The organism is Streptomyces sp. NBC_00249 (assembly GCF_026342355.1).
Classification (GTDB): domain Bacteria; phylum Actinomycetota; class Actinomycetes; order Streptomycetales; family Streptomycetaceae; genus Streptomyces.
In genome coordinates this window covers 1-56,742 of record NZ_JAPEMV010000012.1, presented here as the reverse complement: position 1 = coordinate 56,742, position 56,742 = coordinate 1, and the positions used below count along the sequence as shown (strand labels likewise).

Genomic DNA, 56,742 nt, shown 5'->3' with positions numbered 1-56,742 from the left:
GCGCGCCGCACACCTGAACGCCCTGTACGGCGCGGGCCGCCAGAGCGAGGCCCTCGCCGGCTACGAGGACCTCCGCGCCCGCCTCGCCGACGACCTCGGCCTCGACCCCAGCCCCGCCCTGGCCGCCCTGCAACGGGCCATCCTGACGCAGGACCCCGCCCTCACGGCGCCCCGCCCCGCCGCACCCCCCGCCGCCCCGCCGCCCGGCACCGGCACCGGCACCGGCACCGGCCCGGGCCCCGGCGCCCGCCCCGCGCCCCCCGCCGAAGCCCCCGCCGCCACCGGCCCCCGTACGAACCTCCCCGCCGCGCTGTCCCCGCTGCTGGGCCGCGACCAGGCCGTGGCCGACGTACGCGAACTCGTCGCCACCCGCCGCCTGGTCACCCTCACCGGCCCCGGCGGCGTCGGCAAGACCCGCCTCGCCGTCGAGACCGCCGCCGCCCTCGACCCGGCCGCCTTCCGCGACGGCATCTGGCTGGTCGAACTCGCCGGCGTCGGCGCCGCCTCCCGCCCGGCCCCCGCCACCGCGCCCGCCGCCCGGACCACCGAGGTCGCCGAAGCCGTCGCCACCGCCCTCGGCATCCGCGACGACGCCGTCTGGGGCGTGGTGCCCGCCGCACAGCAGCGCCTCACCCCCGGCCAGCGCCTCGCCGCCACCCTGCGCGACCGCGAACTGCTCCTCGTACTCGACAACTGCGAGCACCTCGTCGACGAGGTCGCCGAACTCGCCGAACTGCTCCTGCGCACCGCACCCGGCCTGCGCATCCTGACGACCAGCCAGGAAGCCCTCGCACTGGCCGGCGAAACCCTGTGGACCGTCCCCACCCTCGAACTCCGCGCGGCCGTCGAACTGTTCACGGCCCGCGCCGCCGCCACCGCACCCGGATTCACCCTCCAGGGCGCGGACCGCGAGGCCGTCGAAGCCGTCTGCGCCCGCCTCGACGGCATCCCCCTCGCCCTGGAACTCGCCGCGACCCGCGTCCGCGCCCTCGGCGTACGCGGGGTCCTCGACCGCCTCGACGACCGGTTCCGCCTCCTCAGCTCCGGCCGCCGCGGCGCCCCCGCCCGCCAGCAGACCCTGCGCGCCGTCATCGACTGGAGCTGGGACCTCCTCGGCGCCCCCGAACGCGCCGTGCTGCGCCGCCTCGCCGTACACGCCGAAGGCTGCACCCTGGAAGCCGCCGAGGAGGTCTGCGCCGGCGAGGACATCGACCCCGCCGACGTGCTCGACCTGCTGGCCCGCCTCGTCGACCGCTCCCTGCTCGCCCTCACCCACACCCCGGCCGGCCCCCGCTACCGGCTGCTCGAATCGGTGGCCGCCTACTGCGCCGAACGCCTCACCGAGGCCGGCGAGTCCCAGCCCGTCCGCGCCCGCCACCTCGCCCACCACCTGGCCCTCGCCGAGAGCGCCGAACCCGCCCTGCGCGCCGCCGGCCAGCACGCCTGGCTGGAACGCCTCGACACCGAGGCCGCCAACCTCCGCACCGCCCTCGCCACCGCGACCGCGACCGACGCCGACGCCGCCCTCCGCCTGGTCTGCGCCCTGTCCTGGTACTGGGTGCTGCGCGGCCGCCTCGGCGAAGGACGCCGCTCCCTGGACGCCGCCCTCGCCGCCCCCGGCGACACCGCCCCCGCGCTGCGCGCCCGCGCCCTGGTCCTGCGTACCGGATTCGCGATCATGGCGGGGGAGGGCGCCGACCGCACCGACCGCATCCGCCACAGCCTGCGCCCCTACGAGGACCAGGAGACCGCCGCCGCCCACGACCTCGCCCGCGCCCGCTGGTTCCTGGGCCACGCCCTGTGCGGCACCGGCGACCTCACCAGCGGCCGCGAACTCACCGAGCGCGCCCTCGAAGGCTTCACCGCAGCCCGGGACGACTGGGGCACCGCCGCCGCCCTCGCCGACCGATCCGCCCAGCGGCTCCTGGCCGGCGACCTCGACGGAGCCGCCCGCGACGGCGACCGCAGCGCCGCCCTCTTCGCGGAACTCGGCGACGGAGCCGCCCGCCTCTGGTCCGTGTACCCCCTCGCCATGCTCGCCGAGATCCACGGCGACTACACCGAAGCCACCCGGCTGCGCCGCGAGGCCCTGGACACCGCCGAAAGCCTCGGCCTGACCACCCAGGCCGCCGACCTCCTCTCGGGCCTGGGCCGCGGCGCCCTCCTCACCGGCGACCTCGACGCCGCCCGCGACCTGCACGAACGCTCCCGCAAACTCGCCGCCGAACAGGGCTTCCAGGCCGGGGAGATCAACGCCGTCCTCGGCCTCGGCCTCGGCGCCCGCCGCGCCGGGGACCTCGCCGAAGCCGAGGCCCACATGCGCCGCGTCCTGGACTGGCACCGCTCCGTCGGCCTCGACGGGGCCAACGCCCTGGTCCTCGCCGAACTCGGCTACGCCGCCGAACTGCGCGGCGACGCCGAAGCCGCCCTCGCCCTCCAGGAGGAGGGCCTCGCCATGGCCCGCACCACCGGAGACCCCCGCGCCCTGGCTCTGGCCCTCGAAGGCCTCGCCGGAGCCCACGCCCTGGCCGGCCGCCCCGCCACCACCGCCGCCCTCCTCGGCGCGGCCGACGCCGCCCGCCGCTCCGCCGGCGCCCCCCTCCCCCCGGCGGAACGCGCCGACGTCGACCGCATCACCACCAAGGCCCGCACCACCCTGACCCCCGAAGCCTTCACCAAGGCCTTCACCGAAGGCACCGCGCACACCCCCGCGACGGCATACGCCCAGATCACCGCCGGATAGGGCGCCGCTGGCGCCCGGCCGGAGACGGGCGGCGAAGCTGACCCGTCGGCTTCGGACGTGCCTCGGCCCCTTCTCCAAACCGGCTTGAAGACCCCGGCCGAGACTGTGCCCTGCGAATCGGAGCAGGGCGTACAGCGGGTGGGAGAGGGGAAACGGTGCCAGGAAGACTCGGTGCTCGGCGCGTCGTGGTGACCGGGATCGGCGTGATCGCTCCCGGAGGGATCGGGACGAAGCAGTTCTGGGAGCTGCTCAGCGAGGGCCGGACCGCCACACGGACCATCACGCAGTTCGATGCGAGCGCGTTCCGCTCCCGAGTGGCGGCCGAATGCGATTTCGACCCCGTGGCCTCGGGGCTGCGCCGGCGCGAGATCCGCGCCTGGGACCGCACCACGCAGTTCGCGGTCGTCGCCGCCCGTGAGGCCCTGGCCGACAGCGGTGTCATCGGCGAGCTGGACCCGCACCGGACCGGCGTCATGGTCGGCACCGCCTGCGGCATGACGCAGAGCCTGGACCGGGAGTACGCCGTCGTCAGTGACGAGGGCAGCAAGTGGCACGTCGACGAGGCGCACGGATCGCCCTACCTCTACGACTACTTCGCCCCCTCCTCCATGGCCGCCGAACTTGCTTGGATCGCCGAGGCCGAGGGCCCGGTCGGTGTCCTGTCGACCGGCTGCACCTCGGGGATCGACGTGCTGGGCCACGCCGCGGACCTGATCGCCGACGGCTCCGCGGACGTGATGATCAGCGGCGCGTCCGACGCGGCCATCTCCCCGATCACGGTGGCGTGCTTCGACGCCATCCGGGCGACGACACCGCGCAACGACGACCCGGCGACCGCCTCCAGGCCCTTCGACCGGACCCGCAACGGCTTCGCCCTGGGCGAGGGATCGGCGATCCTGGTCCTGGAGGAATACGAACACGCCCGTCGGCGCGGCGCCCACATCTACGCGGAGATCGCCGGACACGCCACCCGCGCCAACGCGTTCAGCATGACCGGACTGCGCCCCGACGGACGGGAACTGGCCGAGGCCATCACCACGGCCCTCGACCGTGCCCGCCTGAACCCCGGCGACCTCGACTACGTCAACGCCCACGGCTCGTCGACGAAGCAGAACGACCTGCACGAGACCATGGCCTACAAACACAGCCTCGGCCGGCACGCCTGGACGACCCCCATCAGCTCCATCAAGTCGATGATCGGGCACTCCCTCGGGGCGATCTGCTCGCTGGAGGTCGCCGCCTCCATCCTGGCCATCGAGCACGGGCTGATCCCGCCGACGGCCAATCTGCACGAGCCCGATCCCGAATGCGACCTGGACTACGTCCCGCTGACGGCCCGGGAGCAGGTCTCCGACGCCGTACTCAGCGTCGCCAGCGGCTTCGGCGGCTTCCAGAGCGCGATCGTGCTCACCGCACCGCACCGGAGCGCCGCATGAACGCCCCCGTGGTCACCGGCCTCGGGGTGGTCTCGCCGAACGGCCTGGGTACCGAGCCCTACTGGGAGGCGACGCTGCGCGGCGAGAGCGGAATCGCCGCCATCACGCGCTTCGACACGGGCGGCTACCCGGCCGGCGTGGGCGGCGAGGTCAAGGACTTCGACGCCAAGGAGCACCTGCCGAGCCGGCTCCTGCCCCAGACCGACCACATGACCCGCCTCGCGCTCGTCGCCGCCGAACACGCACTGTCCGACGCCGGCCTGGACCCCCGTACGATGCCGGACTTCGCGGTGGGCGTGGTCACCGCCGCGTCGGCGGGTGGCATGGAGTTCGGCCAGCGCGAGATGCAGGCGCTGTGGAGCAAGGGCGGCGCCTACGTCAGCTCGTACCAGGCATTCGCCTGGTTCTACCCCGTCAACACGGGCCAGATCTCGATCCGGCACGGCATGCGCGGCGCCAGCTCCGCGCTCGTGACGGAACAGGCCGGCGGACTCGACGCCGTCGCCAAGGCCCGCCGGCACATCCACCAGGGCACCCCGCAGATGCTGGCGGGCGGCGTCGACAGCGCCCTGTGCCCCTGGGGCTGGCTGTGCATGTCACGCTCGGGCAGGGTCTCCACCGTCGACGACCCGGCACGCGCCTACCTGCCCTTCGACACCGAGGCTTCCGGATACGTCCCGGGAGAGGGCGGCGCCCTCCTCGTCGTCGAGGACCAGGAGGCGGCCGACCGGCGCGGCGCGCACAAGCGCTACGGCGTCGTGACCGGCCACGCCTCCACCTTCGACCCCAGGCCCGGATCCGGGCGGCCGCCCGGTCTGCGCCGCGCCGTCGAGGCGGCCCTCGCGGAAGCGCGGATCACCCCCGACGAGATCGGCGTGGTGTTCGCCGACGCCTGCGGAGTACCGGAGCTCGACCGGGTGGAGGCCGAGGTGCTGGCCGGCGTGTTCGGCCCGCGCGGCGTCCCCGTCACCGCGCCGAAGACCATGACGGGCCGGCTGCTCGCCGGGGGTGCCTCGCTCGACCTCGCGACGGCCCTGCTGGCCCTGCGCGACCAGGTCGTGCCGCCCACCGTCGGCATCACCCGCCCGGCCCACGGCGAACTGCTCGACCTGGTCCTCGGCCAGCCCCGCGAGATCCCGCTCACCCACGCCCTGGTCCTGGCCCGCGGCTACGGAGGGTTCAACTCCGCGATGGTCGTACGCCGCGCCGACGGGGCCTGACCGCACGTACCGATACCGCACCCCGATCACACAGCAACCAAGAGGAGTGGACATGAGCGCCTTCGGCGTCAAGGAACTGGTGGACGCGCTGCGCGAGAGCGCGGGCGAGGACGAGGACATCAACCTGGAGGGCGACATCCTCGATGTCGACTTCGAGTCGCTCGGATACGACTCGCTCGCCCTCTTCAACACCGTCCGCACCATCGAGCGCGAACTGGGCATCGAGCTTCCCGACGACGCCATCAGCGTCACCGGCACGCCGCGCGGGCTGCTCGACGAGGTCGGCAAGGCGGTCGCGCAGGCCGCCTGAACCGCCACAGCGATTCGATCAGGGACAGGGAAGGCAAGGTCATAGCAGATGTGTGGCATCGTCGGGTGGGTCGACTACAAGCGTGACCTCGACACCGACCCCTCCGCTCTCTCCGTCGCACGAGCGATGACGGACACCCTCGCGTGCCGGGGGCCCGACGACGAGGGCGTCCTGTCCGCCCGCCGGGCCGTACTCGGACACCGCAGGCTGTCCATCATCGACCGGGCGGGCGGAGCCCAGCCGATGCAGTTCGCCGCGGGCGGCGCGACGGTCGCCGCGCTGACGTTCTGCGGCGAGGTCTACAACTTCCAGGAACTGCGCGCGGAACTGACCTCCAAGGGCCACACGTTCCGCACCCGCAGCGACACCGAGGTCGTCCTGCACGCCTACCTGGAGTGGGGCGAGCACCTCGTCGACCGGCTCAACGGCATGTACGCCTTCGCCATCTGGGACGCCCGGTCCGAGGAGCTGCTGCTCGTACGCGACCGCATGGGCGTCAAACCGCTCTACTACTTCGAGTCCCCGAACGGCATCGTCTTCGGCTCGGAGCCGAAGACCCTCTTCGCCCACCCCGGCGTTCCCCGCACGGTGGACGCCGAGGGGCTGTGCGAGGCCCTCGACATGGTGAAGACCCCGGAGCACGCGGTGTTCTCGGGACTGCGCGAGGTCCGGCCCGGCCAGCTGCTGCGCGTGCGGCGCCAGGGGATCCTGCGCCGCCGCTACTGGCAGCTGGAGGCGCGGGAGCACACGGACGACCTCCCCACCACCATCGCCACGGTGCGGGGGCTGCTGGAGGACATCGTCTCCCGTCAGCTCGTCGCCGACGTGCCCCTGTGCTCCCTGCTGTCCGGCGGACTCGACTCGTCCGCCGTGACGGCGCTGGCCGCGCGGACCATGGCGGAGCGCGGAGACGGGCCGGTGCGCTCCTTCTCCGTGGACTTCGCGAACCCGGGGCAGGGCTTCGCGCCCGACGCCGTCCGCTCCGCCCCCGACACGCCCTTCGCCAGGGAACTGGCCGCACACGTGGGCGCCGAGCACACCGAAGTGCTGCTGGACAGCGCCGAGCTGGTCGACCCTGCGGTCCGGGCGGCGGTGCTGCGGGCCACGGACCTGCCCCCCGCGTTCTGGGGAGACATGTGGCCCTCCCTGTACCTGCTGTTCCGGGCCGTGCGGCAGCGCTCGACGGTCGCCCTGTCGGGGGAGTCCGCCGACGAGCTGTTCGGCGGCTACATGTGGTTCCGCAACCCCAACGCCATCGCCGCGGACACGTTCCCCTGGCTCACCTCCGGCTCCGCCCGCTACTTCGGCGGCCTCGGCCTGCTGGACCGGGGACTGCTCGACAAGCTGGACATCCCCGGCTACCGGGCGGCCCGCTACCGCGAAGCGCTCACCGAGGTGCCGGTGCTGGCGGGAGAGGACGGCGTGGAGCGCCGGATGCGCGAGATCACCCACCTCAACCTCACGCGCTTCGTGCAGACGCTGCTCGACCGCAAGGACCGCATGAGCATGGCCGTCGGCCTCGAGGTGCGGGTGCCGTTCTGCGACCACCGCCTGGTGGAGTACGTCTTCAACGTGCCCTGGGCGATGAAGACGTTCGACGGCCGGGAGAAGAGCCTGCTGCGCGCCGCGACTGCGGACCTGCTGCCGGCCTCGGTCCTCCAGCGCGTGAAGACGCCCTACCCGGCCACCCAGGACCCGCGCTACGAACAGGCCCTGCGCAGGCAGCTGGACGCCGTGCTCGCCGATCCGAACGCACCTGTGCGGCCGTTCCTCGACCTGGAACGGGTCACCAGGACCCTCGGCCGCTCCGCGGGCGACGTCAGCCGGCCCTATGCCAGAGGCGGCATCGAGATGGCCCTGTGGCTCGACGCCTGGCTGCGTGCCTACGACGTCACCGTCGACATCTGAACGGACGGGGCCCCACGCCCCGGGAACGACTCCGGCCTCCAGGACCTTGATCAGGTCCTGGAGGCCGGAGTCGTTCCCGGGGGCGGGCGCAGCGGCGGCCGCCCCCGGCCGGTCAGCGCGCGCCCGCGGCGAACTCCCTCAGCGAGGCGGCCACGTAGTCGATCATCTCGGTGGTGAGGCCGGGGTAGACACCCACCCAGAAGGTGCGCTCCAGGATGACGTCGCTGTTCGTGAGGTCGCCCACTACCCGGAAGTCACGGTCCAGGTAGCCGGGGTGACGGGTCAGGTTCCCCGCGAACAGCAGCCGCGTACCGATGTTCCGGTTCCCGAGGAACTGCAGCAGTTCGTACCGGTCGAAGGCGGCGTCCTGCGACAGCGTGATCGCGAAACCGAACCAGCTGGGGTCGCTGTCGGCGGTGGCCCGGGGCAGCACGTAGTCCGGGATGCCCTCCAGCCCGTCGCGCAGCCGCTGCCAGTTGCGGCGCCGCGCCGCGCCGAAGTCCTCCAGCCGGGACAGCTGGGTCAGGCCCAGCGCCGCCTGGATGTCGGTGGCCTTCAGGTTGTAGCCGACGTGCGAGAACGTGTACTTGTGGTCGTAGCGCTCCGGCAGGTCGCCCAGCCGGTAGAAGAACCGCTTGTGGCAGGTGTCGTCCTCACCCGGCTCGCACCAGCAGTCCCGGCCCCAGTCCCGCATCGACTCGACGATCCTGGCGAGTGCCAGGTTGTCGGTGAGCACACAGCCGCCCTCACCCGTGGTGATGTGGTGCGCCGGGTAGAAGCTCGTGGTGGCCAGGTCGCCGAAGGTACCCGTCAGCTTGCCCCGGTACAGCGAGCCCACGGCATCGCAGTTGTCCTCGATCAGGAACAGGCCGTGCTCGTCGGCGAGCCTGGCGATCTCCTCGACCTCGTACGGGTTGCCGAGTGCGTGCGCCAGCATGATGGCCTTGGTCTTGGGCCCGATCGCCGCCGCGACCCGCTCGGCCGAGGCGTTGTAGGTGCCCAGCTCGACGTCCACGTAGACCGGCGTCATGCCGTTCTGGTAGATCGGGTTGACGGTGGTGGGGAATCCGGCGGCGACGGTGATGACCTCGTCGCCCGGCCTCAGCCGGCGGTCGCCGAGCTGGGGGGAGGTCAGGGCCGACAGGGCCAGCAGGTTCGCCGAGGAGCCCGAGTTGGTCATGTGGGCCTTGCGCAGGCCCAGCGTCTTGGCGAACCGCCGTTCGAACGTGCGGGAGCTGTGGCCCGCCGCGATCCGCATGTCCAGGGCGGCCTCCACCAGGGCCACCCGGTCCTCTGCGGTGAGCACCGCCCCGGACGGCAGGACAGGGGTGATGCCGGGAACGAACTCCCGTTCCCCGGCTACCTCCTGGTGATACTTCGCAACGGATTCAAGAATGAGCCGCTTGGCTTCGCCGGCCATCGTCAACCTCCAGGTCAGGATGGGCGCCACCCTCACCGATGGGCTTCGATGGTGCTTCAAGCCGCATCGGAGGGCCGGGGGCGGGGACGGTGGGGGCGGCTGCTCGAAGCGTGCTCCAAGGGCGCCTGCCAGGGTGACCGCCTCGCAGTCCCCCCGTCCCTTCCCTCAACCGGGAGAAGAATTTCCATGCGCTGGGAAAACCTGTTCGTGTCCGGTGTGGCCACCTGGCTGCCGCCCGTGGTCGCCACCGAGGACGTCGTCTCCTCCGGGGTCGTGACCCCCGAGCGGAGCAAGCTGCGCGGCATAGAGTCGGTCACCGTCGCCTCCGCGCACGAGGAGGACGCGCCGCCGCGGATGGCCGTCCGCGCCGCGAAGGAGGCCCTGCGGCAGGGCGCGACCGACCCGGCCGACGTGGCGCTGGTGCTGCACAGCTCGCTGTGGTTCCAGGGCATCGACATGTGGCCCGCGGCCAGCTACATCGCCCACGAGGCCGTCGGACGCGAGGTGCCGTCCTTCGGTCTCGCACAGCGCTGCAACGGCGGCATGGGCTCGATCGAGCTGGCCGCCTCCGTCCTCGCCGCCGGTACCGGAGGCGGCCATGCGGCCCTCCTCACCACCGCCGACCGTTTCGCCGAGCCGCGGATCGACCGCTGGAACAGCGTCGACGTGACCATGTACGGGGACGGCGCCACCGCACTCGTGCTGTCCACCCGGGGCGGCTTCGCCCGGGTACTGGCCACCGCCACCGCCGCGGACAACTCGCTGGAGGTCCTCTCCCGGGGCGACGAACCCCTCACCCCGCACCCCGCCGAGCCGTCGGTCACGGCCGACCTCGGCGAACGCACCGTACGCGGCGCGACGGCCGCGGGCTTCCCCGACCTCGCCCACCGCTACATCGACCTGCTCGTCTCCGCGAAGACCCGTGTGCTGGAGGACTCCGGCACGTCCGCCGACGACCTCGCCTGGGCCGTCATCCCCGTCTCACGGCGCGGGACCGGCCACGAACTGCACCACCTGCTCGGCGTGCCCGACGAGCGGACCTCCTGGGCGTACGGCCGCACCACCGGCCACCTCGGCGCGGGCGACCAGTTCGCCGGCCTCGCCCACCTCACCGCGACGGGTCAGGCCCGCCCCGGTGACCGGGTGCTGCTCTTCGGCGGCGGCGCGGGCTACACCTGCACCGCGGCGGTCGTGGAGATTCTGAGCCCGCCCACGCCGTGAGACGGGACCGGGCCGCCCTTTCCGGATCCGGCCCGGTCACAGCACTAGCGGCCGCCGGCCACGGTGAGGACCTGCCCCGAGATGTTGCCGTTGGCGGCGGAACCGAGGAAGGCCACCGCGGACGCCACCTCCTCGGGCAGGGTGAGGCGGCCCGTAGGAGTCAGCTTGAGCTCCTCCTCCCGGACCTCACCGGGCAGCGCCGTGCGCACCCCGTCGGTCAGCGTGAGCCCGGGGCTGACGACGTTGACCAGGACTCCGTCGCGGCCCGCGTCCCAGGCCAGGCTGCGGGTCAGACCGTGCAGGGCCATCTTCGCGGCGCCGTAGATCTCCTGGCGCGGCTTGCCGTCCACCGCCACGTGCGAGGACACGAACACCATCCGCCCCCAGCCCCGTTCGCGCATCCCGGCGAGCGCCAGCTGAGCCGTACGCACCGTCCCGCCGACGTTGCCCCGCAGCAGCGGCTCCCACTCCTCGGGCGGCAGGTCCTCGAACCGCTCACCGGGCCCGCGGCGGCGCGGCCGCACCAGGGCGTTGGCCACCAGCACGTCGATACCGCCCCACCGGGCGCACACCTCCTCGACGACAGCCTCCGGCGAGCCCGGCTCGTCGAGCGCGTACCGCAGGTGGCAGGCCCGGTCCCGGGAGGCGCCCAGGCCGGCGGCGGCGCGGGCCGCCGCCGCCTCGTCCGAGCGGTAGGTGAGCGCGACCCTGGCGCCCTCGGCGGAGAACGCCCTCGCCACCGCCAGCCCGATCCCCTTGCTTCCGCCGGTCACCAGCACGGTCCGGTCGCGCAGTCCCATGTCCATCTCGCAAGAGCCCTCCTGTGTCGTCCCCGCCCCGCGGCGGCGAGTGAGCGCAGCATGGCGACCGGAGATCGAAGACGCTTCGAAAACGGGGACCGCCGCCGGCCGGGCACGGCCCTTCGACGCTTCCTCGGCCTCGCGTCGAAGCGGCGGCTGGAGCATCGCGGGCAACCCCATCCGCCCCCTCTCGAGGTGATGATCTTGCGAGTACTGCTCACCACGTGGGCATGGCCGTCACATCTGTACCCGATGGTTCCGCTCGGCTGGGCCCTGCAGGCCGCCGGGCACGAGGTGCGGGTCGCCGTCGGCCCCTCCCTGGCCGACGCCGTGACCGCGGCCGGCCTGACGCCGGTGGTCGTCAGGGACGACGCCGACCTGGTCGGCCTGTCCACGGCCCCCGCGCTCAACTCCTGGCACCACCAGGAGCGCTGGACCTCGGACTGGTACGGCAGGCCCGAGCTGCTCAGCCCCGCCCGACGGGAGATGTACGCCGCCCTCGGGCGCAAGCAGACCGCCATGGCCGCGTCGATGGTCGACGGCGTGGTGGACTTCGCCCGCGACTGGCGGCCCGATCTCGTGGTGCACGACGCCGTCACCTTCGCCGGGCTGGTGGCCGGAGCCGTGCTCGGGGTTCCGACCGTCGCCACCCTGTGGGGCGCCATCGCGCTCCCCCTCCACCACCGCGACCTCCTCACCGGCGAGCCCTCACCCGAGTTCGCGGCTCTGTTCGAGCGCTTCGGCGTGCCGCCCAAACTCGGCCCCGACCTGTGGCTCGACCCCTGCCCGCCCGGGATGAGCCTGCCCTCGCCCGAACCCCGGCTGCCCTACCGTTACGTCCCCTACAACGGCCCCGGCGCCGCACCGGACTGGCTCCGCGAACCGGCGGACCGCCCGCGCGTGTGTGTCACCTGGGGGATCACCACGGGCCGGATCCGCACCGCCGGTGCCACCGACGTCTTCGACCAGGTGGTGGAAGCGGTCTCCGGCCTGGACGCCGAGATCGTCTTCGCCCTCTCGCCCGCCCAGCGCGAAGGCCTCGGCGCGCTGCCCGCAGGAGCCCGCGTCGTCGAATCCCTGCCGCTGAACCTGCTGCTGCCGTCCTGCGCGGTGGTCGTCCACCAGGGCGGCGGCGGGACGACGATGACCGCCGTCCGGTCCGGGACGCCCCAGCTGATCGTCTCGCCGCGCCCCGAGCAGATGATGACCGGCGACCGCCTGGAGCGGCTCGGAGCCGCCCGGCACCTCGTACGCGGCGAACTGGCCGACGACCCCGTGGGCGCCACGGCCCGGCTGCGCACGGCCCTCCTCGACCTGCTCGCCGACGAGTCCGGTGTCCGCGCCGCGTCGCGGCTGCGCGCGGACATGCTCGCCCAGCCCGCCCCGGCCTCCCTCCTGCCCCACCTGGAAACCCTCGTGGAATCCGGTACCCCCCGTCCGCCCCACGGCACGGACCCGCACGTGAAGGCGGCGAGTTGAACACCGAAGGACCCCGCACACCGGCCGCCGACGGCGCACCGCGGACCGAGGCCCTGGGCGCCCTGGCGGCGCGCAGCGCCGAGCGGACCGAGAGCGAGCGCCGCCTGCCCGTCGACGTCGTCGAGGCACTCAGGGACGCCGGCTTCGCCCGCCACCTGGTGCCCGCCCGCTGGGGCGGCACCGACGGCACCTACACCACGCTCCTGCACGCGGTTGCCGAGATCGGCGAGAGCTGCGCCTCCACCGCGTGGAACGCCGCCGTGCACGCCATCCTCGGCCGGATGGTGTCCCACCTTCCCGACAAGGGGCTGGCGGAGGTCTGGGGCACGGGAGCGGGGGCCGACGAACTGCTCGCCGCGTCCATCGCCCCGTCGGGGCATGTGACGCGAACCGCGGACGGCTACCGGCTGAGCGGCACCTGGTCCTTCGCCAGCGGCGTCGACCACGCCGCATGGGTCCTGCTCGGGGCGCTGACCCCCGAACGGGAGTACCGCTTCTTCCTGGTGCCCCGCACCCGCTGCCGGGTCCTGGACACCTGGGACAACGTCGGCCTCGCGGGTACCGGAAGCAACGCCGTCGCCCTCGACGACGTACCCGTACCGCACCACCTCACCTGCACCCAGGCCGACCTGATGGCCGGATCCGTCGAGACGGGCCCGGCGAAGGTCCCGTTCAAGGCCGTCAACGGGCTCACGTTCGTCGCGCCCGCGCTCGGAGCGGCTCGGTCCGCGCTGCGCGCCTCAGCGGCGCGGATGGCGTCGAAGACCGAGATCACCGGAGGCGCGGCGCGCGCCAACCCTGCCGTACAGACGGCCCTGGCCCGGGCCGGCGCGGAGATCGACGCCGCGCAGCTTCTGCTGGAGCGGGCGGCGGCCGTCGCCGACAGAGGAGCGACCGGGGCGCTCGAACGGGCCCGGGCCCCCCGGGACTTCGCGTACGCGGCCGAACTGCTCGCCTCAGCTGTCGACAGGCTGTTCCGCACCGGCGGGGCACGCACCCAGACCGCCACCGACCCGGTCCAGCGGGCCTGGAGGGACGTGAACTGCGCGGCGGGCCACGCGGTCCTGCAGTTCGGATCCACTGTCGGCACCTTCAGCACCCACCTCATGGACGGAGAGCACCACCATGCCTGAGCAGACCACCGGAGCCCCGGCGGCACCCGCCCCCCTGGACCTCGTCACCCCCGACGGCCCCCTGTCCCCGCGCCTGAAGCTGATGCTGCTGGCCAACGGCCAGCGGTTCACCGCCGTGATCCACACCCTGGCGGAACTCGACGTGGCCGGCCTGCTGGCCGCGGGACCCCTGCCGGTGAGCCGGCTCGCCGAACAGGCCGGATGCGACGCCGGCCAGCTCTACCGGGTACTGCGGTTCGCCGTCCTGATCGGCCTGTTCCATGAGGTGGAGCCCGAGGTCTTCGCGCTGACCGAGCTCGCCGAAGGCCTGCGCGCCGACCTGCCGGACAACGTTCGCGACGCCGTGCTCCTCGACGGTTCCGAGCGTTTCAACCGGGCCTTCAACGGCCTCCTCCACAGCGTCCGCACCGGGAAGCCCGGCTTCGACCACGTCCACGGGACGTCCTTCTGGGACCACCTGGCCCGGGACCAGGAGGCCGGGGACACCTTCGACGCGGCCATGACCGGGATCAGCCGCCGCCTCGGCAGCATCTACCTGGAGCGCCACGACTTCGGCAGCCCCGCGCGGATCGCCGACATCGGCGGCGGACGGGGCTGGTTCCTCGCCTCGCTGCTGGAGCGCAACCCCGACGCCACGGGGGTCCTCTTCGACCGGCCGGCGGTGGCGGCAGAGGCGCGGACGCTGCTGGAGGAGCGGGGCGTGGCCGACCGGACCGAGACCCTCGGCGGCGACTTCCTCACCGACGACCTCCCGACGGGCTGCGACACGTACGTCCTGAAGACCGTCCTGCACGACTGGCCCGACGACGAGGCACGGACCATCCTGCGCCGCGTCCGGGCGGCCGTCGGCGACACCGGCGCGCGCCTGCTGATCCTCGAACAGGTCGTGGCCCCGCTGAACGCCTGGGACCCGGCGAAGCTCCTCGACCTCGACATGATGGTCGTCATGGGCGGCCGCGAGCGCAATCTCGCCGAATGGAGCGCCCTGCTGGCCTCCGCCGGGTTCCGCGTCGCCAACCAGCCGCAGGCGGGGGAGTGGACCGTCCTGGAATGCCTCCCCGTGTGACGGCGGCCCGCCGCCCGGCCCGGCCCGGTCACCGGGGACGGACCGGGCGGCCCCGGTACGGGTCAGCGGCCGACGGCCGCGGCCTGCAGCAGGACCAGCACGTCGGACGGGGCCGGAAGGGCGTTCATCGCAGTGCGCACGGCGTCGGTACGGGCCCGCCCCGGCTGGTCGAGCAGGGTGTGCAGCGCGGCCTCGATACGCGGCAGATCGCTGCTCTCCCGCGGGTCGAGCATGACGCCCGCGCCCGCCGCGTCCACCCGCTCCGCGAACGCGGCGAGCACCGGGGCCAGCGGGAACATGAGCTGTGGCACACCGGCCGCCACCGCGGTCAGACCGGTGCCCGTGCCACCGTGGTGGATCAGCGCGTCGCAGGCGGGCAGCAGCTGGGTGAACGGCACCGACTCCGCCACCCGCACCTGCGGCGGCAGGTCGCCGAGCAGTCCGCGGTGCGCGGCGGTCACCGCCAGCACGATGTCCACGTCCAGCCCGGACAGTACCTTCAAGGTGCGCTCGAAGGCCTCCGGCATGCGCTCCGGCCGCACTTCGGCGGCCGTCACCCCCCAGGTGAGACAGACCTGGGGCCTCTCCCTCGGCGCCCGGAGCCACGCGGGCTCGACACCGCCCCCGCCGTTGTACGGGACGAACCGGACGTCCGTGCGCTCCACGCGGGCCGGCCAGCGAAGCTCGGGCGGGCAGGGGTCGATCCAGCCGGCCGGCCCCTGCGGGGGCTGCGCGCCGAACCGCTCGAACAGAGCGCTGTAGCCCGGCAGCGGATCCCCGGTCATGCCCTCCAGCTCGTTACGGGTGATCATCGGCGAGCCGAACATGTGGCTGAAGGCCGGTATCCCCAGAACGGCGCCGACCACCGTCGCCGCGTAGCAGACCGTGTCGTGCACGATCACGTCAGGACGCCAGGACCGCGCGAAGGCGAGCAGGTCGTCGACCATCGCGTCCGCCACCACGAACTGCTTCTCCGCCAGCATCCGGTACACCCCGTGCACGTCCGCCCCCAGGGTCTCCGGCGACCGTGCCCAGTCCCGGGGCCACGGCGCCGTCTCACCCAGCCAGGCCCCGAGCCCGTCGGTGCGCCGGGCCATCTCCTCGCGCGACACGTCCCGGCCCACCGGGACCGCAGCGAGACCGGCCCCGGTGACGGCCCCGGTGACGGACGGTGGGACGGCGATCCGGACCTCGTGCCCGGCCGCCCGCGCGGCCCAGGCGAGCGGAACCATCGGGAACAGGTGGGAAGACCCCGTCCAGGTCGCGAACAGTACGCGCATGTGCCCTCTTTCGTGTTCGGTCGGATCGGCCCGCGCGCTGCGCGCGGGCCGGTACTGCGGGTCAGCGGTCCGCCAGCGCCCGCCACAGACCGGCCACCGCGTGCGTCAGCTGCCGTTGCGGAGCCCAGCCGAGGAGCTGCCGGGCGAGCCGGACGTCCACCTCCAGCCATTCGGGCGGCGCGGCGGCCACGTCCGGCGCCGGCGGTGTCTCGACGACCCGCGCCGGCACCCCGCTCACCCGGATCAGCAGGTCGACCAGCGACCGCACGGACACCGCCTCACCGCTGCCGATGTTCAGCACCCGCGCGCCCACCGACGAACGGGCCGCCGCGCTCACCGCGGCACCCGCGTCCGCGGCGTCCACGAAGTCCCGCGCGGCGCGCAGCGGCGCCAGCCGGATCTCCGCGGTCCGGCCTTCGAGCGAGGCCAGGTGGAGCTGCTGCGCGACCCGGCCCAGGAGGCTCGCGGGAGGGGAGCCCGGCCCGGCCACGTTCGCCATCCGCAGGACGAGCGCGTCGATGTCACCGCGTCCCGCCGCGTCCAGGACCAGCTCGGTGCCGCGCAGTTTGGTGCGCCCGTACACGGTCGTGGGCCGCGTCGGAGCCGACTCGTCGACCGGCCGGCCCTGCCGGCCGGGCGAGTACTCGTTCACCGAGCCCAGATGGACGAGGCGCACCGGCGGCTCTGCCCGGCACAGCGCATCGACCAGCCGCCGCACCAGCTCGGTGTTGGCGGTGACCATCTCCCGCTCGGAGGCGGCCCAGACGGCCCCGGCGGCGTTCACCACCGTGGTGGGCCGCCCGTCGGTCAGTACCCGGGCCAGCGCGGCGGGCGCCGTCGCGCACAGGTCGAGCGCGAGCGGCAGCACGCCAGGGCCGGCCGGCTCCGCGCGCCGTGACACGGCGACCACTTCGCGGCCCTCGTCGACGAACGCGGCACACACGTGCCTGCCGACGAAACCGGTGCCGCCCAGTACGACCACCCTGGTGTGTCCGCCGTCGGGGATGACGTACTTCTCTTCGGCGTTGCCGAACATGGGGACCTCCGCACCCGCTGTCAGTACGCCGCAGGCCCGCCTGCCGGAGCGGCGGGCCGGCGGCGGCGCGCCGACCATGCTTCAGCTCCCGCTTCAAGCCTGCGTCCACGCTGGGTGGTAGGAGCCGGTGCCAGGGGCCGCCCCATGCCCCCTGGAACGAGAATCGAAGGGACCGCACTACGTTCCGCGCACTATGGACGTCTCCGAACTCGCGGTGCCGCGCGCCTGGCGGATCACACCGGACCAGCACTCCGACCCCCGTGGCACCTTCTTCGAGCTGCACCGGCACAGCCAGGTGATCGAGGCGACCGGCCGCCCCTTCCAGGTGGCGCAGGTGAACTTCTCCAGCTCGCGGCGCGGCACCCTGCGCGGCATCCACGGCACCCTCACACCTCCCGGCCAGGCGAAGGTGGTGACCTGCGTCCGCGGCGCCGTCCTCGACGTGGTCGTCGACACCCGCATCGGCTCACCCACCTTCGGCATGTACGACATGACGCGCCTGGACGCCGAGTCGGGCACGGCCGTCTACCTGGCCGAAGGGCTCGGCCACGGCTTCCTCGCCCTGACCGACGACGCGTCCGTCTGCTACCTGTGCTCCTCGGAGTTCGTCCCGGGAAGCCAGGTCGACATCAACGCCCTCGACCCGGACCTCGGCATCGACTGGGGCCTCACCGAGAAGCCCCTCATGTCGGACAAGGACGCCGCCGCCATGACCCTGGCCGAGGCCGCCGCGGCCGGGCTGCTGCCCTCGTACGAGGAGTGCCTGGCCATGGAGGAGCGACTGCGTACGGGCACGTGAACACCCGGCACAATGGGCGCGTGGTGAGTACGGTGCGCGTCGACATACTGGGTGAGCTGGAAGTCCGGACCGAGGACGGTACGGCCGTCGCCGTGCCGGGGAGCCGGCTGCGCGCACTCGTCGCCCTTCTGGCGCTGGCCGGCGGGCGGCCCGTCCCCAGCGAGCGGCTCATCGAGGAGCTCTGGGACGAGGACGAGCGCCCCGCCGGCGCCGCCAACGCCCTCCAGGTACTGGTGTCCCGGCTGCGCCGGGCGCTGCCGGAGGGCCTGGTGGAGTCCCGTCCGAGGGCATACCGCCTCGCCCTGGAGCCCGAAGCCCTGGACTCCTGGCGGTTCGAGCGACTGGTGGCGCACGGTCGTACCCTGGCCGGCTCGGACGACGCCGAGGCGGCCGCCGCCTTCCGCTCCGCCCTCGCGCTGTGGCGGGGGCCTGCCCTGGCCGACCTCGACGACGCGGGTTCCGTACGGCTGCACCGCGACCGGCTCGAAGAACTGCGGCTGGCCGTCACCGAGGACCGCGTCGAAGCCGAGCTGGCCCTGGGCGCGGGGTCCGGCCTCGTCCCCGAACTGGAGATGCTCGTCGCCGCGCACCCGCTGCGCGAACGGCCGCGCGCCCAGCTGATGCGGGCCCTGTTCAGCGCCGGACGCCGGGCCGATGCCCTCGCCGCCTACGAGGACGTCCGTCGCCGCCTGTCGAACGAGCTCGGCGTCGACCCCGGACCCGAACTGGCCGCGGCGCACCTGGCCGTGCTGCGCGGCGAAGGCGGCGCGCCGCCGCCACGGCCGGCCCGCAACACCGCACCGCGTCGCCGCACCAACGTGCGCGCCCAGCTCACCCACTTCGTCGGGCGCGAGGAAGAGGTCGCCCAGGTCGAGCGGCTCCTGGAGGACTCGCGCCTGCTCACCCTCGTCGGCCCGGGCGGCGCGGGCAAGACCCGGCTCGCCTCCGAGTGCGCCTCCCGCCTGGTCGACGCCATGCCCGACGGGGTGTGGATGGTCGAACTGGCCTCCGTCACCGACTCCTCCGACGTGCCCCGGGCCCTCGTCTCCGTGCTGGGGCTGCGGGCCGACGGGCTGATCGCACAGCCCGCCAGCACCCCGGGCCCCCAGGAGCGGCTGGAGCAGGCCCTGCGGGACAAGCGGCTCCTGCTGGTCATGGACAACTGCGAGCAGGTCGTCGCGTCCGCCGCCGCGCTCGTGGACCGGCTGCTCGCGCACTGCCCGCAGCTGCGGGTCCTCGCCACCAGCCGGGAACCCCTCGGCATCACCGGCGAGCAGCTGATACAGGTCGATCCGCTGCCCGTGCCGGAGGCGGTGACCCCCGCCGAGCTCGCCGTGCGCAGCCCCGTGGTGCGGCTCTTCAGCGAGCGCGCCGCGGCCGCCCGCCCCTCGTTCCGCGTCACCCACGAGAACGTGGCCGTCGTCCTGGACATCTGCCGCGCCCTCGACGGACTCCCCCTCGCCATCGAGCTGGCCGCGACCCGGCTGCGCTCCATGTCCCCGGAACAGGTCCGATCCCGCCTCGACGACCGCTTCGCGCTGCTCACCGCCGGCAGCAGGACGGCGCTGCCGCGCCAGCAGACCCTGCACGCCGTCGTCGACTGGAGCTGGGAACTCCTCAGCGTGGGTGAACGCGAACTCGCGATGCGTTTCTGCGTGTTCCGCAGCGGTGCCTTCCTCGACGCGGTCGAGCGGGTCACCGCCTGCACCCCGGGCTCCGGCGATGGGGCGCCGCGCCAGGAGGAGGTGCTCGGACTCCTCCACGGACTCGTCGGCAAATCCTTCCTGACCATCAATGACCGGGACGGCGAACCGCGCTTCCACATGCTCGAGACCGTACGCGCCTTCGCGCTGGCCAAACTGGACGCGAGCGGCCTGGGGGAGGACCCCAGGCACCAGCACGCCCGGTACTTCCTCGCCCTCGCCGAACGTGCCGAGCCGCAGCTGCGCCGCCACGACCAGCTCACCTGGCTGCGGCGCCTGACCCTGGAGCACGACGAGTTCACGGCCGCGCTCAACTGGGCCGCCGAGCAGGGCGAGAGCGAGATCGCCACACGCCTGGTCGCCGCGCTCGGCTGGTACTGGTTCCTGCGCGGCTTCCGTCAGGAGGCGGCCGAGTGGGCGGAGCGGGCCCTGGCTCTCGACCCGGCCCCAGTGCCTCCCGCCGCGCGCGCACTGGCCCTGGTCACCGCGCTGCCGCAGCTGGTGGGCGAGGGCTCGGACCCCGTGGGATTCCGGGCGCGGATGGCCGAGGTGCGCGAGCTGATCGACGGCATGGAGCGGGACGGCGACCCCTTCTCCCATCCGGCTCTCGGCCTGTTCGAACCCATCGCGAACATGCTCAGCGGCGACGGCTTCCTCCTGGAGTCGGTCCGGCGCCGCTCCCGCGACGCCGACCCCTGGGTGCGCGGTCTCGCCCACCTGCACCGCGGCCAGATCGAGACGACCCTCGGCGAGACGCAGCGGGGGGCCGCGGACTACGACCTCGCGGCGCAGCTGTTCCGTGGCATCGGCGAACGCTGGGGCACCGCACAGGTGCTCGTCGCCGGAGCGGAGGCGCACAGCTCGCGCGGGGAGCGGCGGGCGGCGATCGACGCGCTCGAAGAGGCCCTGCGGCTCATCGGTGAACTCGGGGACCGTGAGGACCAGCCGCTGCTGATGGTGCGCCTGGCCACGGAACGGGCCTACGACGGGGACCTGGAGCGGGCACAGGAGGAGCTCGGCGCCGCCCTGGAACTGGCCGACGAGCTGGGAGCGGGGGAGCAGCGGGTACTTGCCCAGCAGGCGATGGGCGACGTCGCGCGCTGGGCCGGTGCGACCGGCCGGGCCCGGCAGTGGCTGGAGCGGGCCCTCGGAGACTTCGAGGCGACGGGACAGGGCATCGACCAGGTGCACACCCTGCTGCTGGCTTCCCTCGGCTCGGTCGAGGTCGCCGACGGCCGCACCGGACCGGCGCGCGAGCGGTTCGCGAAGGCGGTCGGGCAGTTGCCGCCCACCCCGGAACCGGGCATCGTCGCCCGGCTCCTGGAGCTCCTCGCGGACGTGGAACTGGCCGATGGCCGGCCGCTGCGGGCAGCCCGTCTGCTGGGCGCGGCCGACACGCTGCGCGGTACCCCGGAGAGCGCCGCGTCCGGCCCGGACTCCGCCCGCGTGACCGCGGGTGTACGGGCGGCGCTGCCCCGGGAGGACTACCTCGCCTCGTACCGCCGCGGCGCCGGTACGGGCCACCGGGCGGCGGTCGCGCTGCTGCGCGCCGAGGCGGGCGAGCGCCCCGCGCCCTGACGGGGGCGCGGGGCGCGGGACACGGGGCGATCGGTGCGGGGCCGCCTACCGCAAGGACTCCAGCAGGCCGACCACGTCCGCCGGGGTGGGCTGGCCGGCCATCAGGGCGCGCAGCTCCCCGGCACGCTCGCGCAGACTCCGCTCCCCGAGTACGGTCCGCAGGCCCGCGGCGACCCGGCCGCCGTCGAGCTGGTCCTGCGAGGGGACGTTCACACCGGCCCCGACGGCCGCCACCCGCTCCCCGCACATCGCCAGCGCCGGGTTGAACTGGGGCAGCACCAGCTGCGGCAGCCCGTGGGCGATCGCCGTGAGCGCCGTACCGGACCCCCCGTGGTGGACGACGGCCGCACAGGTGTCCAGGAAGAGGTTCAACGGCGCCGGATCGACCACGCGGACGAACTCGGGGAGTCCGCCCAGCTGGTCACGCAGCTCCGCCGCGAGGGGGACGACCAGCTCGATCCGGTCCTCGTCGGACACCGCGGACACCAGGGAGCGCAGCAGGGACAACCCGCCGAGGTCCCCGGGCATGCTGCCCAGCGAGACGCACACCCGCTGCCGTCCCCCGGTGTCCTCACGCGTCCATGCGGGAACGGAGCCCGAGCCGTTGAAGGGGACGTGCCGGACGGACAGGGCCGGCGCGGCCGACGGGAACTGGAGGCCCGGAGGGCACGGGTCGAGCACCGCCGCCGGAGCGCCGAGCCCCGAGGGCAGCCCGACGCGGGCGCAGATCTCCGCGAGCGCCTCCCGGGCGGGCCCGGCGGACTCGGTCGACATGGTCTCCGGGCCCCAGCGGTGCACCACCACGGGAACACCGAGCACGCCGCCGAGCACCCGCGCGCCGAACTCCAGGGGGTCGGCCACGATCAGGTCGGGCCGCCACCACCGGGCGAGCTCCAGGTGGTCGTCGATGACGGCGTCGACCCGTTGACGCCAGCGCTCGGCGAGCTGTTCCCAGGTCGGCTGCCACGTGCCGCCCGGCGCCGCGGCCTGCTGTCGTGCGACCTGCGCCATCCGCCGGCGCCGGTCGGCCTCCAGCTGCTCGCTGCCGACCGCGGCGGTGACGAACCCCGAGGCTTCGGCGTGCGGCAGCAGATCGGGCTGGCCGGCCAGCAGCACCTCGTGACCCGCGGCGCGCAGGGCTCCCGCGAGGGGCACCATGGGCAGCAGGTGACTGGGTACGGAGACGGACGCGAAGAGGACCCGCATGCGCTCAGCCCGCCAGCTCTTCGAGTACGGGCACCAGTTGCGCGGGCGTCGCCATGGTGGCCATCTCCTCGCGCAGCCGGGCCGCTCCCTCGGCGTACGAGGGGGAGTCGAGGACGGCCCGCAGCGCGTCGCGGATCTGGGCGGGGTCGTTCTGCGTCCGTGCCTCGTCGAGCTTGCGGCCCGCGCCGACGGCCTCGACGCGGTCGGCGACGACGAAGGTGTCGGTGATGCCGGGCAGGACGAGCTGCGGAAGCCCGAACGCGGCCGCGGTGAGCGTGGAACTGGCGCCGCCGTGGTGCACGACCGCGTCGCAGGTGTCGAGGAACAGGTTGAGGGGGGCCGGGTCGACGACCCGGACGGACGGCGGTACGGGTCCCAGAGCGGCCTGGAACTCGGGTTCCAGGGTCAGGACGGTCTCCACGTCGTCGAGTTCGCCGGCGGCCTCGGCGACGGCGCGGAACAGGGGCAGTCCGTTGAGCGCGGCGGTGAGCCTGCCGAAGGTCACGCAGACCCGCTGCCGCCCGCGCGGCTTGTCCTTCGCCCAGTCCGGCAGCGTTCCGGTGCCGTTGAACGGGATGTACCGCATGCCCTGGCTCGGCGGGGCCTCGGGGACCTGGAGGCTGGGCGGGCAGGGGTCGAGGACCATGGCCGGGCGGGGCAGGCCGTCCAGGCCGAGCCGGCCGAGCATGGTGCCCATGGTCCGGCGGGCCATCTCCTGCCCGGGGAAGCCCGCGGGGTCGACGCCCCACCGGCGGTTCACCGTCGGGATGCCGAGCATGCCGCCTACGATCAGCGCGCTGAACTCCAGGGGGTCGGCCACGATCAGGTCGGGCTTCCACTCCCGGGCGAGCGCCAGGTACTGGGACACCATGTAGCGGCAGTGGATGAGCCAGATCTTGTTCACGGCCTCCCAGTGGCCGTCCTTCACACGGGTGTGCCCCACCTCGATCGGCCGCTTGCCCTCGGGCAGGCCGGAGGTGAGCGGCTCCAGGGCGTCGAAGTACTCGCCGACGACGGCGGTGTTCAGACCGGCCCCGTGCGCCGTGCCGATGATGTCCGGCTGACCGGCGACCAGCACCTCGTGCCCCGCCGCACGGAGCGCCCAGCCCAGAGGGATGGAAGGCGCGAAGTGGGTGGACACCGGGGTACTCATGAACAGCACACGCATCGAGGCTCTCCCTGACGGCTGACGAGGGGCATTTGTGGCGCCCATCGTGGGGAAGCCCCGTCCAGACTGCTTCGGAAGCGGTTGGAGGCGGGCCGCGTCCGCGGCCCGCCTCCGGCTGTTCGTCCCGCCTCCCTACGACCGGCGGTCGTCCTCCTCGGCGAGCATCCGGTAGAGGGAGCGGCGCGCGTCCAGGAGCACCTGCCGGGTTCCCGCGTACCGGGCGTCGTCCGCGTCGTGCAGCGCGTGCCGTACGGCGGTCACCACTTGTCCGCAGAGGGTGTCGATTTCCTGCGCCCGGGGGTCGGTGGCGGACTCCACGCTCCGCCACAGGGCTTCCGCCTCGCTCTGGCCTCCGGCTGCGTGGGCTCGGCCGGCGTCGGTGAGCCGGTAGGTCTTGCGGGTGCCGCCCTCGACCTGCTCGATCAGGGCGTCCGCCTCCAACTGCTGGAGCGCGGGGTAGACGGCGCCGGGGCTGGGCTGCCACACCCCGGAGCTGCGCTCGGCGATCAGCTGGACGATCTGGTACCCGTTCAGCTGATCCGTCGAGGACAGCAGGGACAGTGCGGCGGTCCGGATGTCCCCGCGGCCGGGCTTGTGGCCCTGCGCCGTCACCTGGGCGGGAGGCCGGGAGGCGTCGAGCGCCGTGGCCGCCCGGAACGGCGCGGGCGCCAGAGCCGGTTCCGCCTGCGGGACCACGGGCGGCACGGCGCGCACGGCGAAGGACTCCGCGGTGGGGGGGATCTCTGCGTCGGACATGGTGTCTCCACCTCTCACGTTCTGTAGAACTTCTGTAGAACATCACCAACGAAGATCACACTACATCTAGAACTTCTACAGAACAACCCGGGTTCGGCCGGGCGCAGGAGGGCCGGCTCCGGCTCAGGTCCCTGACAGGCCGCGCTCAGCCGGGCCGCCCACCGTGACATCGGACGAGCGGCACGCCGGTGCCGCGACCGCTGACGACCAGGGAGTCACGCAGAGATGAGCGATGCGACCGCCACCACGGCGAAGCCGGCGCCCGAGGAGCCGAAACCGATGTCGCCGCACATGATCAAATGGATCTCGGTCAGCGCCCTCGGCACCCTGCTCCTCGCCAGCCTCGACCAGACCATCGTCGGCAGCGCCGCATGGACCATTGCCAGGGACCTCGCTCCCCAGGACGGGCTCGGCCTGCTGCCCTGGCTCTTCACCGTCTACCTGCTCGCATCCACGGCCACGCAGCCGCTGTACGGCAAGTTGAGCGACATCTTCGGCCCGAAGAAGGTCTTCCTCGCCGCCATCAGCCTGTTCCTCGTCGGCTCGATGCTCTGCGGGACCGCGCAGAGCATGCCCCAGCTCATCGTCTACCGCACCGTCCAGGGACTCGGCGCCGGCGGCCTCGTCGGCGTGACCCTGGTCATCGTCGCGATGATCTCGCCCCCCAAGGACCGGGCACGCCGCTCCGGACTCGGCGGCGCGATCATCGGCGGCGGCAGCGTCGCGGGCCCGCTGCTCGGCGGCGTCGTCAGTGAACACATGGGCTGGCGCTGGCTGTTCTACATCAACGTGCCCCTCGGCATCGCCGCCCTGGCGATCATGCTGTACGCGCTGCGCCTGCCGGCCGGACCGCGCCGCCGCGAGCCCGTGGACATCCTCGGAGCGGTCCTGCTCGCCGCGGCGGCCAGCATCATCCTGCTGGTCACCGACTGGGGCGGCACCCGGTACGCCTGGACCTCGCCGCTGATCCTGGCGATGGGGGCGGCCGGAGTACTGATCACCGCCTTCTTCATCTGGTGGGAGCTGCGCGTGACCGCGCCGATCCTGCCCCTGTCGCTGTTCCGCAACCCGGTCTACCGCACCGTCGCCCCGCTCCAGATCGTCACCGGCCTCGCGGTCATGTCGGCGCCCGTCTACCTGGCCACGTACATGCAGATCGCGCGCGCCCAGACGCCCACCAGCTCCGCCCTGTTCACCGTCCCCCTCGCGGCCGGCCTGGTGCTCTTCTCCACCTCCGGCGGCCTGTGGATCTCGCGCTCCGGCCGCTTCCGCAGGGTGCTCGTACTCGGCAACCTGCTGTGCACCGCCGCCCTGGTCCTGCTCGGCCTGCTCGGCGCGGGCACGCCCCCGTGGGTGATCGCCGTCGACCTCTTCCTGCTGGGCTCCGGCCTCGGCGGCCTCATGCAGGTCTCGGTCCTCGCCGTGCAGAATTCCGTGGCACCCCATCAGCTGGGTGTTGCCACGACCTCCGTCCGCTTCCTCGGCCGGATGGGCCAGGCCCTCGGCACCGCCCTGCTCGGTGTCCTGCTCAACGCGTCGTTCGACTCCAAGCTGCCGCCGGAGGTCCGCGACCAGCTCGAGGGCAACGTGGCGAACCTCGGATCTGTGGAACGGCTCCCCGCCCCGGTGCGGGAGACCGTCGTGGACGCCTTCGTATCCGCCAACCACGTCCTCTACCTCACCGCGGCGGCCGTCTCGGTCCTCGCCGTCGTCCTGTCCTTCTTCGTGAAGGAGAACATGGACAGCGCCGAACCCGGCTGGGTCGGGGCCGCCCCCGCCACCGGATCCCCGGCGGCCGGCCCCGGCCGGGGCTGAGCGGCCCCAGGAACCGCGGTCCGGCAGCGTAAACCCCCGAGCGAGGCCGGCCCGCGCACCAGGCCGGGCGGAGCGGGGCGTGCGAGAACACGCCCCGCTCCGCCCGGCCGTCCGCGTTCTCACACCCGCACGCGCCCGGCGATCTCCTCAAGAGGTGCCACCCACCCGGCCGCCGTGGTCATCGCGCCCATTTCCGCCGCGAGCCGGCGCGCCGCCCCCGCGACCCGGGGCGAGGACAGGAGCCGCTCCGCCGCGGCGCGGATGCCCTCCGTCTCCTGGGCGTCCCGGTCCAGCACCTCGCCCGCCCCGCAGGCAGCCAGCCGCTCACCGTGCTCCACCAGGTACGGGGCCTGCGGCAGCACCAGCTGCGGCAGCCCGAACGACGCCGCGGTCAGCGTCGTCCCGCCGCCGCCGTGGTGCACCACCAGGGAACACCGGCCGAGGATCAGGTTGAGCGGTACGTCCTCCAGCAGTTCGACGCCCGCCGGTACCCTGCCGAGCAGGGCCCCGGTGCCCGCGGCCGCCGCCACCACGACACCGCCCGGCCCGGCCGGCCCGGCCGTCCCGCCGAGCGCCCGCAGAGTACTCCGCAACGGCCCGGCCCCGTCGAGGGCCACCGTACGGGTACCGAAGGTCACGCAGACGCGGCCGCCGCGCGCGGCGGCCCGCCACGGCAGGCTGCCGCTGCCGTTGTACGCGCCGAAGCGGATCCCCCCGCCCGCGCTCAGCCCCGGTTCCTGCAGGCCGGGCGGGCACGGGTCGAGGACCAGCGCCGGCTCCGGCAGGGCCCCCGGTCCCCGCGCCGCGCACCAGTACGACAGTGCGTGCCGCGCCTGACGCCACCGCTCGTCGCCGAACCGGTCCACACCCCAGCGGTGGTGGACGAACGGCACGCCGAGGTCGGCGGCGACGAACGGAGCCGCGAACTCTAGGGGGTCGGCGACGATCAGGTCCGGTCGCCACCGCCTGGCCACCGCCGTGGAAGGGGCCAGTACCCCTGCCGTCCGGCCGCGCCACTTCTGTGCCAGCACCGGCCACGGTGGTCCGTCGCCGCCCGCCGCGGGTGAAGGCCCCGGACCGGCCGCCGCCCGCTCCGCCGCCGCCCGTTCCCGCCGGGAGCTGTCGTCGTCCACCGCTTCGACGACCGCGACGCACAGCCCCGCCCGCCGCGCCGCGGCCTCCACCTCCGGCTGGCAGGCCACGAGCACCTCGTGGCCCGCCGCCCGCAACGCCCAGGCGAGCGGGACGACCGGTGTGAGATGGGTCGGCACCGGGCTGGTCATGACGAGTACGCGCATGTCGGTTCTCCTGTCGCCGCGCGTCGGTGAAGCGGGAAGGCGCACACCCTCGCAAGGGACCTTCGACGACGGCTCGAAGCGCCTGGCCGGGACTGGATCGGGGCACCACAACGCCACGAAACCCGGGTGGTGTGCTGCCGTTGAGGCCGCCCACTCCCTGGGAACGGGCCCACTCGCAACGGACGGAGAACGCAGGACGTGAAAGGAATCGTGCTCGCGGGCGGCAGTGGGACACGCCTGTACCCCACGACGCTCGCGGTGTCCAAGCAGCTGATGCCGGTCTACGACAAGCCGACCGTCTACTACCCGATCTCGGTGCTCATGCTCTCCGGGATCACCGACATCCTGATCATCTCCTCACCCGCGGACCTGCCGCAGTTCCGCAGACTGCTCGGGGACGGCAGCGAGCTGGGCGTGAGCTTCAGCTACGCCGAGCAGGAGCAGCCCAAGGGACTCGCGGAGGCGCTGCTCATCGGCGCCGACCACATCGGCGACGACTCCGTGGCCCTCGTCCTCGGCGACAACCTCTTCCACGGCCCCGGCCTCTCGCCGTTGCTGCAGAAGAACGCGCGGGACGTGGACGGCTGCGTTCTGTTCGGCTACCAGGTGAGCGACCCCGAACGCTACGGCGTCGGAGAGGTCGACGAGCAAGGACGCCTCCTCTCCATCGAGGAGAAGCCGGCGCTGCCCCGGTCCAACCGTGCCATCACCGGGCTCTACTTCTACAGCAACGACGTGGTGGACGTCGCCAAGAACATCAAGCCGTCGCCGCGCGGAGAGCTCGAGATCACCGATGTGAACCTCGCCTACCTGGCCGAGGGCCGCGCCCGCCTCGTCGACCTGCGCCGCGGCTACACCTGGCTGGATACGGGCACGCCGCAGGCACTCCTCGCCGCGAGCCAGTTCGTCGGCATCATGGAGAGCCGGCAGCGCGTCCGCATCGCCTGCCTGGAAGAGATCTCCCTACGCATGGGGTTCATCGACGCGGACGCCTGCCACCGGCTGGGCGAACGCCTGGCCACCTCGGAGTACGGGCGATACGTGATGGAGGTGGCCCGCGCCTGGGGACCTCCGTCCGCCGCCGTTGCCGGCGCGGTCAGTTGACCATGATCAGGCAGAGGGCGACGGCCTTGTTGACCGCGTCCAGTCGGGACACGGCCTGCAGTTTCACGAAGATGTTGTGCAGGTGCCGTTTGACGGTCCCTTCGGAGATGCTGAGCTGACGGCCGATCTGCGCGTTCGTCATGGCCTTGCCGACGAGTTCGACGACTTCCCGTTCCCGGGTGGACAGCACACCGGCCGGTGGGCCGTGTGCCTTGTCGGGCCGCGGCAGCAGGAACCCCATGCGACTGTTCCCGTGACCGCTCACGTCGAACCTGCTCATGTAGACGGCCGAGAGCAAGTACCGGTGCGGAACGTCCTTCGGGAGATAGGCCCGCACCCCGATGCCCATCATCTGCTGGAGCACACCGGCCTGCACGGAAGAGGCCAGGACGATGGTGTCGGCATGCGGTGCCGCCCGGACGACTCCGGCGACGAGGGTCTCCACGTGGTCGGCGGTGACCTGGTCGAGCCCCAGCAGAATGACATCGGGTTGCGCGTCGACGATGTTCTCCAGCAGACCGCCCTCCGTGGTCGGGCCGTGCCCGACCACGGATAAGCCCTCGTCCCGGTTGACGATCGTGCGCAGGCCTTCTCGAAATATGGTGTTCTCGTCGGCGACGAATACGCTGATCGGCCGTGCATCGGTCATTGTGCGGCCGAGATCGCCTCTTCCTTTCATCTACCATCTCCCCCGTGTAGATGTAGGCTGAATCAGCCTTCGACGCTAGCACCAAGATCGATCGCAGGCAACCGGCCGGTAGGGGGGTCTGGCTAAAGGATTTCCCAAGGCTTCCTAAAGGCTTTCCGGCTCTGAGTGTCAGGCCGATACGGGCATGGTGACCGGGGCCACTTCTTCGCGTACCGGATCTGTCAACAGGTATTGCTCCAGCCGCTGGAGGGGGAGTGAAGGGTGCAGTCCCAGCTCGTCGTCCAGGACTCGCCGAAGTGACTGGTAGGCCTGCAGGGCTTCTCCCCGTCGGCCGGAATATCTGAGGCAGGTAATCAGTTGGGCGTGCAGCCATTCGTTGAGCGGGTGGGTGGCGACCAGGGAGCGCAGCTCGGGGACCAGCTCCCGGAACCGCCGCAGCTTCATGTCGGCCTCGATGCGCAGCTGCAGGGTCCCGAGGCGGCTCTCCTCCAGCTGCACCACGTGGGCTTCAAGGATCCTACCTGCGTTGACGTCGGAAAGCGCCGGGCCTCGCCAGAGCGCGAGGGCCTCCTGCAGCCGGCGCGACGCCTCCTCCGGCCGCCCCGCCGCCAGCAGTCGCTTGCCCTCCGCGGATCGCTGTTCGAAGACCTGGGCGTCGATCACTCCGTCCCCGATCCGCAGGCTGTATCCCGGGGCCTTGGTGACGAGAATTTCCCCGGCCGATTCGCTGCCAACTGCCTTGCAGAGCATTTTCCGCAATTGGTAGATATAAGTCTGTGCGGTGGTGACGGCGCTGCGCGGCGGACAGTCGGTCCACAATTCGTCAATAAGGGCGGGTATCTCGACCACTTGATTGGCGCGCGACAGCAGCAAGGCCAATGTATTTCGGGCCTTGGGTGCGGTCGGTGTGTAGTGTCCATTTTCGTGCAGGACTTCCATAGGGCCAAGGATGTTGAACCGCATTTTTCTTGATGTCCTCTCCGGGAGGGGTGGGCGTATTTTCCGGGTATTTTCCGGACCCCCGCGCCGACCCGCTCCGTCGTGCAATACGAAAACACTATCCCGCGATTCGAGCGTTCCTCAAGGGTGATACGTCGCAAGTGGCATGTCCCGCTTGCGTGATGTTCCTCGGGAGCGATCGGCAAACGGGTACGCCGCGGACTCGCATCCCCGTTCCTTCGGGATGCGAGTCCGCGGCGCACGTAAATGCGGGGGTTATGCGGCCAGGGCGCTGCTCCGGACCGCTTCCACCAGCGTGGCCTGGCGCAGCACGTCGTCGTAGTGGGAGCCGAAGTCGGCCTGCCGGCGCACGGCCAGGGCGAAGGCCTCGACCGTGTTCTCGAACTGCGCCTCCGGGAGGAGGGTCAACTCCCTTACACCTTCCGGTCGTTCGACGCGCAGCACGGGCCTGTGGGTGTCCGGGGTGGTGAACGCCCGGTCCAGGGTGAGCCGCCCCTCGCTGCCCCACAGCTCGTACGCGCAGCGGTAGGACCGGTCCCAGCCGAAGCCCAGCCGTGCGGTGACGCCCGAGGGGGAGCGCAGGAGCACCGTTCCGGAGGTATCAGCTCCGGCTCCGGAAGCGGGCGAGAGCGTGGCCCCCACGACCTCCAGCTGCTCCCCGGCGAACAAGCGCGCCGCCCGAAGGGGATACACACCCGTCTCCTCGAGGCTGCTGAGGGTGCCGGAGGAGGCCGACGCCGGAGGGGCGGGGATGCCGAAGTCGGCCGACACCTCGCGGAGCCGGCCGATGACCCCGTCCCGCAGCAGCTCCCGCACCCGCGCGTGCTGCCCGTGGTGCAGGAACATGAAGCTCTCCATCACCAGCAGGCCGCCCTCGCGAGCCGCAGCCACCACCTGCGACGCCTCGCGCAGGGTGGTCGCGGCCGGCTTCTCGCACAGCACGTGCTTGCCGGCGCGCAGGGCCCGTACGGACCACTGCGCGTGTATCCGCGTGGGCAGGGGGATGTACACCGCGTCGATGTCCGGCCGGGCCAGCAGTCGCTCGTACCCCTCGACGGCGTCGCAGCCGAAGCGCCCGGCGAAGGACCGTGCCTTGCCGGCGTCACGGCTGGCCACCGCCACCAGGCTCACCAGCGGCCCGCGCACCATGGCGGGCAGCATCCGGCGGAACGCGACGTCCGCGCAGCCCAGCACCCCCAGACGCAGGGCCCCCGGCGGCCCCGGGCTGCTCACCACGTCGTCCGCAAACTGGCCAGCAGGCTTCTGGCCTGCACGTTCAGATAGCGACTGTGCTGCACCAGCTCCATGAGCTGGTGGGCCGTCATCCACCGGTGGTCCGGGCCCTCCTCCAGGGGGAAGTCCTCGCCCACCTCGACGATCATGTAGCGGTTGTCGGCATGGTAGAAGCGGCCGCCCTCCTCGGACAGGACAGCGTCGAAGCGCACCGCCTCGGCCGGCGCTTCGAGCACCGTGTCCAGATGGAGCGGCCGCCGGTCCGGGGGAAGGTCTGCGTAGTTGACGGGCAGGCACTGGACCGTGGGCGCCAGCTCGCACGTGTCGAGCAGCCCCGCTTCCACCTTGGCGTGCATCAGCACGTGCAGCACACCTTCGATCCGGCGTACCACGAAGGCCGCCACACCCCGCTCCACCGGGGCGATCAGGGGCTGGCTCCACGCGCTGACCTCGCGGGTCCGCGCCCGCACGTCGACGGCAACCACCGTGAAGTGCTTGCCCTCCGCGTGGGAGATCTCCGTCTCCGACCTGTGCCAGCCGTGCACCTCGGACAGGGGGAGGCGGCGCCGGGAGAACTCCCGGCGGGACTTCGCCTCGGTCAGCCAGCCCAGGATCTGCCCCGTGCCGTGCCGCTCGCCGCCGCGCCCCGCCAGGGAGCGCCGCAGGGCCTCGGTGTACTCCGACGGGCCGGCGGAGCCGAGGCCGTCAGGGGCCCGGAAAGGGATACACGCCAGAACCGAACGCGTATCCATGTTGACTACGTTGTCATTGGTGAGCAGCCGATGTATCTGCCCGATCGTCAGCCAGCGGAAATTCTCGTGGGCAGGGACCTCACCCGTCACTTCGACGATCATGTTCCGGTTCCGTTTGTGAAGGAACCAGGCCCCCTGCTCGGACTGGAGGGAATCGACGAGGGTGGTCCGGCCGGGGTCGGTGAAGTACTCGAGAAAGGTGGTGCGCCGCCCGCCGTGCACCCCCGTGTAGTTGCTGCGGGTCGCTTGCACCGTCGGGGAAAGCTGCACGGTATCGGGGTTTCCGGGCTCCATCTTGGCCTGCATCAGACAGTGCAATACACCGTCGAACTCCTTGACCAGGATGCCCAGTACGCCGATTTCCGGTTGGTCGAGAATCGGCTGGGACCACGAACCCCGGGCCTGCCAGTCCGTATTCACCTCCAGGCCGACGACCGAGAAGAACCCGCCGCTCGCGTGGACCAGATTTCCGTCCGACTCCCGGAAGGACCAGTCCGCCAGGTCCCCGAAGGCGATCCGGTCGACCGTGAACCGGTTGGCCCTGCGGTGCTCCGTGAACCAGGTGTCGAAGGCGGCGTTCGGCAGGACGGGGCTGTCGGTCGCCGCCGCCGAGTCGGTGAACCGCCGGGACAGGACCGAGGGCCCGGTCGGCACCCCGGCCGCGGGCAGCTCCAGGCTCGTCGACACGCTCATGCTCCTTCTCGTACGGGGGAGGACTCCGGGGCGCGCAGCGGCTTCCACCAGCCGGGGTTGTCCTGGTACCAGCGGACGACGGAGGCCAGACCGTCCGCGAGGGCGACGCGGGGCCGGTAGCCGAGCTGCGTGCGGATCTTGGTGTCGTCGACCGCGTACCGCAGGTCGTGGCCCTTGCGGTCCTCGACGCGGCGCACCCGGCTCCGGTCGGCTCCGCACAGTTCGAGGAGCTGGTCGGTGATCTCCTCGTTGGACAGCGCCGTACCGCCGATGTTGTAGACCTCGCCCGCCGTCCCGCCGGTGAGGACCGCGTGGACGGCCCGGCAATGGTCCTCCACGTGCACCCACTCGCGCACGTTGCGCCCGTCCCCGTACAGGGGGACCGACAGCCCGCTCAGCAAGTTGGTGACGAAGAGCGGGATCAGTTTCTCGACGTGCTGGTAGGGGCCGTAGTTGTTGCTGCACCGGGTGACGCGGACGTCGAGCCCGTAGCTGCGCCAGTACGCGCGGGCGATCAGATCGCCCCCCGCCTTGGAGGCGGAGTAGGGCGAGTTGGGCAGCAGCGGACGGGTCTCCGTCCACGACCCCTCGTCGATCGAGCCGTACACCTCGTCGGTCGACACGTGGACCACGCGCCGCACCTCCGCCCGCAGGCACGCCTCCAGCAGGCTCTGCGTGCCCGCCACATTGGTCCTGACGAACTCGGACGCGGCGTGCAGTGACCGGTCCACATGGGACTCGGCGGCGAAGTGCACCACCTCGTCGTGGCCCCGGACCAGGCCCCGCATGAACCCGGCGTCGGCGATGTCGCCCCGGACGAAGCGCAGCCGTTCGTGGCTCTCCGGAAGGTTGGAGCGGTTTCCCGCGTAGGTGAGTTTGTCGACGACGGTCACTTGCGCGTCCTCGTAACCAGGATGGACGCCGTCGAGCAGTGCACGGACATAGCAGGAGCCGATGAAACCGGCTCCGCCCGTGACCAGGATCCGCACTGTGAGTACCCCCAGCAGGAGTCGGTGGCCCGCTCCTCGCGCGGGGCCACGGAAATGAATTCAGGAACCTTCGGAGCTGTCCGCCGCACCGGGCCGCAGGGCGGCCTCCACGGCCGTCCGCGGCACGGGCAAGCCCTCCGCGCGCAGTACCTCGGCGGCCTGCCGCAGCGACGTCCGTTCCGCCGTGTCGTCACCGGGCAGTGCCGGCAGCAGCGCGCACACGGCGCTGTGCCCGCGCCGGACCGCCGGATGCCGGCGGGCGATGCCGGCGAGCCCCCGTCCGGGACCCGCCTCCACGAGCAGGTACGGGCCGTCGGACAGCAGGGCGTCGAGGGCCGCCCAGAACAGCACCGGTTCCATGGGCTGACGCGCCCAGAAACCGGTGTCCAGGGCCTCTTCGGGGCGCAGCACCGCCGCTGTGCTGCCGGAGTACACCGTGACGGCGGGGGGCCTGCGCACCGTCCGCGCCACCACGGCCCCGGCGCCCGCCAGGGCGGGGCCGAGCACAGGACTGTGGAACGCGGTGTCCGACGGCACCGGCAGACTGTTCAGGCCCGCCGCCGCCAGCCGGTCCGCCACCTCGCCCAAGGGCCCCCGGGGACCGGCGAGCACGACGTGCCGCGGCGCGTTCACGGCGCCGACGACCACGTCACGCCCGAGGTACGGCTCGACCTGCGCGACACTCGCCGCCACCGCGAGCATGCCCCCCGGGGGAGCGGCGCCGACCCGGGAGACCCTGTCGAGTACGAGCAGCGCGGCATCCCGTACGGAGAACACACCCGCGAGCGCCGCCGCCGCCATCTCGCCGACGCTGTGGCCGAGCAGCGCCGCAGGCCCGGCGCCCCAGCTCGACACGAGCCGGCCCAGCGCGTAGTCCACCGCGAACAGCAGCGGCTGGGCCAGCGCGGCGTCGTCCAGCGGCCCGGCTCCGTCCAGCCACCGCCCGCGCAGGCCGGGCCCCGCCGGACCGAAGGCGTGGAACACCTCGTCCATCGCCGCCGTGAAGACCGGCTCGCAGGTGTACAGGCCTGCCGCCATCCGCGGGTACTGGGCGCCCTGACCGGGCAGCAGCAGTGCCACCCGGCGAGGACCGTCCGTCAGGGAATGGCCCGGGCCCGGGCGCTCAGTGCCCGGCACGCTCTTCCGCGTACTCCTTGGACAGCCGCAGGTTGCCCATGCTGTTGGCACTGAGGATGCGGCGCAGGTACTTGCGGGCACCTTCCACCGTCATGCCTTCGCCGAGCAGGTGCAGCCCCTCGGGACGGATGGTCGCCGTGTGCCGGGAGCTCACGACGACGCCCTCCGGCGTCTCCGTGAACAGCCAGTGGCCCGTGTGCGCGAACATGGTCTTCGGGGGGCGCGTCTGCTTGTAGACGATCTTGTGGTTCGGCAGGCAGATGCGCACCGAACGCGTCGTGTGCTCGGAACCGTCCGAGGACTTGGTGTCCATGTCGAAGAACTGGATGTTCGGAGTGTTCTCCTCCAGCTCCAGCCGCAGCACGTGGGGGATGCGGTCGGGCCACTTGTCGGCCTCGTAGAGGTACGCGTACGCGTCCTCCACCGAACCCGCCACGAAGAGCGGGTCCTCGAAGGAGATGATCAGCCGCTCCAGCTCGTCGGCGTTCTCCGCCGCGTAGTGCAGCGTGTTCAGGTACGCGCGGCTCCCGAGCTGCATCGACTCCACCCGCTGCGCCGCCACGGACTCGTCGTCCTCCAGCAGCGTGAACGCGTGGTGCATCCGCACCAGCGTCTTCCCGTTCGGCTGCTCCTCGAAGTCGAATCCGCCGCTGACGGTCGCGAACGGCGCGTTCGCGGGCTCGTGCGTGAACCGCACGTCCCCCGAGGCGGTCACCTCGCGGCGCGCGTCCCACGTACGGACCGTGTGGTCGTCCACCACGGACCAGTGGCGGATCAACTCGCCGTGGTCGCCGCTCTCCAGGATCTCGGCGTGCACCGCCGGTCCGTGCAGCTGGACCCAGGCCTCCACGTCGACGACGATCCGGCGGACGACGTCCACCGGAGCGGAGACGAGCGCCTTCTCTTCGACCTGGTACGTCTTCTCTGCTGGCATAAGGAGTCCCCTGATCCACTCGCGAAGGTCATCTGCGCCAGCACCATGCCCGCCGCACTTGGAGACGTCTTCGAGGCGACGTCAAAACCGGAGCCTCCAACCGTGCTCGAAACCGGTCGGGGACGGTGCCCCGTGACCGCCACGGACAGCCGAGCACACGGGAGCACCGAAGTGACCACCCAGCAGGAGACCGCACGCGTTTCCGCCGAGGACTACGCCCAGGTCCAGCAGTTCTACGCCGAGCACATGCAGCTGCTCGACGCCGGATCCGTCGACGCATGGGCGCTGACCTTCACCGAGGACGCCGTCTTCGACGTACCGACCCTGCCCGCGCCGATGCGCGGACGCGAGGCCCTGCGGGAGTCCCTGCGCCGCACCACGGAGGAACTCGCGGCCGCCGGCGTGCAGCGCAGGCACTGGCACGGCATGGTGGCCGTCTTCCCGCAAGGCGACGGCACGCTGCGGGTCCGCTGCTACGCCCTGGTCTTCTCCACCCCGCAGGGGCAGCAGCCCGCTCTGCACCGGGTCTGTGTCTGCGAGGACGTCCTGGTCCGAGAGGAGGGCAGGCTCCTGGTCCGGACCCGCAAGGTCACCCGGGACGACCTCCCGTAGGCCGAAGGAGACGACCCGGACCGCCCGGACGGACGACGGCGGCGGATCAGGCAGGCCGGGGAAAGCCTGCCGGATCCGCCGCCGCCACACTCGCTCAGTCGACGAAGGCGACCGCCCTCGCCCAGCCCGCTCCGGCGTTCACCAGCTTCACGGGCAGGCAGGACACCGTGAAGTCGCCGTCCGCGGGCAGCGCGTCCAGGTTCGCCAGCCGCTCGATCTGGCAGTACTCGCGCTCACGCCCCACGAAGTGCGCGGGCCACAGGACACTCCGGTCACCGGTCCGCCGGAACTCCTCGATCATGTACGTGAAGGGCGCGTCCAGGCTGAAGGCGTCCGTGCCGATCACCTTCACCCCCAGGTCGAGCAGCAGATGGGTCGCCGAGGCGTCGAGCCCCACGAAATCGGTGAAGTACTCCGGCGTCCCCGCGATCCTGTCCGCACCGGTGTTCAGCATGACGATGTCCATCGGCCGGGGCTCCCGCCCGATCCGGTCGAACTCGCGGCGCAGCACGTCCGCGCCCGCGGCCCCGACCGGCTCGCCCGTCAAGTCGAGCACCATGCCGGGCCGCACGAACCAGTCGAGGGGCATCTGATCGATGTGGCGCGGTTCGCCGTACGCCGCCGTGGACCCGTAGTGCGACGGCGCGTCCACGTGCGTACCGGTGTGCGTCGTGAGCTTGACCGTGTCGAGGGAGAGCAGCTCACCCCCCGGCAGATCGTCCGGATCGAATTCCAGTCCGTACCGTTCTCGCATGCCCTCGGCCATGTGCCGGCCGCCCTCGGCCGGCGACATGACCTCGTGCTCGACGGGATTGGGCTCCCACACCGTCGCGTCGATGGGCGTGGACAGGTCGATGATGCGCATGACTCCCTCTCAGCGCGCCGCGCCCGGGCGGGCGGGCAGCAAGTGGACACGCCGGAGCAGGTTCTCCAGTCCGGCACCTTCGTCGAGCGGGCCCAGGGCGGCGAGATACCCGTCCGGGCGGATCAGGGCGCAGGACGGGCCCGCGCCCTGCCTCAGGGCGTTCCGCACCCGGTCCTGCGGGTCGTGCAGCGGCTCGGGCCCGTCACCCGCCGCAGCCGTCTCCGCCGCGCTCACCACCCGTACGGACACGGCGGCGCGGTACGCCTCGTGGGCACGTCCCACGGCATCCGGGACACCACCGGGACCCGGGAAGACCAGCAGCGTCCAGCGCGGATCGGTCAGCTCCGCGCACACCGCCCGCCATCCCGCACTGCTGCTCAGCTCCTCGTCGGAACAGGCCACGCGGTCACCCGGCCGGACCCCGTCGGGCCCGGAACCCGCTGCGGCGGCCGCCGGGGGCGCGACGGTCAGCGGACTGGAGCGGTAGTGCAGTGCGAGCCCGGACATGCCGTGCAGGATCTTGCGCTCCAGCCGGCGCTTGAGCGGCCCCAGCAGGTTCAGCAGCGCGGTGCCCACGGGCAGCAGCACCGGCGCGGCCGCGTTGCGCAGCGCGATCAGCCGGGTGGCGGTCCGGGTCGAACCGAGCAGGATCTCACCGACCGGCACCCGCTCGGCGCTGTACGTGTCCAGCAGGCCCTCCTCCGCCTGCCCGCCCATCACCGCTGCCAGCTTCCAGGCGAGGTTGTGGCCGTCCTGGATGCCGGTGTTCATGCCCTGCCCGGACGCCGGACTGTGCACATGAGCGGCGTCACCTGCCAGGAAGCACCGGCCGGAGCGCATGTTCTCCACCATGCGCTGGCGGATCGTGAACACCGACGTCCAGGTCAGTTCCTTGACCCGGACCGGCCTGCCGAGCCCCTCCGACATCTTCGCCTCGAAGCGGGCCCGCACCACCTCCGGCCGCTCCTCGTCACCGACGTCGTCGGTGTCCAGGAGCCGCCACTTCCCCGGCTCCGGGAACGGCACCATGAGGATGGTGCCGCGGGACAGGTGCATCCAGTGCAGGCTGTCCCGGGGGAGTTCCGTGTCGATGAAGGCGTCCGCCACCATCCACCGCTCCGAGGAGTCGCCGAGCAGCTCGACACCCAGCTGCTTGCGCACCGTACTGTGCGCTCCGTCGGCGCCGACCAGCCACTGCGCCCCGTACTCCTCGGCCCGGCCGTCCGCGTGGCGCAGGTGCGCCGTGACACTGTCCGGCCCGTTGTCCAGACGTTCCAGCGAGACCCCCCACTCCACGTCCACATCGGCCGCCGCCAGCCGCTCCCGCAGCACCTGCTCCGTCAGCACCTGGTCGACCTGCAACGTGAAGGGGAAGCGGGTCGGAATCCGCGAGTAGTCCGTGCCGAGACTGGTCAGCACCCGCCCGGCCCGGTGCATCGTGAAGTTCTCCACCTGCTGCCCGAGGGCCAGCAGGTCGGGCAGGATCCCCATCTGGTGGTAGACCTCGAGGGTCCGGGCATGGGTCGCCGTGGCACGGCTGGTCGTCGCCGGGCCCGTGGCCCGGTCGACGACCCGCACCCGCACACCCCTGCGGACGAGTTCGTAGGCGGTCGTCAGCCCGACCGGACCGGCCCCGGCGACCAGTACGACCGCGCCACCCGTTGTTCTCGTGCTCATCAGCTCTCCATTTCGCCCTGCGATCCGGGCCACCCTGCCCGGCCGGTTTGGACGCTGTTCGGAACCTCGTTGGAGGACCTCCGAGAGCCCTCCCCATCCGGCTTCCGACCCTCGTCGAACCTCTTTCGAAGCCGCACCGGCACAGTGCGCCCATGACGACCACCGATTCCGTCGGTACGACCGGCTCGGCGATGGCCGGACCGCCGCTCGACACCATCGCCCACCTGATCGCGGGGCCCCGCGTGGACCACGTCCTGCGCCGTGCCGCCGGCCGCTCGCCCGCCCGTACGGCGCTGCGTTCGCCTGCCGGCGCCACCAGCTACGCCGAACTGGACGCCCAGGTGGACGCCTTCGCCGCCGGCCTGCGGGCGCTGACCGGCGAAGGCGCCGTCGTCGCCCTCGCCTCCGTGCTCGACCCGGTGTTCGCCCAGGCCTTCTTCGGCATCGCCCGCTCCGGCAACACCAGCGCCCTGGTCAACCCGCTGCTCCCGGAGGAGCGGATCACCCACGTCCTGCGCTCCTGCCAGGCCCGCGTCGTGATCGTCAGCCCCTCGATGCTGCCCGTGCTCACCAAGGTCCGCGACCGGCTCGGCGAGCTCGAACACATCCTGCTGACCCACCGCGAGCCCGACACGGCTCCGGACGCGGCCGACCTCATGACCGTCGGGGAACTCGCCGCACAGGCACCCGCCTTCACCGAACCGGCGACCGCGGACCCCGACGCCGTGGCCTGCCTGCAGTTCACCAGCGGCACCACCGGAGCGCCCAAGGCGGTGCGGCTGAGCCACCGCAACCTCACGGTCAACGCCGCCCAGACCGCCCACATGCACCAGGTCGACGAGCACTCCGTCCTCTTCAACCACCTGCCGACCCTGCACCTGATGCACGTCACCGTCGCCGCCACCGCCGCCGCCACCCACGTGCTCTGGCCCGACGCGGACGTGGCGGCCGCCGTCACCGCCGCCGACGCCTGCCGGGCGACGCACTACTACAGCCTGCCCGTACGACTGGCTGAACTGGCAGCGGACCCCCGCCTCCGCGAACTGGAGGCTCCGGCCCTGCGCGCGGTCCTCTCCGGAGGCTCGGCCCTCTCCCCGGACGCGGCCGGCGTGCTCAGCCAGCACTTCGGCGTCCCCGTGGTCCAGGGCTACGGACTCGCCGAAACCTCCCCGACCACGCACCTGTCCGACCTGGACCGCCCCCGATCCGGATCCTCCGGCGTGCTCGTACCCGGTGCCGAGAGCCGGATCGTCGACCCCGTCACCCGCGCCACCCTGCCCGTCGGCGAACGCGGCGAGATCCAGGTCCGCGGACCCCAGCTGATGCTCGGCTACCTCGGACGCGACCGGGCGCTCGACCTGGACGCCGACGGCTGGTTCTCCACCGGCGACATCGGCTGGACCGACCGGGACGGCAGCCTCTTCGTGGTCGACCGGATCAAGGACGTCTTCAAGTGCGACAACTGGCTGGTGTCACCCACGGAGATCGAACGCGTCCTCCTGCGCCACGCCGCCGTCGCCGACTGTGTCGTCGTCGACGTCCCCCACGAAACCAGGGGCGCCGTCGCACATGCCCTGGTCGTCCCGACGGACCCCGACTGCCGGCCGCAGGACCTCATCGACCACGTCAACACCAAGCTGCCCTACTACGAGCACCTGCACCGCATCGCCCTCGTCGAGGGCATCGCGCGCTCGGCCACCGGGAAGGTCCAGCGCCGCGCATTGCGCGAGGACTACCTCCGGGACCAGCAGAACTGACGGACAGACATACCCACCGAAAGGCAGTCCCCATGCACGTCTTCATCAACCGCTACACCGTGACCGGCGACATCGAGGAGTTCCGGCGCCTGCTCGGGCAGCTTTCCGCGCACATGCGCGCCCAGCCCGGCTTCCACTCCCACCAGCTGTACCGCTCCGCGCGCGACGAGAGGACCTACGTCGAGCTCGCCGAGTGGACCGACCCCGACTCCCACCGCCAGGCCCTGGCCGGGGAGGGCTTCCAGGGGCCGGTGGCCGAGCTGCGCAAGCTCGCCACCGCCGACCCGGCCCCCTTCGAACTGCTCTCCGAGTACCGCGCGGCGCGGTGAGCCCGGGCGAGGTGGACCTGTGGGACCTGCGCCTGCCCGACCGGGACGACGGCGACGGCCTCCTGGACACCTCCGACCTCGATGACCGGGAACGGGCCAGGGCGGCCAGGTTCGTCAGCCCCCGCAGCAGGGCGCGCTACGTGGCCGCCCACATCGCCCTGCGGCGCGTGCTGTCCACGTACCTGGGCCTGCCCGCCGGGGAGCTGGCCTTCGGCCGCGACCCCTGCCCGGGCTGCGGCGGGCCGCACGGCCGCCCCGTCCTGACCGGATCCGGCTCCGTACCGCACTTCTCCCTCTCGCACAGCCGCGGCCTGGCCGTCGTCGCGGTCGCCGCCACCCCGGTCGGCGTCGACGTGCAGTACGTCCCGCCCGCGCGGACGGTGGAGCGCTGCGCACCCGCGCTCCACCCGCGGGAACAGACGGAGCTGGCCGCCGTGCCCGAGGTCCGCCGCCCCGAGGCCTTCGCCCGCCTGTGGGCCCGTAAGGAGGCCTATCTCAAGGGCATCGGCACCGGCCTCTCCCGCAGCCCCGCGGCGGACTACCTCGGCGACGACCCCCGCGCCCACCCCCTGGGCTGGCGCGTGCACGACCTCACGGGCCACCCCGCCGCCCTCGCCCTGAACTCCTCCGCCCCGCCCCGCCCGATACCGCGCACCCTTCGCCTGCCGCGGCGACGCCCTACGTCACCCGCGTGAACGACCGCCGGTACACGCGCGGCGGCACCCCCCGGCGCCGCACGAACTGCGCGCGCAGCACCGCCGCGCTCCCGTAGCCGACGAGCCGGGCGACCTCCTCGACCGGCAGGTCGGTCGTCTCCAGCAGCTCCTCGGCCCGGCTGAGCCGCAGCCCCAGCAGCCAGGCGTGCGGGGTCGTGCCGGTCGCCGCGCTGAAGCGGCGCGCGAAGGACCGCCGGCTCATCAGGGCCCGGGAGGCCAGCTCCGCGACCGGCAGCGGCTCGTGCAGGTGCTCCCGCGCCCACGCCAGTACGTCCGCGAGCCGCTCGTCCCGGCAGTCCTCGGGGACGGGCGTGGCCAGGTACTGGGCCTGCCCGCCGTCCCGGTGCGAGGGCAGCACCAGATCGCGGGCGATGGCGTTGGCCGTCGCCGCACCGTGCTCCCGGCGCAGCAGGTGCAGGCACAGGTCGAAGCCGGCGGCGGCCCCCGCACCCGTGATGACCCGCCCCTCGTCGACGTACAGGGCGTCGGGTTCGACGGTCACCTCCGGGTGCCGCTCGGCCAGCAGCGCCGCGAACCGCCAGTGGGTGGTCGCCCGCAGCCCGTCGAGCAGCCCGGCCGCGCCCAGCGCGAACGCGCCGACGCAGTGCCCCGCCACCAGCGCGCCCCGCGCGTGCGCCGCCACCAGCGCCTCCAGCACCGCCGGCGCCGGCGGCGTACGGAACCGCGCCCACGGCAGGGCGATCACCAGATCGGCGGCGGCCAGCCGCTCCAGGCCGTGCGAGACCAGCAGCGGCAGCCCGACATCGGTACGGACCTCCCCCGGCCGGTCGGTGCACAGCGCGAAGTCGAACGCGGGCAGCCCCTGGCCGCGCGCGTCGAAGACCTCGGAGACGATGCCGGCCCCGAGCATGCCCACACCGTGCGGGGCGTAGGCGGCGACGGTCACGAAAGGAGGCATCCGCAGAGTCTGCCACGCGTGGCCCATTTCCTGCGATCAGTGGCAGCACGGCCACTCGTGAACGGCCCGCCCCGCGACCAGACTTCAGGACATGACAGACGCCCCGCTCGGCCGCAGCGCCCAGTACACGATCCTGACCACCGGCTACACCCTCTCCACCGGCCCCGGGGTCGCCGCCACCGTCTCCTACGTCACCGACGGCGAGCACCACGTGATCGTCGACCCCGGCATGGTCGCCGGCCGCGACCGGATCCTCGGCCCGCTCGCCGCCCTGGGCCTCGGCCCCGACGACATCACCGACGTGGTCCTCAGCCACCACCACCCGGACAACACCATGAACGTCGGCCTGTTCGGCCGCGCCCGCGTCCACGACCACAAGGCGATCTACCAGGACGACCAGTGGACCGACCGCGACGCCGAGGGATACGAACTCACCCCGTCCCTGCGCCTGATCCGCACCCCCGGCCACAGCCCCGAGGACATCACCCTGCTGGCGGGCACCGACGAGGGCGTCACCGCCTTCGTGGGCGACCTGTGGTGGCGCCCCAACGGCCCCGTCGACGACCCGGTGGCCCCCGACCACGACGTCCTGCGCACCTCCCGGCTGCGGGTCCTGGCCACCGCCGACGTCATCGTCCCCGGCCACGGCCCCGCCTTCCCGGCCGACGACACCGCCCCGCGCTGATGAGTACGGCCGGCGGCCCCGCCTGAGTACGACCGCTCAGGCGCGGGCGCCCCGGCCCCGCTTGACTGTCCCCATGCTCGACACGACGACGACCACCACCACCCGGACCGGCGGCGCGGTGCCCGCCTGGACCACCGCCTTGACGGTGCTGCTGCTCCCCGTGGCCTTCCTCTTCGGCGGCCTCGCCCCGATGGCCGCCGACAGCTGCGGCCCCGACCACTGCTCCCGGAGCCTCGACAACACCCTGGCAGCGGTCTACTTCCTCTGGCTCGCGAGCTGGACGGCCACCCCGGCCCTCACCCTGGCCTCCTGGTTCGCCCCCCACCCCACGGCCCGCCGCTGGACCGCCTGGACCGCCCTCTTCCCGCCCGCGACGGTCATCCTCCTGACCCTCGGCCTCTGAGCCACGGTCCCCGGTCGAAGGCCACTGAACCGGCGCGGCCGCAGGGAGGACCCCGCGGCCGCACGGCCGCCTCGTCGTCAGCCGCCGAGCGTACGGAAGAAGGCGCGGACGTCGGTGACGAACGCCTCCGGCTGCTCCAGCGCGAGGAAGTTCCCGCCGCGCTCCAGCTCCGTCCAGCGGGTGACGTTGTGGTCCCGCTCCGCGAACCGGCGGATCGCCACGTCGGTGCCCAGGGCGACGGCCACACCCGTGGGTACGGTGCCGCGCGGCTTCGGGGCCCAGGCGCCCGGGTCGTGGCCCGCCTCGTAGTACAGGTTCGCCGAGGAGCCCGCCGTACCGGTGAACCAGTAGACGCTGACGTTGGTCAGCAGCCGGTCGCGGCCCACGGCGTCCTCCGGCAGCTCGGCGGCCGGATCCGTCCACTCCTTGAACTTCTCGGCGATCCAGGCCAGCTGGCCGACCGGCGAGTCGTGCAGCCCGTAGGCGAGGGTCTGCGGACGGGTCGACTGGATGGCGTTGAAGCCCATCTTGTCCTGCTGGAAGTCCTCCAGCCGGGCCAGCCGCTCCTGCTCCGACGCCGTCAGCCCCTCGAACTCGGCGGGATCCCCGGACGGGAAGGTGATCAGGCCGTTGACGTGCACGCCGACGACCCGGTCGGGTGCCTGCCGCCCCATCTCGGCAGCGATCCAGGCCCCGCCACCCGTCCCCTGCACCCCGTACGAGCCGTAGCCGAGCCGCCCCATCAGCTCGACGAACGCACCCGCGATGCGCCCCGTGTTCCAGCCGGCCTCGCCGAGCGGACCGGAGAAACCGGTGCCGGGCGTCGAGGTCACCACGACGTGGAAGTCCTCCGCCAGCGGCCGGACGACCTCCGCGAACTGCACGAACGAGCACGGCCAGTCGTGCAGCAGCAGCAACGGCACCGCCGCCGGGTTCTGCGAACGGACGTGCAGGAAGTGGATGTTCTGGCCGTCGATCCCGGTGGTGAACTGCGGGAACTCGTTCAGCTCCGCCTCCGCCTTGCGCCAGTCGAAACCGTCGGCCCAGTACGCCGCCAGCTCCTTGAGGTAGCCGGTCGGCACCCCCCGGCTCCAGCCGGCGCCGGGAATCTCGCTGCCCCAGCGGGTACGCGCCAGCCGCTCCCGCAGGTCGTCGATCTCCTCCTGCGGGACATCGATACGGAAGGGGCGGACCAGGGCGTCGGTGCTGCTCGTGTTGTTCTCCATGCCTCCGACAGTATTCTCAATATAGGCACGACACCTTCCTAATTACCCAACAGGCTGGCCCCATGCTCGACACCTCCGCACGGCTGCTCCGCCTGCTCTCCCTGCTGCAGACCCCCCGGGCCTGGCCCGGATCCGAACTGGCCGAACGCCTCGGGGTGAGCGGCCGCACCGTCCGCAACGACGTCGAACGGCTACGGGAACTCGGCTACCCCGTCGACGCCGCCCGAGGATCCACCGGCGGCTACCGCCTCGGCGCCGGGGCCGCGATGCCCCCGCTGCTGCTCGACGACGAGGAGGCCGTCGCCGTGACCCTCGCCCTGCGCACCGCCGCACAGGGCGCCGTCCCCGGCACTGAGGAGACCTCCCTGCGTGCACTGGCCAAGCTGGAACAGGTACTGCCCTCCCGGCTGCGCCGCCGCGTACGGACCCTCCAGGCGTACACCCTGGCCGTGCCGGACGACCGGCCCGCCCCGACCCTCTCCGCGGACGTACTGACCACCCTGGTGTCCGCCTGCCGCGACCGCGAACGACTGCGCTTCGACTACCTGGACCACACGGGATCGGCCACCCGCCGCGTCGTGGAACCGTACCGGGCCGTGAACTGGGGCCGACGCTGGTACCTGGTGGCGTGGGACGTCGAACGCGAGGACTGGCGGACCTTCCGCGTCGACCGGATCCAGCCCCGCACCCCCACCGGACCGCGCTTCACCCCGCGCGAACCGCCCGGCGGCGACGCCGCGGCGTACGTCGCCCGAGGGGTGTCCGCCGCGGCCTGGCGCCACCACGCGCGGGTGACCGTACACGCCCCGGCGGCGGCGGTCGCCGAGCGGATCAACCCCGCCGTCGGCACGGTCGAGGCCCTCGACACCGACACCTGCGTCCTGATCACCGGTGCGGACACCCTCCAGACCCTCGCCACCTACCTCGGCATGCTCGACTTCGACTTCGAGGTCACCGAACCCGCGGAACTCCTCACCCACCTCCGCCGGCTCGCCGACCGCTACGCCCGCTCCACACCCCCCGCCGACACCCGCGACCCCGCCTGAGAGCCGAGCTGCCCGCCTTGACATGGAGCGCACTCCAATTCGTACCGTCCCGTCCATGACCACACCTCAGCTCAGCACCGGATCAGGGTTCGGAGCCCGCAGCACCGCCGCCGACGTCCTGCACGGGAGGGACCTCTCCGGCCGGCTCGCGCTCGTCACCGGCGGCTACTCGGGACTCGGCCTGGAGACGACCCGCGCCCTCGCCGCCGCCGGCGCCCACGTGGTGGTCCCCGCCCGGCGCCCCCTGACGGCGAAGGAGGCGCTCGACGGCATCGAGGACGTCGAGGTCGACGAACTCGACCTCTCCGACCTGGAAAGCGTCCGGGACTTCACAGGGCGCTTCCTCGCCTCGGACCGCCCCCTCGACATCGTCATCAACAACGCCGGGATCATGGCCTGCCCGGAAACCCGGGTCGGCCCCGGCTGGGAGGCCCAGTTCGCGGTCAACCACCTCGGCCACTATGCGCTCGTCAACCGGCTCTGGCCGGCGCTCGCCCGCGGCGGCGGCGCCCGCGTCGTCTCCGTCTCCTCCGCCGGCCACCACTGCTCGGGCATCCACTGGGACGACGTCCACTTCCGGGACGGCTACGACAAGGTACGCGCCTACGGCCAGGCGAAGACGGCCAACGCCCTCTTCGCGGTGCACCTCGACACGCTCGGCCGGCCCATGGGCGTGAGGGCGTTCTCCCTGCACCCCGGCAAGATCCTCACCCCGCTGCAACGCCACCTCACCACCGGGGAGATGGTCGCCGCGGGCTGGATCGACGAGGACGGCCACCTGGTGGACCCCACCTTCAAGACGCCCGAGCAGGGCGCCGCGACCCAGGTCTGGGCAGCGACCTCGCCCCACCTGGACGGCATGGGCGGCGTCTACTGCGAGGACTGCGACATCGCCGAGCCCGCCGCGACCGACGACGACTCCATGACCGGCGTACGCGACCACGCCACCGACCCCGAGCAGGCCGCACGCCTGTGGACGCTCTCGGCCGAACTCACCGGCGTCGACGCGTTCGCGACCACCACCCCGTAACCGCAGGTCACCGGCGGGCGACGAAGGGGGGCCGTCCTGGCTAGAAGGGGCTGTGCACGGTGAGGAAGCGGACGTCGAGGTCGCTCTCCAGGTAGTCCATGCGCCGCTCCCAGAAGGCCTGCATGTGGGGGAGGGCGAGATGGGCGTCGAGATCGGCCTGGGAGCGCCACGCCTCGTAGAAGACGAAGACGCCGGGCTCGTCGCGGTCCTCGTGGAAGTGGTACTCCAGGCACCCGGCCTCCTGCCGGGTCGGCTCGACGAACGAGAGCAGGAGCTCCTTCAACTCCTCGGCGCGCCCGGGCTTGGGGCGAGCGGTACCGACGAGTGCGAACGGCTGAGTCATACAGGGTCCCTTCCCCGCTAGGTACGATTGATCTCGTACCTAGTGGACGCTACCGAACCCGTAGGTACGATGCAATCCGTACCTAGAGAGAGGTGTCCCGCATGCCCGACAGCGAAGGCCACCCGGGCATCGAGGAGATCGAACTCGGCCCGGTACTAGCGGCCCTGGCCGATCCGCTGCGCCGCCGCGTCGTACGCGAACTGGCAGCCGAACCCGACGGCGCCGCGCGCACCTGCAGTTCCTTCGGCCTGCCGGTCTCCAAGGCGACCGTCACGCACCACTTCCGCGTACTGCGCGAGGCCGGACTGATCCGGCAGGTCGACCGGGGCAACAGCCGGATGGCCGGCCTGCGCCGCGCCGACATCGAGCAGCGGTTCCCCGGATTGCTGGCCATCGTGTCGGCCGAGCCGCGCCAGTGACGTCATAGCGTTCACTTCCAATCCATTGCAATGCAAAGGGGCCTGTTGTTGCGTTAGGTTCCAGCCCCGTTGCAACAATTTCAAGGCTCTGACCTGCAATAACAACGATCCAGCGCAACACAGGTGTTGGCGGTTCTTCGAACGCAACGTAGCTTTTCCATCGTCAGAAACGAACGCAGCGAAGCGAAACGAAGGAAGAGCCACCATGCAGAAGTTCGCCACCACCACCGCCGTCTCCGCCGTCCTGGACATCCCCGCGGGCCGGATCCAGTTCATCGCCGCCGACCGCTCCGACGCCACGGTCGAGGTCCGTCCCGCGGACGCCTCGAAGAGCCGCGACGTGAAGGCCGCCGAGCAGGTCCTCGTCTCCTACACCGACGGTGTCCTGCGGATCGCCGCCCCCGAGGCCAAGAGCAAGGTGTTCGGCAACTCCGGCGCCGTCGAGATCACCGTCCAGCTCCCCGCCGGCTCCCGTGTCGAGGCGAAGACCGCGACCGCGGAGGTCCGTGGTGTCGGCCGCCTGGGCGAGGTCGTCCTCGACAGCGCCCACGGCACCGTCAAGCTCGACGAGACCTCGGGTGCCCGCCTCACCCTCCAGGCCGGCGACCTCACCATCGGCCGCCTCACCGGCCCCGCCCACCTGGCCACGCAGAAGGGCGACATCGCGATCGCCGAAGCCACCCAGGGCGCGGTCGAACTCCGCACCGAGCACGGCAACATCACCATCGGCGCCGCCCGCGGCACCTCCGCCACCCTCGACGCCGGCACCGGCTACGGCCGCATCCACAACACCCTCAGCAACACCGACGGCCCCACCCCCGCCCTCACCGTCACCGCCACCACCGCTTACGGCGACATCACCGCCCGCAGCATTTGACACACGACCGGCCTGGCCAGCGCTTTTACCTGAGCGCTCCCCTACCGTCAGCACCGCTGCCGTGACGCCGCCACCGGTGGCACCACCACCAAAGACCGACACCGAGGACGTACGAAGAACATGAGCACCACTCAGGACTACGAGGCCGCGGAGCAGCTCCTCCACCGTCCCGCCCGCCCCGGCGCGCTCGTCGTCGGTGACAAGGTCAGGCCGCAGTGGATCGACGGAGGCACCCGCTTCTGGTACTCGGTCAGCAACGGCGTCGGCAGGCGCTTCGTACTGGTCGACCCGGCCGCCGGCACCCGCGAGCCGGCCTTCGACCACACCCGGCTCGCCACCGCACTGGCCGCCGCCTCCGGACAGCAGGTCGACCCCGAGGCCCTGCCGTTCATGGGCATCGACATAGCCCCCGAGGCCGTGGAGTTCGCCGCGTTCGGCGAGTACTGGCGCTGCCGCCTGGACGGCTACACCTGCGAGCGGGCCGAGTTCACCCCGCCCGGCAACCCGCTGGAAGTGCCGTCCCCCGACCACAAGACCGCCGTGTCCCGGCGCGGACACGACCTGTGGGCGCGCTCCCTGTCCGACGGCCGCGAATGGGCCCTGACCACCGACGGCGCGCCCGACCACGAGTACGGCTCCGGCCCGGACAGCACGGCCAACGCCACCCTCCTCCGCAAGATCGGCCTGCCGTACATGCCGCCCGCGGTGGCCTGGTCCCCCGACTCGACGAAGGTCCTGGCGCACCGCACCGACCAGCGCGAGGTCCGCCGGGCCCACCTCGTCGAAGCCCGGCCCGCCGACGGCGGCGCGCCCCACCTGCACACCCAGCGCTACGCCCACGCCGGCGACGAGCACCTCCCGCAGGCCGAGCTGGTCGTCCTGGACGTCGCCACGGGCACGGTGGTCCGCGCCCAGGCCGAACCGCTGCTCATGCCGCAGCTGTCGCCGATCACGGCCAAGTGGGCCTGGTGGGCTGAGGACGGCTCGGCGGTGTACTACCTCAGCCGGCCCCGCGACCTGCGCACGCTCACCCTGCACCGGCTCGACCCGGCCACCGGCGAGGTCACCACGGTCCTCAGCGAGGCCGGGACCACCCGCGTGGAGCCCAACCAGTACCTGTACGAGCCGCCGATCGTGCACGTCCTCGCCGACGAGGTGCTCTGGTACTCCCAGCGCGACGGCTGGGGCCACCTGTACCGCTACGACCTGCACACCGGCGAGCTGCTCGGCCAGGTCACCTCCGGACAGTGGGCCGTACGCCGGATCCTGCGGATCGACGAGGCCGAGCGCGCGGTGTACTTCACCGCCTCCGGACTGGTCGGCGAGGACCCGTACCGCCGCTCGGTGTGCCGCGCCGACCTCGACGGCTCGGGCTTCACCCGGCTCACCGACGACGACCTCGACCACGTCGTCACCGTCTCCGCCGACCAGACCTACTTCATCGACTCCGCGTCCACGGTGGACACCCCGCCGGTGACCCGGGTCCGCGACTGGACCGGACGCGTCCTGGCCGAGCTGGAGCGCGCCGACGTCAGCAAGCTCACCGCCACCGGCTGGACCCCGCCGGAACGATTCCGCGTCAAGGCCGCCGACGGCGTCACGGACATCTACGGCGTGCTGTACCACCCCCGCGGCTTCGACCCCGCCCACCGCTACCCGGTCGTCGACAACGTCTACCCCGGCCCGCAGGTCAACCGCGTCGACCCGTGCTTCGACCCCGGCGGGATGGGCCTCGACGCCGAACCCCTCGCCGCCCTGGGCTTCGTGGTGATCGCCCTCGACGGGCGAGGCACCCCGGGCCGCGACAAGTCCTTCCACGACGCCTCCCACGGCCGCCTCGCCGACGCCGGCTCCCTCGCCGACCACGTCGCGGCCCTGCGCGAGCTGTCCCTCACCCGGCCGTGGATGGACCTGGACCGGGTGGGCGCGATGGGCCACTCCGGAGGCGGGTACGCCACCGTACGGGCCATGCTGGACTTCCCCGAGGTCTACAAGGCCGGAGTCGCCCTCTCCGGGTCCCACGACACCCCCACCTTCAACCCGGGGTTCGTCGAGACCTACGACGGCGCGGACAACCCCGAGGCCTGGACCCGCTCCTCCAACGTGGCCGCCGCCGACCGCCTCGCGGGCAAGCTGCTCCTCGTCCACGGCGAACTCGACGACCAGGTCCACCCCACCCACACCCTCCGCCTCGCGGACCGACTCATCGCCGCGGAAAAGGACTTCGAACTCCTGATCGTGCCCGGGGCCGAGCACACCTTCATCGACTGCATCTCCTACGTCCGCAAGCGCTCCTGGGACTTCCTGGTCCGCGAACTCCAGGGCACGCAGCCCCCCGCCCACCGCCCGGCCCCCATCCCCCTCGGCCCCGAACTCCTCGCCGAACTGTTCGCCTGAGCGAGGTCAGGAACCAACCTCCCCCAGCACACCGCGGAGGGCCTCCTCAAGGCTCTCCGCGGTGTGACCGTGCCCGGTGAACCCCCGGCACGCTCCCCTCGTCACTCCGCTCCGGGACGGTCAGCACGACCGTACGGCCGTCCGGATCGGTCAGGGTGTGCCGCCCGGCCGCCCGGGCCGGGGAGCCGCCCGGCGCGGTCAGTCCGAGGCGCAGGTACCCGGTCTCCGGCCGCCGCGTGGCCGGGTACAGCTCCAGTACACCCCCGCCCACGAAGGTCACGGCGTAGTGCTCCGGCCCGTTCCCGTGCTTCTCCGCTACGAGCTCGAGACCGAGGCCGGCGTAGAACTCACGGCAGGCCTCCAGCCGGGCCGTATAGATCACGAGCAGATCCACGTTCACGAAGCCCTCCCAGGAGCGCCCAGGCGGTGTACGACCGGCGGACGGAACTCGGCTGGTCCCAACGCCAACTGGCGGAAGCGGCCAGCATGCGACAACCGCACGTCTCCCGGCTCGAAGCCGCCAGGAGCCTGCCGAGCCTCGACGTCCTGCGCAGAGTCGCGGAAGCCCTGGGCACCGACCTCACGGTGTCCCTCGCACCCCGCACCACGGACCACACGCCCAGCAAACCGGCTGAGGAGTAGATGACGCATTGGCGCAACCGGGTCTCCAGAGCGAGGCACCGCCACCACGGGGACAGATGGGAAGCGGCCGCGAGCGTCCTCATGATCCTCGCCCTCGTGCCTACGAGACGAACATCGGCCTGGTCACAGCAACCATCGCCCAACCACTGATGCTCGCCTCCACCGTGATGGGCTTCCGCCACCGCTTCGGGCCGCCCTGCACGGAGTGCGTCAGAGCCATGCCACTCAACCCGGCGGAACTGGCCTGGGAACACCGCCGCACCCGCGGAGTCCTATGGGCGTTCCACACCACCAGCGAATCACCTGCGCGCCTCCTCCTGTTCTGCACCCTGCACTTCGCCGTGATCCTCCTGGGCTTCGGCCCGTTGTACGGGTGGGTCGGAATACCCGGTGCGGCAGGACCGGCGAACGCCTTCTTCGCCCTCGGCCTCGTCCTCACCATGGCCATGCACTGGGCCACCCGTACGCACAACCGCTTCGCCCCCTGGTGCCCGTACTGCGACGACGCCCCCCCGGTCCCCCACCCCACCGACGACCACCCCGTACCGGCATGACGCCCCACCCCGCAGCTCACCGCCAGACGGTGTTCATCAGCACGATCGCCACGACATTCGCAAGAATGACGACAACCACACCAACCACCACCCCCCAAGCCCGCTGAGACTCATCAAACTCCACAACCCACCTCCCTCACCCCCAGTCTCCGCACCCCCACCCCACCCCGCACCTCGAACCCCCGACGAGCGCCGGGTCGACCTCGACCTCGTCGAGACCCGCACCTTCAGCTCAGGAGTCGTCTTCCTCCACTCCCAGACTTGATCCGGGCTTCAGAATGAAGCACCCGCTCGATCGCCCGACGGGCCGACTTCCGCGACGACCACCCGTGCCGCTTCCGCTCAACCAGATCTGCCACGGCGTCCTAGCGGTAGAAAGTCCGGCCGGCGGCGCCAGACGAGACCGACCACACCTCGACGATCAACCCATCGGAAACCCTGAGAATGTCGATTCCGCTCCTGGCGACCTTCCCACCGTCCTCGGCCACGAAGCTCGCAAGGTAGGGGCGCGCGACGAGCCCGGTCGGTGCGCCGTCGGCAGGCATGAGATCGACGGTGGCGGTCCCCTCCGCCGCGAACAGAAGCCCGGCGTGGGACTTGTTCCAGGCAGAGATAATCTCGGCAAGCCCCTGCGGGGTGCGGATCTCGTCGAAGGCGTCGGTGCCTGCCTGCGCATAACGCAGTACGAATTCGGGCGCCATGATCTCGTTGACGAGATCGAGGTCACCATTCCACATGGCCGTCCACCGGTCGAACAGGCCGATACCAAACGCGCGCATGCCGTTGTCGCCCACAACAACCCCCCGAGTTAAGGATCTTCGTAACGCAACGACGCTAGCAAGCACCTACGACAGTCACCGATCCACGCTCCTAAGGCTTGCCCCCCCCGGCGATGACCCCGCGACCCCGCTGGATGTGTGGCTGGCCGATGAACCGGAGCATCACGACCGGATCGGACCGGTGTCTGATCGCCGAGAAGCCGGCGCCGCACGCCGGCTACGACATGGGCGACTCCGGGCTCACCTCCAGCGACCGCGGCGGCGTCGGCGGGGTCGGTGACGGTCACCGCGACCGCGACGGTCCGCACCGTGGTGTGGTCGATGGGCGACGGCGCCACCGTCACCTGCACCGGGCCCGGCACCCCGTACTCACCGGAGCGCGGGAAGGAGAAGTCACCGGACCGCGGGCACATGTACACCCGGACCAGCGCCCAGTCCCCCGGCGGCCGTTACCCGGTCACCGCCACCACCACGTGGGACGTGGCCTGGGCCGGCGCCGGACAGACTGGCACCATCACCACCACCCGCCAGAGCCAGACGAGCCTGGCCATCGGTGAGCTCCAGGCCCTCAACGTCACCTGATCACACCGGTTGTGTAGTGGTGGTGACTACAGATGGCCGGTGAGTTCACCGGAGGCCACCAGCGCGCCCGTGACGACGGCCTGCGGGCTGGGCAAGCCAGCCCCGGGCTGAGGCTGGTGAGGGTTGCACCGGAAGGGGGCTCCACGGTTGCGTGCACCGGGGGACCGGAAGTTGCAGCGGAGGTAGGACCGGAGGTGTGACCCCCCTCTAAGCGATCATGGGCGTTTATGCAGGTCAGGCCTGGTGGGCAAGCCTGTCAAGCGCGACGACACCTCTTTGTACGCGTCAGCCGGACATGGAGGTCGGTCTCAGCACAGCCGCCGAGCCGCCGCGCGCCCCGCCACCGCTGGCCGAAGTCCGGCCAGGGCCAGTACTGGTTTCCCTCCGCCTTCCCCCATGACTCAGGTGGGGCCGGCACTGCGCCGCCGCCTACCTGGGAGCTGACCCGCATTCAAGGCCTTGGACGACCGCATCTGTCCAGCCCAGAGCACTGAATGCGGCCCTCGGCTACTTCAGGTCCACGCTCGCCCTGGCCGTCCGATGACCCGCTGGGCGCGCTTAGGAGCGCTTGGTGCCCCACCCCAGGTGCCGTCGCCTGGTTGGGGCCTCCCGGTTGGCGGTCGGTGCCGGGCCGGGCACGCGGATCTGCCGTCATGAACTGAGGGGTGGGCGTCGGCGTGTTACGAAAGGTTCTCTCGTGTCGACATCTTCTGACCTGCTGAGATTGCCTGGTCAGCGGTCGGGGGTTGCAGCATGGGGGTTGATGGCTTAGCGTCCGGCTCGGACGGGCACCCGTGTGCCCGGACGTTGAACCCCGCCCTGTGCGGGGTTTTTTGTTGCCGTGCTCCCGAAGGGCCCCGACACCGCTGGTGCCGGGGCCCTTCGGCGTGTCTGGAGGGGTAAGCGGAAGTGGACAGGACAACGGCTGTGATCTTGCTGATCGGGTGCGCCCTGCTGATGCTGGGCTGCGTCGTGGTTGTGGCGATCGTGGTCTTTGGGCGTGCTGCCAGCGAGGTTGTGGCCCGCACCCGGCGGGAGGATCTACCGACAGTGTTGGACTCGGTGGGGAGGACGCTGGGCGTGCTGGTTTCGGTGTTGGGCCGGGGCGTCCGGCAGGCACTGTCTGCTGGCGGTCAGGCAGGTGCGGCTCAGCCTGCTGCTGCATCCGGCGGTACGGCTGCCGTGCCCGGCTCGGCGGCTCCGACACCTGACGCGCAGGCAGGCAACAGGGCGGGGCTGCAGTGAAGCGCCGCAAGGTCTACGGCCCTGACCGAGATCCGGTGTCCCGGCACATCGGCGAGCCGCTGCTCGACCGTGCGCTGCGCGCCCTTCTCAAGAGGGGTGAACTGCTGCTGCTCTCCGCGTTCATGCAGGGGTTCCACGCCGATCAGATCGCCCGCCGGCACGGGCTCCAGACTTCCGTCGTGGAGAGTGCCCTGGCCGCGATGTTCCAGCGGATCAAGGAGTCTCCTGACGGGCCGGGCCTGCTCGAAGACCTGCGCTCGCGTGGCGGCCCGCGGTTCTCCTCCCTCCTCTGGGAAGAGGGCTGCTCCCAAGTTCAGGTTGTCTACCGCTGTGCCGGGGAGACCTGCGAAAGGGCGATTGTCCAGCCGTCGACCGGCCGTGCTCGCCAGTTCTGCTCGAACGCGTGCCGACAGGCGGCGTACCGCGTCCGCCGTGCCAAGCAGCTCCCTGCCTCTGCGAAGGGCCCCGCGGGCCAATCTGCCGGCATGGGCCCAGGGTTTCGGCCGCGCGAGATCTCACCCGAGCTGCCGACTCCACGCCCGGCTCAGGAACAGCACGGGTATCGCCGCTATGTGGAGGCGGAGGTCGCCCGCATTGGCAGGCCCCCAGCCCCACAGCGCCCTCTTCGGATCGTCGGGTTCAGCTGGCCCTTCTGGCAGCCCGCAGTGATCTCAGCGGTCGCAAGGGGCAGGTCGGTTCTGTCCAGGCTGCTGTCTGTCGATCGTGCCCTAGGCCGGGAGGCCATTCGAGCTCTGGCCACTCCTCGTCTTCCAACACCGCAGTTCACACTGAGGCCGACTGTGACCTTGACCAGCCCGCTGTACACGCTGCTTCCGGGCGCGAAGGGGAGCGTGGAGCCGTGTGATGTTGTGTCCTTCCCGCACACGCTTCTCTGGCACAACATGCGGCGAACCGCCGCCCCGACGACGGGACCTATCCGCTCCCAGCGGAAGGTGGGTGGCGGCCCTCGGTGGGGTGGGGGCCGCGCCCCGGTACCGCCCCCGCGTCGGCGGCGGCAGGCCGACCGGTCACCGGCCCGTCTGCAGGGGTCCCGCTCCCAGGCGTCGACGAGCAGACGTGGGCGCTGGCCGCTCGGCTGAGGCCTGCGCCGGCTGATCGACGGCCCGCTCGGCAGCGAGGCAGCCGCGGGGACCCGCAGCGGGCGGGGCGTCGGTGGTGGGGCGGGGGCCGATGCCCAGGGGGCGGCGCTCGATCATCTGGCCAGTGTCCCCTGGGTGTTCCTGGCGGGAGCGTCGGGGCTGGTGCGTGGGGGCCCGGCCGCCCCTCCGTTGGCCGGGCCGCGGTGCGCGCCCGGGTGTTGTTGTCACGGGTGCCGGTGGAGGTAGGGGAGTGCGGCGGCGGCGATGTTGGCCACGTTGAGGGCGACCTGTGAGGGGTCGGCCAGGGAGGGGATGAGGTACGCCATAGCGCCGGCGCCGAGGGACAGGAGGGCGGCCCCGGCGACCAGGAGCAGCACGGCGTTCGGCCGAGCGCCGGTCTCGGTGGTCGTGGTCTCCGTGGTCTGCACCGTCTCGAAGGTCTGGGTGACCGTCTGGGTGGTGCGGGTCGTGTGGTGCGGGGGGGGGGGGGGGGGGGGGGGGGGGGGGGGGGGGGGGGGGGGGGGGGGGGGGGGGGGGGGGGGGGGGGGGGGGGGGGGGGGGGGGGGGGGGGGGGGGGGGGGGGGGGGGGGGGGAGAGAGAGAGAGAGAGAGAGAGAGAGAGAGAGAGAGAGAGAGAGAGAGAGAGAGAGAGAGAGAGAGAGAGAGAGAGAGAGAGAGAGAGAGAGAGAGAGAGAGAGAGAGAGAGAGAGAGAG

The 56,742-nt window shown here is 72.3% G+C and carries 51 protein-coding genes (1 of these 51 only partly in view); 27 read left to right on the top strand and 24 right to left on the bottom strand.

All coding sequences use genetic code 11. The features are described 5' to 3' along the window. The 5 genes from OOK31_RS37395 to asnB all read left to right on the top strand — a co-directional run. A protein-coding gene (locus OOK31_RS37395) for a BTAD domain-containing putative transcriptional regulator (protein ID WP_267091903.1) crosses the window boundary here: on the top strand, positions 1-2,743 show its 3' portion. It extends 584 nt beyond the left edge of the window; 2,743 of the gene's 3,327 nt are visible here — the last part of the coding sequence; its start codon lies beyond the left edge, outside the window; the stop codon is at positions 2,741-2,743. Between the two features lie 185 nt (positions 2,744-2,928). Then, on the top strand, positions 2,929-4,179 hold the full coding sequence (locus OOK31_RS37390; protein ID WP_323188305.1) for a beta-ketoacyl-[acyl-carrier-protein] synthase family protein: 1,251 nt from the start codon (positions 2,929-2,931) through the stop codon (positions 4,177-4,179). Beyond that, a complete protein-coding gene (locus tag OOK31_RS37385; protein WP_267091901.1) occupies positions 4,176-5,399 on the top strand; it encodes a ketosynthase chain-length factor in 1,224 nt (407 codons plus the stop codon). Before OOK31_RS37390 ends, OOK31_RS37385 begins: the two co-directional genes overlap by 4 nt. Before the next feature lie 52 nt (positions 5,400-5,451). Continuing rightward, positions 5,452-5,709: an acyl carrier protein gene (locus tag OOK31_RS37380; protein ID WP_267091900.1), complete on the top strand. Its 258-nt coding sequence runs from the start codon at positions 5,452-5,454 to the stop codon at positions 5,707-5,709. Positions 5,710-5,757: 48 nt separating this feature from the next. Next, positions 5,758-7,617: an asparagine synthase (glutamine-hydrolyzing) gene (gene asnB, locus OOK31_RS37375; protein ID WP_267091899.1), complete on the top strand. Its 1,860-nt coding sequence runs from the start codon at positions 5,758-5,760 to the stop codon at positions 7,615-7,617. A 112-nt stretch (positions 7,618-7,729) separates the two neighbouring features. Here asnB and rfbH read toward each other — a convergent pair whose 3' ends face one another. After that, entirely contained in the window at positions 7,730-9,037 is a 1,308-nt protein-coding gene (gene rfbH / locus OOK31_RS37370) for a lipopolysaccharide biosynthesis protein RfbH (RefSeq protein WP_267091898.1), read from the bottom strand. Positions 9,038-9,223: 186 nt separating this feature from the next. Between rfbH and OOK31_RS37365 the strand changes: the two genes are divergently transcribed. Then, on the top strand, positions 9,224-10,258 hold the full coding sequence (locus OOK31_RS37365; protein WP_267091897.1) for a ketoacyl-ACP synthase III family protein: 1,035 nt from the start codon (positions 9,224-9,226) through the stop codon (positions 10,256-10,258). Between the two features lie 44 nt (positions 10,259-10,302). Here the strand turns inward: OOK31_RS37365 and OOK31_RS37360 are convergent, their stop codons facing one another. After that, positions 10,303-11,064 carry an SDR family NAD(P)-dependent oxidoreductase gene (locus OOK31_RS37360; RefSeq protein ID WP_267091896.1) on the bottom strand — a complete coding sequence of 254 codons (762 nt, stop codon included), beginning with the start codon at positions 11,062-11,064 and terminating at the stop codon, positions 10,303-10,305. 198 nt (positions 11,065-11,262) lie between these two features. Between OOK31_RS37360 and OOK31_RS37355 the strand changes: the two genes are divergently transcribed. From OOK31_RS37355 to OOK31_RS37345, 3 genes are read left to right on the top strand one after another with little or no spacing between them, the layout of a single operon-like run. Next, a complete protein-coding gene (locus OOK31_RS37355; RefSeq protein WP_267091895.1) occupies positions 11,263-12,537 on the top strand; it encodes a nucleotide disphospho-sugar-binding domain-containing protein in 1,275 nt (424 codons plus the stop codon). Next, complete coding sequence (locus OOK31_RS37350; protein ID WP_267091894.1) at positions 12,534-13,670, top strand: acyl-CoA dehydrogenase family protein; 1,137 nt, start codon at positions 12,534-12,536, stop codon at positions 13,668-13,670. The genes OOK31_RS37355 and OOK31_RS37350 overlap by 4 nt, the downstream gene beginning before the upstream one ends. Further along, positions 13,663-14,736 (top strand): methyltransferase, encoded by a 1,074-nt coding sequence (locus OOK31_RS37345; protein WP_267091893.1) that lies wholly within the window; start codon positions 13,663-13,665, stop codon positions 14,734-14,736. Before OOK31_RS37350 ends, OOK31_RS37345 begins: the two co-directional genes overlap by 8 nt. A gap of 62 nt (positions 14,737-14,798) precedes the next feature. Here OOK31_RS37345 and OOK31_RS37340 read toward each other — a convergent pair whose 3' ends face one another. Next, positions 14,799-16,016, bottom strand: a complete 1,218-nt coding sequence (locus OOK31_RS37340) for a nucleotide disphospho-sugar-binding domain-containing protein (protein WP_267091892.1) — start codon at positions 16,014-16,016, stop codon at positions 14,799-14,801. Between the two features lie 61 nt (positions 16,017-16,077). Beyond that, a complete protein-coding gene (locus OOK31_RS37335; protein ID WP_267091891.1) occupies positions 16,078-17,130 on the bottom strand; it encodes an NAD(P)-dependent oxidoreductase in 1,053 nt (350 codons plus the stop codon). Positions 17,131-17,245: 115 nt separating this feature from the next. Here OOK31_RS37335 and OOK31_RS37330 point away from each other — a divergent pair, with 115 nt between their 5' ends. Both OOK31_RS37330 and OOK31_RS37325 read left to right on the top strand, forming a co-directional pair. After that, a complete protein-coding gene (locus tag OOK31_RS37330; protein WP_267091890.1) occupies positions 17,246-17,851 on the top strand; it encodes a dTDP-4-dehydrorhamnose 3,5-epimerase family protein in 606 nt (201 codons plus the stop codon). 20 nt (positions 17,852-17,871) lie between these two features. Further along, positions 17,872-21,132 (top strand): BTAD domain-containing putative transcriptional regulator, encoded by a 3,261-nt coding sequence (locus OOK31_RS37325; RefSeq protein ID WP_267091889.1) that lies wholly within the window; start codon positions 17,872-17,874, stop codon positions 21,130-21,132. 45 nt (positions 21,133-21,177) lie between these two features. Here the strand turns inward: OOK31_RS37325 and OOK31_RS37320 are convergent, their stop codons facing one another. From OOK31_RS37320 to OOK31_RS37310, 3 genes are all read right to left on the bottom strand, one after another. Then, the gene (locus OOK31_RS37320) at positions 21,178-22,338 is read right to left on the bottom strand and encodes a nucleotide disphospho-sugar-binding domain-containing protein (RefSeq protein WP_267091888.1); all 1,161 of its coding nucleotides are present in this window, start codon (positions 22,336-22,338) and stop codon (positions 21,178-21,180) included. A gap of 4 nt (positions 22,339-22,342) precedes the next feature. After that, the gene (locus tag OOK31_RS37315; RefSeq protein ID WP_267091887.1) at positions 22,343-23,506 is read right to left on the bottom strand and encodes a nucleotide disphospho-sugar-binding domain-containing protein; all 1,164 of its coding nucleotides are present in this window, start codon (positions 23,504-23,506) and stop codon (positions 22,343-22,345) included. 132 nt (positions 23,507-23,638) lie between these two features. Further along, on the bottom strand, positions 23,639-24,262 hold the full coding sequence (locus OOK31_RS37310; protein ID WP_267091886.1) for a PadR family transcriptional regulator: 624 nt from the start codon (positions 24,260-24,262) through the stop codon (positions 23,639-23,641). 225 nt (positions 24,263-24,487) lie between these two features. Here OOK31_RS37310 and OOK31_RS37305 point away from each other — a divergent pair, with 225 nt between their 5' ends. Continuing rightward, positions 24,488-26,077, top strand: coding sequence for an MFS transporter (locus OOK31_RS37305; RefSeq protein WP_267091885.1), 1,590 nt, complete (start codon positions 24,488-24,490; stop codon positions 26,075-26,077). Positions 26,078-26,196: 119 nt separating this feature from the next. Here the strand turns inward: OOK31_RS37305 and OOK31_RS37300 are convergent, their stop codons facing one another. Next, positions 26,197-27,375: a nucleotide disphospho-sugar-binding domain-containing protein gene (locus OOK31_RS37300; RefSeq protein WP_267091884.1), complete on the bottom strand. Its 1,179-nt coding sequence runs from the start codon at positions 27,373-27,375 to the stop codon at positions 26,197-26,199. A 198-nt stretch (positions 27,376-27,573) separates the two neighbouring features. Here OOK31_RS37300 and rfbA point away from each other — a divergent pair, with 198 nt between their 5' ends. Continuing rightward, positions 27,574-28,479, top strand: coding sequence for a glucose-1-phosphate thymidylyltransferase RfbA (gene rfbA, locus OOK31_RS37295; protein ID WP_267091883.1), 906 nt, complete (start codon positions 27,574-27,576; stop codon positions 28,477-28,479). Here rfbA and OOK31_RS37290 read toward each other — a convergent pair. The 7 genes from OOK31_RS37290 to OOK31_RS37260 all read right to left on the bottom strand — a co-directional run bounded on the left by OOK31_RS37290 (position 28,472) and on the right by OOK31_RS37260 (position 35,826). Then, a complete protein-coding gene (locus OOK31_RS37290; RefSeq protein WP_267091882.1) occupies positions 28,472-29,128 on the bottom strand; it encodes a response regulator transcription factor in 657 nt (218 codons plus the stop codon). The two genes, rfbA and OOK31_RS37290, sit on opposite strands and share 8 nt — an antisense overlap. Before the next feature lie 168 nt (positions 29,129-29,296). Further along, positions 29,297-30,067 (bottom strand): AfsR/SARP family transcriptional regulator, encoded by a 771-nt coding sequence (locus OOK31_RS37285; RefSeq protein ID WP_267091881.1) that lies wholly within the window; start codon positions 30,065-30,067, stop codon positions 29,297-29,299. A 276-nt stretch (positions 30,068-30,343) separates the two neighbouring features. After that, positions 30,344-31,321, bottom strand: a complete 978-nt coding sequence (locus OOK31_RS37280) for a Gfo/Idh/MocA family protein (RefSeq protein WP_267091880.1) — start codon at positions 31,319-31,321, stop codon at positions 30,344-30,346. Beyond that, positions 31,318-32,766: an NDP-hexose 2,3-dehydratase family protein gene (locus OOK31_RS37275; RefSeq protein WP_267091879.1), complete on the bottom strand. Its 1,449-nt coding sequence runs from the start codon at positions 32,764-32,766 to the stop codon at positions 31,318-31,320. The genes OOK31_RS37280 and OOK31_RS37275 overlap by 4 nt, the downstream gene beginning before the upstream one ends. After that, positions 32,763-33,755: a dTDP-glucose 4,6-dehydratase gene (rfbB, locus tag OOK31_RS37270; protein WP_267091878.1), complete on the bottom strand. Its 993-nt coding sequence runs from the start codon at positions 33,753-33,755 to the stop codon at positions 32,763-32,765. The genes OOK31_RS37275 and rfbB overlap by 4 nt, the downstream gene beginning before the upstream one ends. A 60-nt stretch (positions 33,756-33,815) precedes the next feature. Further along, positions 33,816-34,835: an acyltransferase domain-containing protein gene (locus OOK31_RS37265; protein ID WP_267091877.1), complete on the bottom strand. Its 1,020-nt coding sequence runs from the start codon at positions 34,833-34,835 to the stop codon at positions 33,816-33,818. A gap of 43 nt (positions 34,836-34,878) precedes the next feature. After that, a complete protein-coding gene (locus OOK31_RS37260; RefSeq protein WP_267091876.1) occupies positions 34,879-35,826 on the bottom strand; it encodes an SRPBCC family protein in 948 nt (315 codons plus the stop codon). Positions 35,827-35,997: 171 nt separating this feature from the next. On the opposite strand from OOK31_RS37260, the gene OOK31_RS37255 reads away from it, so the two are divergent. Further along, positions 35,998-36,438, top strand: a complete 441-nt coding sequence (locus tag OOK31_RS37255; RefSeq protein WP_267091875.1) for a nuclear transport factor 2 family protein — start codon at positions 35,998-36,000, stop codon at positions 36,436-36,438. Positions 36,439-36,532: 94 nt separating this feature from the next. Here the strand turns inward: OOK31_RS37255 and OOK31_RS37250 are convergent, their stop codons facing one another. Both OOK31_RS37250 and OOK31_RS37245 read right to left on the bottom strand, forming a co-directional pair. Continuing rightward, complete coding sequence (locus OOK31_RS37250; RefSeq protein WP_267091874.1) at positions 36,533-37,303, bottom strand: cyclase family protein; 771 nt, start codon at positions 37,301-37,303, stop codon at positions 36,533-36,535. Positions 37,304-37,312: 9 nt separating this feature from the next. Next, positions 37,313-38,980, bottom strand: coding sequence for an FAD-dependent oxidoreductase (locus tag OOK31_RS37245; protein ID WP_267091873.1), 1,668 nt, complete (start codon positions 38,978-38,980; stop codon positions 37,313-37,315). 152 nt (positions 38,981-39,132) lie between these two features. Between OOK31_RS37245 and OOK31_RS37240 the strand changes: the two genes are divergently transcribed. Genes OOK31_RS37240 through OOK31_RS37230 form a run of 3 tightly spaced genes read left to right on the top strand, consistent with a single transcriptional unit; the run spans position 39,133 to position 41,761 of the window. Next, a complete protein-coding gene (locus OOK31_RS37240; RefSeq protein ID WP_267091872.1) occupies positions 39,133-40,737 on the top strand; it encodes a class I adenylate-forming enzyme family protein in 1,605 nt (534 codons plus the stop codon). 32 nt (positions 40,738-40,769) lie between these two features. Then, complete coding sequence (locus OOK31_RS37235; protein WP_267091871.1) at positions 40,770-41,066, top strand: antibiotic biosynthesis monooxygenase; 297 nt, start codon at positions 40,770-40,772, stop codon at positions 41,064-41,066. Next, on the top strand, positions 41,063-41,761 hold the full coding sequence (locus OOK31_RS37230; protein WP_267091870.1) for a 4'-phosphopantetheinyl transferase superfamily protein: 699 nt from the start codon (positions 41,063-41,065) through the stop codon (positions 41,759-41,761). The genes OOK31_RS37235 and OOK31_RS37230 overlap by 4 nt, the downstream gene beginning before the upstream one ends. Here the strand turns inward: OOK31_RS37230 and OOK31_RS37225 are convergent. Next, positions 41,745-42,701, bottom strand: coding sequence for a GlxA family transcriptional regulator (locus tag OOK31_RS37225; RefSeq protein ID WP_267091869.1), 957 nt, complete (start codon positions 42,699-42,701; stop codon positions 41,745-41,747). The genes OOK31_RS37230 and OOK31_RS37225 overlap by 17 nt on opposite strands. Positions 42,702-42,792: 91 nt before the next feature. On the opposite strand from OOK31_RS37225, the gene OOK31_RS37220 reads away from it, so the two are divergent. Further along, positions 42,793-43,386, top strand: a complete 594-nt coding sequence (locus OOK31_RS37220; protein WP_267091868.1) for an MBL fold metallo-hydrolase — start codon at positions 42,793-42,795, stop codon at positions 43,384-43,386. A 73-nt stretch (positions 43,387-43,459) separates the two neighbouring features. After that, a complete protein-coding gene (locus OOK31_RS37215) occupies positions 43,460-43,789 on the top strand; it encodes a hypothetical protein (RefSeq protein ID WP_267091867.1) in 330 nt (109 codons plus the stop codon). A gap of 77 nt (positions 43,790-43,866) precedes the next feature. On the opposite strand, the gene OOK31_RS37210 is transcribed toward OOK31_RS37215, so the two are convergent. Then, the gene (locus OOK31_RS37210) at positions 43,867-45,015 is read right to left on the bottom strand and encodes an epoxide hydrolase family protein (RefSeq protein WP_267091866.1); all 1,149 of its coding nucleotides are present in this window, start codon (positions 45,013-45,015) and stop codon (positions 43,867-43,869) included. Positions 45,016-45,077: 62 nt separating this feature from the next. Between OOK31_RS37210 and OOK31_RS37205 the strand changes: the two genes are divergently transcribed. Continuing rightward, complete coding sequence (locus OOK31_RS37205) at positions 45,078-46,061, top strand: YafY family protein (RefSeq protein WP_267091865.1); 984 nt, start codon at positions 45,078-45,080, stop codon at positions 46,059-46,061. A 55-nt stretch (positions 46,062-46,116) separates the two neighbouring features. Further along, positions 46,117-47,091: an SDR family NAD(P)-dependent oxidoreductase gene (locus tag OOK31_RS37200; protein ID WP_267091864.1), complete on the top strand. Its 975-nt coding sequence runs from the start codon at positions 46,117-46,119 to the stop codon at positions 47,089-47,091. A gap of 40 nt (positions 47,092-47,131) precedes the next feature. Here OOK31_RS37200 and OOK31_RS37195 read toward each other — a convergent pair whose 3' ends face one another. Further along, positions 47,132-47,434, bottom strand: coding sequence for a putative quinol monooxygenase (locus tag OOK31_RS37195; protein WP_267091863.1), 303 nt, complete (start codon positions 47,432-47,434; stop codon positions 47,132-47,134). Positions 47,435-47,535: 101 nt separating this feature from the next. Here OOK31_RS37195 and OOK31_RS37190 point away from each other — a divergent pair, with 101 nt between their 5' ends. The 3 genes from OOK31_RS37190 to OOK31_RS37180 all read left to right on the top strand — a co-directional run bounded on the left by OOK31_RS37190 (position 47,536) and on the right by OOK31_RS37180 (position 51,127). Further along, on the top strand, positions 47,536-47,853 hold the full coding sequence (locus OOK31_RS37190) for a helix-turn-helix transcriptional regulator (protein ID WP_267091862.1): 318 nt from the start codon (positions 47,536-47,538) through the stop codon (positions 47,851-47,853). Positions 47,854-48,058: 205 nt separating this feature from the next. Beyond that, on the top strand, positions 48,059-48,730 hold the full coding sequence (locus OOK31_RS37185) for a DUF4097 family beta strand repeat-containing protein (RefSeq protein ID WP_267091861.1): 672 nt from the start codon (positions 48,059-48,061) through the stop codon (positions 48,728-48,730). 120 nt (positions 48,731-48,850) lie between these two features. Next, entirely contained in the window at positions 48,851-51,127 is a 2,277-nt protein-coding gene (locus tag OOK31_RS37180; protein ID WP_267091860.1) for a DPP IV N-terminal domain-containing protein, read from the top strand. Positions 51,128-51,173: 46 nt separating this feature from the next. On the opposite strand, the gene OOK31_RS37175 is transcribed toward OOK31_RS37180, so the two are convergent. After that, complete coding sequence (locus OOK31_RS37175) at positions 51,174-51,527, bottom strand: VOC family protein (RefSeq protein WP_267091859.1); 354 nt, start codon at positions 51,525-51,527, stop codon at positions 51,174-51,176. A 26-nt stretch (positions 51,528-51,553) separates the two neighbouring features. On the opposite strand from OOK31_RS37175, the gene OOK31_RS37170 reads away from it, so the two are divergent. After that, on the top strand, positions 51,554-51,769 hold the full coding sequence (locus tag OOK31_RS37170) for a helix-turn-helix transcriptional regulator (protein ID WP_267091858.1): 216 nt from the start codon (positions 51,554-51,556) through the stop codon (positions 51,767-51,769). 149 nt (positions 51,770-51,918) lie between these two features. Then, complete coding sequence (locus OOK31_RS37165) at positions 51,919-52,323, top strand: hypothetical protein (RefSeq protein ID WP_267091857.1); 405 nt, start codon at positions 51,919-51,921, stop codon at positions 52,321-52,323. Positions 52,324-52,688: 365 nt separating this feature from the next. Here OOK31_RS37165 and OOK31_RS37160 read toward each other — a convergent pair whose 3' ends face one another. Further along, entirely contained in the window at positions 52,689-53,117 is a 429-nt protein-coding gene (locus tag OOK31_RS37160; protein WP_267091856.1) for a nuclear transport factor 2 family protein, read from the bottom strand. Between the two features lie 261 nt (positions 53,118-53,378). Between OOK31_RS37160 and OOK31_RS37155 the strand changes: the two genes are divergently transcribed. Then, on the top strand, positions 53,379-53,684 hold the full coding sequence (locus OOK31_RS37155) for a hypothetical protein (protein ID WP_267091855.1): 306 nt from the start codon (positions 53,379-53,381) through the stop codon (positions 53,682-53,684). 1,148 nt (positions 53,685-54,832) lie between these two features. Here OOK31_RS37155 and OOK31_RS37150 read toward each other — a convergent pair. Then, positions 54,833-55,090 (bottom strand): hypothetical protein, encoded by a 258-nt coding sequence (locus OOK31_RS37150; protein WP_267091854.1) that lies wholly within the window; start codon positions 55,088-55,090, stop codon positions 54,833-54,835. A gap of 1,163 nt (positions 55,091-56,253) precedes the next feature. Beyond that, positions 56,254-56,457 (bottom strand): hypothetical protein, encoded by a 204-nt coding sequence (locus OOK31_RS37145; protein WP_267091853.1) that lies wholly within the window; start codon positions 56,455-56,457, stop codon positions 56,254-56,256. Between the last annotated feature and the right edge of the window lie 285 nt (positions 56,458-56,742).

Excerpts from the sequence above, each read along its gene's own strand:
- OOK31_RS37200 (WP_267091864.1), top strand. The coding sequence starts at position 46,117 with ATGACCACACCTCAGCTCAGCACCGGATCAGGGTTCGGAGCCCGCAGC.
- OOK31_RS37335 (WP_267091891.1), bottom strand. The coding sequence starts at position 17,130 with ATGGTCGGCGCGCCGCCGCCGGCCCGCCGCTCCGGCAGGCGGGCCTGC.
- OOK31_RS37360 (WP_267091896.1), bottom strand. The coding sequence starts at position 11,064 with ATGGACATGGGACTGCGCGACCGGACCGTGCTGGTGACCGGCGGAAGC.
- OOK31_RS37385 (WP_267091901.1), top strand. The coding sequence starts at position 4,176 with ATGAACGCCCCCGTGGTCACCGGCCTCGGGGTGGTCTCGCCGAACGGC.
- OOK31_RS37165 (WP_267091857.1), top strand. The coding sequence starts at position 51,919 with ATGCTCGCCTCCACCGTGATGGGCTTCCGCCACCGCTTCGGGCCGCCC.
- OOK31_RS37365 (WP_267091897.1), top strand. The coding sequence starts at position 9,224 with ATGCGCTGGGAAAACCTGTTCGTGTCCGGTGTGGCCACCTGGCTGCCG.
- OOK31_RS37180 (WP_267091860.1), top strand. The coding sequence starts at position 48,851 with ATGAGCACCACTCAGGACTACGAGGCCGCGGAGCAGCTCCTCCACCGT.
- rfbH (WP_267091898.1), bottom strand. The coding sequence starts at position 9,037 with ATGGCCGGCGAAGCCAAGCGGCTCATTCTTGAATCCGTTGCGAAGTAT.
- OOK31_RS37290 (WP_267091882.1), bottom strand. The coding sequence starts at position 29,128 with ATGACCGATGCACGGCCGATCAGCGTATTCGTCGCCGACGAGAACACC.
- OOK31_RS37345 (WP_267091893.1), top strand. The coding sequence starts at position 13,663 with ATGCCTGAGCAGACCACCGGAGCCCCGGCGGCACCCGCCCCCCTGGAC.
- OOK31_RS37315 (WP_267091887.1), bottom strand. The coding sequence starts at position 23,506 with ATGCGTGTGCTGTTCATGAGTACCCCGGTGTCCACCCACTTCGCGCCT.
- OOK31_RS37235 (WP_267091871.1), top strand. The coding sequence starts at position 40,770 with ATGCACGTCTTCATCAACCGCTACACCGTGACCGGCGACATCGAGGAG.
- OOK31_RS37380 (WP_267091900.1), top strand. The coding sequence starts at position 5,452 with ATGAGCGCCTTCGGCGTCAAGGAACTGGTGGACGCGCTGCGCGAGAGC.
- OOK31_RS37245 (WP_267091873.1), bottom strand. The coding sequence starts at position 38,980 with ATGAGCACGAGAACAACGGGTGGCGCGGTCGTACTGGTCGCCGGGGCC.
- OOK31_RS37205 (WP_267091865.1), top strand. The coding sequence starts at position 45,078 with ATGCTCGACACCTCCGCACGGCTGCTCCGCCTGCTCTCCCTGCTGCAG.
- OOK31_RS37275 (WP_267091879.1), bottom strand. The coding sequence starts at position 32,766 with ATGAGCGTGTCGACGAGCCTGGAGCTGCCCGCGGCCGGGGTGCCGACC.
- OOK31_RS37310 (WP_267091886.1), bottom strand. The coding sequence starts at position 24,262 with ATGTCCGACGCAGAGATCCCCCCCACCGCGGAGTCCTTCGCCGTGCGC.
- OOK31_RS37220 (WP_267091868.1), top strand. The coding sequence starts at position 42,793 with ATGACAGACGCCCCGCTCGGCCGCAGCGCCCAGTACACGATCCTGACC.
- OOK31_RS37190 (WP_267091862.1), top strand. The coding sequence starts at position 47,536 with ATGCCCGACAGCGAAGGCCACCCGGGCATCGAGGAGATCGAACTCGGC.
- OOK31_RS37225 (WP_267091869.1), bottom strand. The coding sequence starts at position 42,701 with ATGCCTCCTTTCGTGACCGTCGCCGCCTACGCCCCGCACGGTGTGGGC.
- OOK31_RS37305 (WP_267091885.1), top strand. The coding sequence starts at position 24,488 with ATGAGCGATGCGACCGCCACCACGGCGAAGCCGGCGCCCGAGGAGCCG.
- OOK31_RS37195 (WP_267091863.1), bottom strand. The coding sequence starts at position 47,434 with ATGACTCAGCCGTTCGCACTCGTCGGTACCGCTCGCCCCAAGCCCGGG.
- OOK31_RS37340 (WP_267091892.1), bottom strand. The coding sequence starts at position 16,016 with ATGCGCGTACTGTTCGCGACCTGGACGGGGTCTTCCCACCTGTTCCCG.
- OOK31_RS37285 (WP_267091881.1), bottom strand. The coding sequence starts at position 30,067 with ATGGAAGTCCTGCACGAAAATGGACACTACACACCGACCGCACCCAAG.
- OOK31_RS37210 (WP_267091866.1), bottom strand. The coding sequence starts at position 45,015 with ATGGAGAACAACACGAGCAGCACCGACGCCCTGGTCCGCCCCTTCCGT.
- OOK31_RS37300 (WP_267091884.1), bottom strand. The coding sequence starts at position 27,375 with ATGCGCGTACTCGTCATGACCAGCCCGGTGCCGACCCATCTCACACCG.
- OOK31_RS37240 (WP_267091872.1), top strand. The coding sequence starts at position 39,133 with ATGACGACCACCGATTCCGTCGGTACGACCGGCTCGGCGATGGCCGGA.
- OOK31_RS37320 (WP_267091888.1), bottom strand. The coding sequence starts at position 22,338 with ATGCGGGTCCTCTTCGCGTCCGTCTCCGTACCCAGTCACCTGCTGCCC.
- OOK31_RS37215 (WP_267091867.1), top strand. The coding sequence starts at position 43,460 with ATGCTCGACACGACGACGACCACCACCACCCGGACCGGCGGCGCGGTG.
- OOK31_RS37260 (WP_267091876.1), bottom strand. The coding sequence starts at position 35,826 with ATGCCAGCAGAGAAGACGTACCAGGTCGAAGAGAAGGCGCTCGTCTCC.
- OOK31_RS37250 (WP_267091874.1), bottom strand. The coding sequence starts at position 37,303 with ATGCGCATCATCGACCTGTCCACGCCCATCGACGCGACGGTGTGGGAG.
- asnB (WP_267091899.1), top strand. The coding sequence starts at position 5,758 with ATGTGTGGCATCGTCGGGTGGGTCGACTACAAGCGTGACCTCGACACC.
- OOK31_RS37185 (WP_267091861.1), top strand. The coding sequence starts at position 48,059 with ATGCAGAAGTTCGCCACCACCACCGCCGTCTCCGCCGTCCTGGACATC.
- OOK31_RS37330 (WP_267091890.1), top strand. The coding sequence starts at position 17,246 with ATGGACGTCTCCGAACTCGCGGTGCCGCGCGCCTGGCGGATCACACCG.